56 protein-coding genes and 2 tRNA genes (1 of these 58 only partly in view) are annotated in these 55617 nt (G+C 72.6%); 45 read left to right on the forward strand and 13 right to left on the reverse strand.

What is annotated here, in order from left to right; genetic code table 11:
- Window positions 1-443: the 3' portion of a site-specific tyrosine recombinase XerD gene (locus PCC79_RS07055; protein WP_416046557.1), read on the forward strand. The gene continues 544 nt to the left of window position 1, outside the view; the window shows 443 of its 987 coding nt (coding positions 545-987); its start codon lies off the left edge, out of view; the stop codon is at window positions 441-443.
- Window positions 444-447: 4 nt separating this feature from the next.
- Here the strand turns inward: PCC79_RS07055 and PCC79_RS07060 are convergent, their stop codons facing one another.
- A complete protein-coding gene (locus tag PCC79_RS07060; protein WP_342373393.1) occupies window positions 448-951 on the reverse strand; it encodes a MarR family winged helix-turn-helix transcriptional regulator in 504 nt (167 codons plus the stop codon).
- Between the two features lie 173 nt (window positions 952-1124).
- On the opposite strand from PCC79_RS07060, the gene PCC79_RS07065 reads away from it, so the two are divergent.
- From PCC79_RS07065 to PCC79_RS07100, 8 genes are read left to right on the forward strand one after another with little or no spacing between them, the layout of a single operon-like run.
- Entirely contained in the window at window positions 1125-2009 is an 885-nt protein-coding gene (locus PCC79_RS07065; protein WP_342373394.1) for a ParA family protein, read from the forward strand.
- The gene (locus PCC79_RS07070) at window positions 1994-2311 is read left to right on the forward strand and encodes a hypothetical protein (RefSeq protein WP_232548138.1); all 318 of its coding nucleotides are present in this window, start codon (window positions 1994-1996) and stop codon (window positions 2309-2311) included. Before PCC79_RS07065 ends, PCC79_RS07070 begins: the two co-directional genes overlap by 16 nt.
- Complete coding sequence (locus PCC79_RS07075) at window positions 2308-3165, forward strand: segregation and condensation protein A (RefSeq protein ID WP_342373395.1); 858 nt, start codon at window positions 2308-2310, stop codon at window positions 3163-3165. Before PCC79_RS07070 ends, PCC79_RS07075 begins: the two co-directional genes overlap by 4 nt.
- A complete protein-coding gene (gene scpB, locus PCC79_RS07080) occupies window positions 3162-3962 on the forward strand; it encodes an SMC-Scp complex subunit ScpB (protein WP_342373396.1) in 801 nt (266 codons plus the stop codon). The genes PCC79_RS07075 and scpB overlap by 4 nt, the downstream gene beginning before the upstream one ends.
- A complete protein-coding gene (locus PCC79_RS07085) occupies window positions 3962-4708 on the forward strand; it encodes a pseudouridine synthase (protein WP_342373397.1) in 747 nt (248 codons plus the stop codon). The genes scpB and PCC79_RS07085 overlap by 1 nt, the downstream gene beginning before the upstream one ends.
- Window positions 4709-4715: 7 nt before the next feature.
- Window positions 4716-6131: a proteasome accessory factor PafA2 family protein gene (locus PCC79_RS07090; RefSeq protein WP_342373398.1), complete on the forward strand. Its 1416-nt coding sequence runs from the start codon at window positions 4716-4718 to the stop codon at window positions 6129-6131.
- 60 nt (window positions 6132-6191) lie between these two features.
- Window positions 6192-7220 (forward strand): FKBP-type peptidyl-prolyl cis-trans isomerase, encoded by a 1029-nt coding sequence (locus PCC79_RS07095; protein ID WP_342373399.1) that lies wholly within the window; start codon window positions 6192-6194, stop codon window positions 7218-7220.
- 9 nt (window positions 7221-7229) lie between these two features.
- Window positions 7230-8621, forward strand: a complete 1392-nt coding sequence (locus PCC79_RS07100) for a deoxyribodipyrimidine photo-lyase (RefSeq protein WP_342373400.1) — start codon at window positions 7230-7232, stop codon at window positions 8619-8621.
- Between the two features lie 306 nt (window positions 8622-8927).
- On the opposite strand, the gene gluQRS is transcribed toward PCC79_RS07100, so the two are convergent.
- A complete protein-coding gene (gluQRS, locus tag PCC79_RS07105; RefSeq protein WP_232548132.1) occupies window positions 8928-9815 on the reverse strand; it encodes a tRNA glutamyl-Q(34) synthetase GluQRS in 888 nt (295 codons plus the stop codon).
- 224 nt (window positions 9816-10039) lie between these two features.
- On the opposite strand from gluQRS, the gene PCC79_RS07110 reads away from it, so the two are divergent.
- The 13 genes from PCC79_RS07110 to ilvC all read left to right on the forward strand — a co-directional run bounded on the left by PCC79_RS07110 (window position 10040) and on the right by ilvC (window position 24239).
- Window positions 10040-10975: a helix-turn-helix transcriptional regulator gene (locus tag PCC79_RS07110; RefSeq protein ID WP_342373401.1), complete on the forward strand. Its 936-nt coding sequence runs from the start codon at window positions 10040-10042 to the stop codon at window positions 10973-10975.
- Window positions 10966-11913, forward strand: coding sequence for a helix-turn-helix transcriptional regulator (locus PCC79_RS07115; protein WP_232548130.1), 948 nt, complete (start codon window positions 10966-10968; stop codon window positions 11911-11913). Before PCC79_RS07110 ends, PCC79_RS07115 begins: the two co-directional genes overlap by 10 nt.
- A gap of 63 nt (window positions 11914-11976) precedes the next feature.
- Window positions 11977-12132, forward strand: a complete 156-nt coding sequence (locus tag PCC79_RS07120) for a hypothetical protein (RefSeq protein WP_342373402.1) — start codon at window positions 11977-11979, stop codon at window positions 12130-12132.
- Window positions 12133-12165: 33 nt separating this feature from the next.
- A complete protein-coding gene (locus PCC79_RS07125; RefSeq protein ID WP_232548128.1) occupies window positions 12166-12453 on the forward strand; it encodes a twin-arginine translocase TatA/TatE family subunit in 288 nt (95 codons plus the stop codon).
- 64 nt (window positions 12454-12517) lie between these two features.
- A complete protein-coding gene (gene tatC, locus PCC79_RS07130) occupies window positions 12518-13279 on the forward strand; it encodes a twin-arginine translocase subunit TatC (RefSeq protein ID WP_232548127.1) in 762 nt (253 codons plus the stop codon).
- Window positions 13276-14181, forward strand: coding sequence for a diacylglycerol kinase family protein (locus tag PCC79_RS07135; RefSeq protein WP_342373403.1), 906 nt, complete (start codon window positions 13276-13278; stop codon window positions 14179-14181). Before tatC ends, PCC79_RS07135 begins: the two co-directional genes overlap by 4 nt.
- Window positions 14178-16976: a DEAD/DEAH box helicase gene (locus tag PCC79_RS07140; RefSeq protein ID WP_342373404.1), complete on the forward strand. Its 2799-nt coding sequence runs from the start codon at window positions 14178-14180 to the stop codon at window positions 16974-16976. Before PCC79_RS07135 ends, PCC79_RS07140 begins: the two co-directional genes overlap by 4 nt.
- An 87-nt stretch (window positions 16977-17063) precedes the next feature.
- Complete coding sequence (locus tag PCC79_RS07145; protein WP_342373405.1) at window positions 17064-19385, forward strand: sialidase family protein; 2322 nt, start codon at window positions 17064-17066, stop codon at window positions 19383-19385.
- 15 nt (window positions 19386-19400) lie between these two features.
- Window positions 19401-20174 carry an imidazole glycerol phosphate synthase subunit HisF gene (gene hisF / locus PCC79_RS07150; protein WP_232548123.1) on the forward strand — a complete coding sequence of 258 codons (774 nt, stop codon included), beginning with the start codon at window positions 19401-19403 and terminating at the stop codon, window positions 20172-20174.
- A gap of 39 nt (window positions 20175-20213) precedes the next feature.
- Window positions 20214-20612, forward strand: a complete 399-nt coding sequence (locus PCC79_RS07155) for an HIT family protein (RefSeq protein ID WP_232548122.1) — start codon at window positions 20214-20216, stop codon at window positions 20610-20612.
- A gap of 237 nt (window positions 20613-20849) precedes the next feature.
- Entirely contained in the window at window positions 20850-22595 is a 1746-nt protein-coding gene (locus PCC79_RS07160; protein WP_425325657.1) for an acetolactate synthase large subunit, read from the forward strand.
- Window positions 22592-23173, forward strand: coding sequence for an acetolactate synthase small subunit (gene ilvN / locus PCC79_RS07165; protein WP_342373406.1), 582 nt, complete (start codon window positions 22592-22594; stop codon window positions 23171-23173). Before PCC79_RS07160 ends, ilvN begins: the two co-directional genes overlap by 4 nt.
- Window positions 23174-23210: 37 nt before the next feature.
- Window positions 23211-24239, forward strand: coding sequence for a ketol-acid reductoisomerase (gene ilvC, locus PCC79_RS07170; protein ID WP_342373407.1), 1029 nt, complete (start codon window positions 23211-23213; stop codon window positions 24237-24239).
- 138 nt (window positions 24240-24377) lie between these two features.
- Here the strand turns inward: ilvC and PCC79_RS07175 are convergent, their stop codons facing one another.
- Window positions 24378-24998, reverse strand: coding sequence for a transglycosylase family protein (locus PCC79_RS07175; RefSeq protein ID WP_269779161.1), 621 nt, complete (start codon window positions 24996-24998; stop codon window positions 24378-24380).
- Between the two features lie 247 nt (window positions 24999-25245).
- Here PCC79_RS07175 and PCC79_RS07180 point away from each other — a divergent pair, with 247 nt between their 5' ends.
- Window positions 25246-27666, forward strand: a complete 2421-nt coding sequence (locus tag PCC79_RS07180; protein WP_342373408.1) for an HAD-IC family P-type ATPase — start codon at window positions 25246-25248, stop codon at window positions 27664-27666.
- A gap of 6 nt (window positions 27667-27672) precedes the next feature.
- On the opposite strand, the gene PCC79_RS07185 is transcribed toward PCC79_RS07180, so the two are convergent.
- Window positions 27673-28746 carry a 3-isopropylmalate dehydrogenase gene (locus PCC79_RS07185; RefSeq protein WP_342373409.1) on the reverse strand — a complete coding sequence of 358 codons (1074 nt, stop codon included), beginning with the start codon at window positions 28744-28746 and terminating at the stop codon, window positions 27673-27675.
- Between the two features lie 83 nt (window positions 28747-28829).
- Between PCC79_RS07185 and PCC79_RS07190 the strand changes: the two genes are divergently transcribed.
- The 3 genes from PCC79_RS07190 to PCC79_RS07200 are packed head-to-tail and all read left to right on the forward strand — an operon-like array spanning window position 28830 to window position 31590.
- Complete coding sequence (locus PCC79_RS07190; protein ID WP_232548116.1) at window positions 28830-29918, forward strand: branched-chain amino acid aminotransferase; 1089 nt, start codon at window positions 28830-28832, stop codon at window positions 29916-29918.
- 13 nt (window positions 29919-29931) lie between these two features.
- Window positions 29932-30516: a hypothetical protein gene (locus PCC79_RS07195; protein WP_342373410.1), complete on the forward strand. Its 585-nt coding sequence runs from the start codon at window positions 29932-29934 to the stop codon at window positions 30514-30516.
- 3 nt (window positions 30517-30519) lie between these two features.
- On the forward strand, window positions 30520-31590 hold the full coding sequence (locus PCC79_RS07200; RefSeq protein ID WP_232548114.1) for an N-acetylmuramoyl-L-alanine amidase: 1071 nt from the start codon (window positions 30520-30522) through the stop codon (window positions 31588-31590).
- Here the strand turns inward: PCC79_RS07200 and PCC79_RS07205 are convergent.
- Both PCC79_RS07205 and tpx read right to left on the reverse strand, forming a co-directional pair.
- Window positions 31501-32631 carry a hypothetical protein gene (locus PCC79_RS07205; protein ID WP_342373411.1) on the reverse strand — a complete coding sequence of 377 codons (1131 nt, stop codon included), beginning with the start codon at window positions 32629-32631 and terminating at the stop codon, window positions 31501-31503. The two genes, PCC79_RS07200 and PCC79_RS07205, sit on opposite strands and share 90 nt — an antisense overlap.
- Window positions 32632-32732: 101 nt before the next feature.
- A complete protein-coding gene (gene tpx / locus PCC79_RS07210) occupies window positions 32733-33230 on the reverse strand; it encodes a thiol peroxidase (protein WP_232548112.1) in 498 nt (165 codons plus the stop codon).
- A gap of 153 nt (window positions 33231-33383) precedes the next feature.
- Between tpx and cimA the strand changes: the two genes are divergently transcribed.
- Together cimA and PCC79_RS07220 are read left to right on the forward strand one after the other, a co-directional pair.
- Window positions 33384-34991, forward strand: coding sequence for a citramalate synthase (gene cimA / locus PCC79_RS07215; protein ID WP_342373412.1), 1608 nt, complete (start codon window positions 33384-33386; stop codon window positions 34989-34991).
- Between the two features lie 71 nt (window positions 34992-35062).
- Window positions 35063-35731, forward strand: coding sequence for a DUF1707 domain-containing protein (locus tag PCC79_RS07220; RefSeq protein ID WP_342373413.1), 669 nt, complete (start codon window positions 35063-35065; stop codon window positions 35729-35731).
- A gap of 42 nt (window positions 35732-35773) precedes the next feature.
- On the opposite strand, the gene PCC79_RS07225 is transcribed toward PCC79_RS07220, so the two are convergent.
- The 3 genes from PCC79_RS07225 to PCC79_RS07235 are packed head-to-tail and all read right to left on the reverse strand — an operon-like array spanning window position 35774 to window position 39388.
- Window positions 35774-37057 (reverse strand): thymidine phosphorylase, encoded by a 1284-nt coding sequence (locus PCC79_RS07225; protein ID WP_342373414.1) that lies wholly within the window; start codon window positions 37055-37057, stop codon window positions 35774-35776.
- 28 nt (window positions 37058-37085) lie between these two features.
- Entirely contained in the window at window positions 37086-38636 is a 1551-nt protein-coding gene (locus PCC79_RS07230; RefSeq protein WP_342373415.1) for a 5-oxoprolinase/urea amidolyase family protein, read from the reverse strand.
- Window positions 38633-39388: a LamB/YcsF family protein gene (locus PCC79_RS07235; protein ID WP_232548107.1), complete on the reverse strand. Its 756-nt coding sequence runs from the start codon at window positions 39386-39388 to the stop codon at window positions 38633-38635. Before PCC79_RS07235 ends, PCC79_RS07230 begins: the two co-directional genes overlap by 4 nt.
- Window positions 39389-39570: 182 nt before the next feature.
- Between PCC79_RS07235 and PCC79_RS07240 the strand changes: the two genes are divergently transcribed.
- The 5 genes from PCC79_RS07240 (at window position 39571) to PCC79_RS07260 (ending at window position 42404) form a co-directional block, all read left to right on the forward strand.
- Window positions 39571-40182, forward strand: coding sequence for a hypothetical protein (locus tag PCC79_RS07240; protein WP_342373416.1), 612 nt, complete (start codon window positions 39571-39573; stop codon window positions 40180-40182).
- A 4-nt stretch (window positions 40183-40186) separates the two neighbouring features.
- Window positions 40187-41023, forward strand: coding sequence for a fumarylacetoacetate hydrolase family protein (locus PCC79_RS07245; protein WP_342373417.1), 837 nt, complete (start codon window positions 40187-40189; stop codon window positions 41021-41023).
- The gene (locus tag PCC79_RS07250; protein ID WP_342373418.1) at window positions 41020-42078 is read left to right on the forward strand and encodes a CPBP family intramembrane glutamic endopeptidase; all 1059 of its coding nucleotides are present in this window, start codon (window positions 41020-41022) and stop codon (window positions 42076-42078) included. Before PCC79_RS07245 ends, PCC79_RS07250 begins: the two co-directional genes overlap by 4 nt.
- A 112-nt stretch (window positions 42079-42190) precedes the next feature.
- Window positions 42191-42262 (forward strand) — tRNA-Gln (locus PCC79_RS07255).
- Window positions 42263-42328: 66 nt separating this feature from the next.
- Window positions 42329-42404: transfer RNA gene (locus PCC79_RS07260), tRNA-Glu, on the forward strand.
- Between the two features lie 60 nt (window positions 42405-42464).
- Here the strand turns inward: PCC79_RS07260 and PCC79_RS07265 are convergent.
- On the reverse strand, window positions 42465-43190 hold the full coding sequence (locus PCC79_RS07265; RefSeq protein ID WP_232548103.1) for an IclR family transcriptional regulator: 726 nt from the start codon (window positions 43188-43190) through the stop codon (window positions 42465-42467).
- Window positions 43191-43268: 78 nt separating this feature from the next.
- Here PCC79_RS07265 and leuC point away from each other — a divergent pair, with 78 nt between their 5' ends.
- Together leuC and leuD are read left to right on the forward strand one after the other, a co-directional pair.
- Window positions 43269-44675 (forward strand): 3-isopropylmalate dehydratase large subunit, encoded by a 1407-nt coding sequence (leuC, locus tag PCC79_RS07270; RefSeq protein ID WP_342373419.1) that lies wholly within the window; start codon window positions 43269-43271, stop codon window positions 44673-44675.
- 1 nt (window position 44676) lies between these two features.
- The gene (gene leuD / locus PCC79_RS07275) at window positions 44677-45282 is read left to right on the forward strand and encodes a 3-isopropylmalate dehydratase small subunit (protein ID WP_342373420.1); all 606 of its coding nucleotides are present in this window, start codon (window positions 44677-44679) and stop codon (window positions 45280-45282) included.
- A 107-nt stretch (window positions 45283-45389) separates the two neighbouring features.
- On the opposite strand, the gene PCC79_RS07280 is transcribed toward leuD, so the two are convergent.
- The 3 genes from PCC79_RS07280 to PCC79_RS07290 form a co-directional block, all read right to left on the reverse strand.
- On the reverse strand, window positions 45390-45770 hold the full coding sequence (locus tag PCC79_RS07280) for a type II toxin-antitoxin system VapC family toxin (RefSeq protein WP_232548100.1): 381 nt from the start codon (window positions 45768-45770) through the stop codon (window positions 45390-45392).
- Entirely contained in the window at window positions 45767-46021 is a 255-nt protein-coding gene (locus PCC79_RS07285; protein ID WP_232548099.1) for a type II toxin-antitoxin system VapB family antitoxin, read from the reverse strand. The genes PCC79_RS07280 and PCC79_RS07285 overlap by 4 nt, the downstream gene beginning before the upstream one ends.
- Window positions 46022-46082: 61 nt before the next feature.
- On the reverse strand, window positions 46083-46271 hold the full coding sequence (locus PCC79_RS07290) for a hypothetical protein (protein WP_342373421.1): 189 nt from the start codon (window positions 46269-46271) through the stop codon (window positions 46083-46085).
- Window positions 46272-46339: 68 nt separating this feature from the next.
- Between PCC79_RS07290 and PCC79_RS07295 the strand changes: the two genes are divergently transcribed.
- The 10 genes from PCC79_RS07295 (at window position 46340) to PCC79_RS07340 (ending at window position 55600) form a co-directional block, all read left to right on the forward strand.
- Window positions 46340-47458: a D-alanine--D-alanine ligase family protein gene (locus tag PCC79_RS07295; RefSeq protein ID WP_232548097.1), complete on the forward strand. Its 1119-nt coding sequence runs from the start codon at window positions 46340-46342 to the stop codon at window positions 47456-47458.
- Complete coding sequence (locus PCC79_RS07300; protein ID WP_232548096.1) at window positions 47458-48510, forward strand: thiamine-phosphate kinase; 1053 nt, start codon at window positions 47458-47460, stop codon at window positions 48508-48510. Before PCC79_RS07295 ends, PCC79_RS07300 begins: the two co-directional genes overlap by 1 nt.
- 10 nt (window positions 48511-48520) lie before the next feature.
- Window positions 48521-50968 carry an FtsK/SpoIIIE family DNA translocase gene (locus PCC79_RS07305; RefSeq protein WP_342373422.1) on the forward strand — a complete coding sequence of 816 codons (2448 nt, stop codon included), beginning with the start codon at window positions 48521-48523 and terminating at the stop codon, window positions 50966-50968.
- 27 nt (window positions 50969-50995) lie between these two features.
- Window positions 50996-51889, forward strand: coding sequence for an aldo/keto reductase (locus PCC79_RS07310; protein ID WP_232548094.1), 894 nt, complete (start codon window positions 50996-50998; stop codon window positions 51887-51889).
- A gap of 220 nt (window positions 51890-52109) precedes the next feature.
- Window positions 52110-52391 carry a hypothetical protein gene (locus tag PCC79_RS07315; protein WP_232548093.1) on the forward strand — a complete coding sequence of 94 codons (282 nt, stop codon included), beginning with the start codon at window positions 52110-52112 and terminating at the stop codon, window positions 52389-52391.
- A 113-nt stretch (window positions 52392-52504) separates the two neighbouring features.
- Window positions 52505-53938, forward strand: a complete 1434-nt coding sequence (rimO, locus tag PCC79_RS07320; RefSeq protein WP_342373423.1) for a 30S ribosomal protein S12 methylthiotransferase RimO — start codon at window positions 52505-52507, stop codon at window positions 53936-53938.
- Window positions 53935-54537 (forward strand): CDP-diacylglycerol--glycerol-3-phosphate 3-phosphatidyltransferase, encoded by a 603-nt coding sequence (pgsA, locus tag PCC79_RS07325; RefSeq protein WP_232548091.1) that lies wholly within the window; start codon window positions 53935-53937, stop codon window positions 54535-54537. Before rimO ends, pgsA begins: the two co-directional genes overlap by 4 nt.
- The gene (locus tag PCC79_RS07330) at window positions 54534-55025 is read left to right on the forward strand and encodes a CinA family protein (RefSeq protein WP_232548090.1); all 492 of its coding nucleotides are present in this window, start codon (window positions 54534-54536) and stop codon (window positions 55023-55025) included. Before pgsA ends, PCC79_RS07330 begins: the two co-directional genes overlap by 4 nt.
- A gap of 88 nt (window positions 55026-55113) precedes the next feature.
- Window positions 55114-55383, forward strand: coding sequence for a helix-turn-helix domain-containing protein (locus tag PCC79_RS07335; RefSeq protein ID WP_269779202.1), 270 nt, complete (start codon window positions 55114-55116; stop codon window positions 55381-55383).
- Between the two features lie 22 nt (window positions 55384-55405).
- A complete protein-coding gene (locus PCC79_RS07340; RefSeq protein WP_232548088.1) occupies window positions 55406-55600 on the forward strand; it encodes a DUF3046 domain-containing protein in 195 nt (64 codons plus the stop codon).
- Window positions 55601-55617 lie beyond the last annotated feature (17 nt).

The following is a 55617-nucleotide window of genomic DNA, read 5'->3' on the forward strand; positions in this document are numbered from 1 at the left end:
ACGACGTCACCGCCCAGCTCGACGACCCCGATCTCGGGCTGCGGCTGTTCGGCAAGGGACGCAAGGAGCGGGTGGTGCCCCTCGGCACGTATGCCCGCACGGCGGTCGGCGACTGGCTCGTGCGCGGGCGGCCGGGGCTCATCGCGAAGGCGACACGGCCCGGCCCGGCGCTGCTGCTGAACACGCGGGGGGACAGGTTGAGCCGGCAGTCGGCGTTCGCGGTGCTGCGCACCCATGCGGAGCGGGCCCGGCTCGGCGTCGAGATCAGCCCGCACACGCTGCGCCACTCGTTCGCCACCCACCTGCTCGACGGGGGGGCCGACGTCCGCGTGGTGCAGGAGCTGCTGGGGCACGCCTCGGTGACCACCACGCAGATCTACACCCTCGTGACCGCCGAGCACCTCCGCGAGGTGTTCGCCGCGGCCCACCCGCGGGCCCGCTGAGGGCTCAGTCGTCGCGCCCGCGTGAGCCCGGTGCGGGGCGCGCGGTGGTGACGCCCTCGGGGTCGATGCCGGCGAGGATGGTCTCGCAGATGTCGTCGAGCTGCGCCAGCTGCGCGGGGCTCAGCACGTCGAGGAACGCCGCGCGGACCTGCCGAACGTGACCGGGGGCGGCCGATTCCAGCAGCGCCAGACCGGCGTCGGTGAGGTGGGCGTACGTGACGCGGGCGTCGCGCGTGCTCGCCTGGCGTTCCACCAGCCCGCGCTCGGACAGGCGGGTGAGCAGGTGGGACATGCGGGTGAGCTTGGACGTGGTCCGCTGCGCGAGCGAGGAGATCTGCAGGGTGCGGTCGTCGGTCTCCGACAGCATGGCGAGCACCTGGTACTCCATGAACGAGATGCCGGACTCCCGCCGCAGGGGTGCGTCGATGACACTGGGGAACAGCTCGACGAGCGCTCGGAACTTCAGCCAGGTGTCGATCTCATCGTCGTTCAGCCACGCCACGGTCATGTGTCCTACGGTACCAGATGGTTGACGCCTCAACTAATCGCGAGGGGGGGCTCGGGTGCGGTGACGACCACCGGCGCGGTACTGCACCCTGCGCCGCCGCGCCACAGCCCGGCGTGCGGTGCACGACCCGGCGCGCCTAGGGTAGGGGTGTCCCAGCACCCGGAAGGACTGTCGTGAGCGAGAACCCCGCCCTGTTCGAGGCCGAGCCCGTCGAGGAGCTCGGCCCCACCGGCCGGCCGTGGCCCGACCTGCCCGAGCCCCGCGGCCCGAAGGAGGGCCCCCGCCGGGCGGTCGTCATCGCGATGACCAACCAGAAGGGCGGCGTCGGCAAGACGACCACCACGATCAACCTGGGGGCGGCCCTCGTCGAGACCGGCCGCCGGGTCCTCATCGTCGACTTCGATCCGCAGGGGTCGGCGTCCGTGGGGTTGGGCGTCAACCCGCACACGCTGGACGCCTCGATCTACAATTTGCTGCTCGGCCGCGACCTGAACCCGGCCGATGTGGTCATCGACTCCGGCGTCGAGGGGCTCGACCTGCTGCCCGCGAACATCGATCTCTCGGCCGCCGAGGTGCAGCTCGTCTCCGAGGTGGCGCGCGAGCAGACGCTGCGCCGCGTCCTGAAGCCGCTGCGCAGCGCGTACGACGTCATCCTGATCGACTGCGCGCCCTCGCTGGGGCTGCTCACCGTGAACGCGCTCACGGCGTCCGACCAGGTGGTCATCCCGCTGGAGTGCGAATTCTTCGCCCTGCGCGGCGTCGCGCTGCTCACCGACACCATCGCGAAGGTGACCGACCGGCTGAACCCCGACCTGGAGATCCTCGGCATCGTGGGCACGATGTACGACGGCCGCACCCTGCATAGCCGCGAGGTGCTCGAGCGGGTCGTCGAGGCGTTCGGCGACACGGTGTTCCACACCGTGATCAAGCGCACGGTGAAGTTCCCCGAGACCACCGTGGCGGGGGAGCCGATCACCAGCTACGCGCCCAGCTCACCCGGCGCGGACGCCTACCGCATGCTCGCCCGGGAGGTGCTCGCCCGATGCCCCGACGCGTAGGCCTCCCGGGGGCGTCCGAGCTGTTCCGCCCAACCGACACCGAGGGCGTGGCCCGCGAGGCGGACGCCGCGCGCGCCCCGGTGAGCCACTCCGGCCGGGTGCGCCACGACGAGAAGATCACCGTGTACGTCAGCTCCGAGGAGCTGCTCGCCCTGGAGCACCTGCGCCTGGAGCTGCGCGCCGAGCACGGCATCGCCGTCGACCGCGGCCGCATCGTGCGCGCGGCGATCGCGTCCGCCCTGGCCGACGTCTCCCGGCGCGGTGCCGGCGCCGACGTCGTCGAGCGGCTCCTCGAGCCGTGACGGCCGACCCCGGCGTGGCCGCCCCGGTCGCGCCCGGCGCGGCGGCACCGTTCACGGTGCGGCTCAGCAACTTCACCGGCCCGTTCGACCTGCTGCTGCAGCTCATCAGCCGGCACAAGCTCGACATCACCGAGGTGGCGCTCAGCACGGTGACCGACGAGTTCATCGCCCACATCCGGGCCATGGGGCCCGAGTGGGATCTGGACCAGACCAGCTCGTTCATCGTCGTCGCCGCGACGCTGCTGGACCTCAAGGCGGCCCGCCTGCTGCCGCGTGGCGAGGTGGAGGATCCCGAGGACCTGGCGCTGCTCGAGGCCCGCGACCTGCTGTTCGCCCGCCTGCTGCAGTACCGCGCGTTCAAGGAGCTGGCCGCGATCATCGCCGGCCGCCTGGACGACCAGGGGCGCCGCCACGCCCGCCCCGGCGGGCTGGAGGAGCAGTTCGCCCGGTTGCTGCCCGAGGTCGAGATCACCGCGGACGGGGACCAGCTCGCCTGGCTCGCCGCCCGTGCCCTCACCCCGTCGGGGGAGCCGGCGATCTCGCTGGCCCACCTGCACGCCCCGGCGGTGAGCGTGCGCGAGCAGGCGGAGGTGATCGTGGGGCGCCTGCGCGGGGCGGGGACGCTGACCTTTCGCGCCCTGGTGCAGGACGCCGACGACCGCCTCGTCGTGGTCGCCCGCTTCCTGGCACTGCTCGAGCTGGCGCGCGAGCAGGCGGTGGCCTTCGAGCAGCTCACCCCGTTGGGCGAGCTCACCATCCGCTGGACGGGGGCGTCGCTGGGCGAGCTGGCCATCTCGGCGGAATTCGACGAACAGGACGCCGAGCCCGCGGCGTCCGGGCAGGAGGAGCGATGAGCGCACCACAGGACGCACCGGCGGTCGACGTGAGCGACGAAGACCTGGACACGATCACCGGCCCGCTGGAGGCGCTGTTGTTGATGGCGACCGAGCCGATGGGCACCGGCGAACTGGCCCAGGCCATCGACGTGCCCCGGCCGGTCGTGTGGGCCGCCCTGGAGCGGTTGCAGCGCTTCTATGACGAGACGGGTCGCGGCTTCGAGCTGCGCGAGGTGGGTGCCGGCTGGCGCTACTACACGCGGGCCGAGCACCACGAGCTGATCGCCGCGTGGGTGCTGGAGGGCCAGCACGCCCGGTTGTCCCAGGCAGCGCTGGAGACCTTGGCCGTGGTGGCCTACCTGCAACCGATCTCGCGCTCGCGGGTCTCGGGGATCCGCGGTGTGAACGTCGACGGCGTGATGCGAACGCTGGTCACGCGCGAGCTGATCGAGGAGGCGGGCCCCAGCGAGGAGACGGGGGCCATGTTGTTCCGCACCACCAACCTGTTCCTGGAGCGGCTGGGTTACGCCTCGGTGGACGACCTTCCGCCGCTGGCACCCCACCTGCCGGAGGCGTCCGCGCTGGAGGCCGAGCTGGCCGGGCTGGCCGAGCAGGTGGCGCCCGAGGCGTCCGGAGGGGAGGATGGGGGCATGACGGAACAGGCGAGTGAGAACGCGGAGATCCCGACGGCCGAACAGGCGCGCGACTGGGCCGACGCGCAGGCGTCCGAGCACGACAGGGCCGACGAGGCGGGCCAGCGCGCGGACGAGGTGCCGCAGGGCGAGGAGCTCGAGCGCCTCAGCGACCCGCAGTGATGGGGGACCCGAACGACGAGGGCATCCGGATCCAGAAGGTGCTGGCGCGGGCCGGCATCGCGTCGCGGCGCACGGCCGAGATCATGGTGGACGAGGGCCGGATCGAGGTCAACGGTGAGATCGTGACCGCGCAGGGCCGACGCGTCGACCCCGAACGCGACGTGATCCGGGTCGACGGTGCGCGCATCCCGCCGCCGCGCCGCCACACCTATCTGGTGTTCCACAAGCCACGCGGGGTGGTGTGCACGATGGACGACCCGCAGGGCCGGCCCACGATCACCGACCACCTCGACGCCGCGCAGCGGGCCGATCGCCTGTTCCACGTCGGCCGACTCGACACGGACACCGAGGGCATGCTGCTGCTCACCAACGACGGCGATTTCGCGCAGCGCATGATGCACCCCAGCTACGAGCTCACCAAGACGTACGTGGCCGAGGTGGAGGGCGAGGTGACCGACGCCGTCGTGGCCCGCCTGCGCAAGGGCGTCCGGTTGGAGGACGGCTGGGTCAACCCGGACGCGGTGCGTCTCGATTCGCACACGTCGCAGCGCAGCATGTTGACGGTCGTGCTGCACGAGGGGCGCAACCGGATCGTCCGGCGGCTGCTGGCCGCGGTGGGCCACCCGGTGCGCCGGCTCTCCCGCACGCAGATTGGTCCGGTGCGGATGGGGCAGCTGCGCAGCGGTGAGCTGCGCGAACTCACCCGCGACGAGCTCGGCGCGCTTTTGGACGCCGTGCAGCTCTGAGCCCGGCATGGGCGCCCAGGGACGGCCGGGCCGGGTGCACGGCGTCGAGACCGAGTACGGCCTCACCGCGTCCCGCGCCGGCCGGCGGTTGGCCTCGGACGAGGCCGCCGAGCGGCTCTTCGCCCCGGTGGCGCGCAGCCGGGCGAGCACGAACGTCTTCCTGGGCAACGGGGGACGGTTGTATCTCGACGTCGGCGCCCACCCGGAGTACGCCACCCCCGAGTGCCGGGACGCGCGGTCGCTGGTGGTGGCGCAGCGGGCCGGGGACGTGCTGCTCGAACGGCTGGCCGAGCGGGCGGCGGCGCAGGCGGGCGCGGCGGGGGAGCCGGTGGCGTTCCGGTTGTTTCGCAACAACGTCGACAGCTTCGGCAACACCTGGGGCAGCCACAGCAACCACCTCGTGTCCCGGGACGCCGATCCGGCGGCGCTGAGTGCCTGGCTGGTGCCGTTCCTGGTGAGCCGGTTGGTGGTGAGCGGCGCGGGTCGGTGGCGGCGGGGCCGGTTCACGCTCTCCCAACGCGGGGACGTGCTCGGCGACGTGGTGTCGAACCAGACGACGCGGGCGCGTCCGCTCATCAACACCCGCGACGAACCGCACGCCGATCCGGCCCGGCACCGGCGGCTGCACCTGCTGGCCGGCGACACGCTCACCCTGGAGGAGCCGGCGTGGCTGGCGGCCGTGTGCACGGAGCTGGTGCTCCGGGTGGCCGAGTCCGGCGTCGCGCCGCCGCGGGGGCCGGCCGAGCCGCTGGCTGCGTTGCGCGCGTGGAACACCGACCCGGACGCCGGCGTCCCGGCCGAGGGCCCCGGCGAGGTCAGCGCCCACACCGTGCAGCGCGCCTGCTGGGAGGCCGCCGCGGCGCAGGTGGACGACGAGGAGACACGCGCCGGGCATGCGGCGTGGGGCCGGGTGCTCGACGCCGTGGCGGCCGGCCGGCCGAGCGGCGCGGAGTGGGACACCAAGCGTCGGCTGCTCACCGCGTGGGCGGCGGCGCACGGGGCGTCCGCCGACGACCCGCGCCTCGACGCGCTCGACCTGCGCTGGCACGAGCTGGGCCGCGACGGCAATGGCCGGCCGCGCGGGCTGGCGCGGCTGGCCGAGGCACGCGGTCAGGTGCCGCGGCTGACCACGGACGCCGAGGTCGGGGCGGCGGTGGGCACGGCGCCCTCGCCCACGCGGGCCCGCGTCCGGGGTGCGTTGGTGGACGCGGCCCGTGCCGCGGGGCGGGACGTGACCGTCGACTGGGCCCGGTTCGCCGTGCACGACCTCGCGGGCGGGGCGGACGCCGCGCGTGCGGAGGACGTCGCCCTGGCCCTCGACGACCCGTTCGCCGACACCGATCCCCGCGCCGACACGCTGGCCGCGCGCATGGCGTCCGAGCCCCGGGTGGGCCGACTCGGCGGCTTCGTGCCGCCCGCGTGACGCGCCGCCACGCGCGGCACGCGTGCAGGGGCGCGGCCGGGCACTGGGTAGCATGACGGGGTGCCTAGCTCTCCCCGCCGCCTGCGCGCGGCCGCCGCTGTGGTGGCCGCCGGGCTCGCCCTGACGCTGACCGCCTGCTCGCCCGACACGGCTTCCACCCCGGACGCGACCGCCACCGCGGAGCCGACCGAGACCGTCAGCGCGGAGCCAACGCCGACCCCCACCCCCACGCCGACCCCCGTGCCGGTGTCGGACTCCATCGACGGCATCAGCGTCACCGGTGAGTTCGGGGCGGTGCCCGTGCTGGGCTTCGTACCGCCGTTCGCCATCGACCAGACGCGCAGCCGCGTCGTCATCCCGGGCTCGGACGCGGCGGCGACGGTCGGGGCCGACGCCATCATCGAGGTGCAGTACGAGGCGTACAACGCACGCACGGGGGACAAGTTCGACAGCTCCTACGACCGCGGCGCGCCGTCGGTGATGAGCCTCTCCCAGCTCGTGCCGGGCTTCGTGGAGGGCATGACCGGGAAGAAGGTGGGCGACCGCGTCCTCATCGTGATGCCGGGTTCGGAGGGCTACGACGCCAGCGGCGGCAACGCCCAGGCCGGCATCGAGATCGGTGACTCGCTCATCTTCGTCGTGGACCTGCTGGCCGTGTCGGTCGAGACTCCCACGGGTGAGACGCTCACCCCCGCTCTGCCGGTCGAGTTGGGCACCGACGAGGCGGGGCTGCCGACCGTCGCCATTCCCGCCGGAGCGGCCCAGCCCACGGAGCGGCTCGTCGAGCCGGTGATCCGGGGCACGCAGCGCGGGCTCGAGGCGTCCGACCTGATCCTGGTGCACTACCGCGCCTACAGCTGGCGCACCGGCGCGCTGCTGGAGGACAAGTTCGCTGAACCGGACTCCGGCCAGCTCTCCCAGACGATCCCCGACTGGAGCGAGGGCTTGGTCGGGCAGCCGATCGGCTCGCGGGTCGTGCTCATCGCGCCCAACCCGTACCCGGCCGGCAATGCCGCCCCCGCGATCGAGGCGGGCGACTCGGTCGTCTACGTCATCGACATCCTGTTCGCGTCCTCGGCCGTCGGCTGAGCCCGGCCCATGGGTGAGCAGCTGACCCTGGTGTGGTTCCGCGACGACCTGCGCGTCGCCGACCATCCGGCGCTGAGCGCGGCGTGCGCCGAGGGGCCCGTCATCGGCCTGTGGGTGCGCGAGGAACGCGATGCCGACGGGGCCGGCCCGCGTCCGTTGGGCGGGGCGAGCCGCTGGTGGGCGCACCGGAGCCTGGAGGTGTTGGCCGGGGAACTGGAGGCGCTCGGCATTCCGCTGCTGTTCGCCGCCGGACGGGCGGGTGAGGTGGTGCCGCAGGTGGCGCGCGATCTGGGCGCCACGGCGGTGCGGTGGACGCGACGGTACGCGCCGGCCTCCGTCGCGCTGGACGCCTCGTTGAAGGAGAGCCTGCGCGGGGCGGGGCTGGCGGTGCACAGCCACCCGGGGTTCCTGCTCGTGGAGCCGGCCGACATCGCGCCGGCCGGGCGCAGCCACTACCAGGTGTTCACGCCGTTCCAGCGGGCCGCCGGTGAGATCCCGGTCGGGACGCCCCTGCCGCCGCCCCCGGCCCCGCCGCCCGCCCCGGCGGTGTCGTCGGCGGCCACCTGTGGGCTGGACGAACTGGGGTTGTTGGACGGCACCGACGCCGCGCTGTCGGCGGCGACGCCGCAGTGGTGGGCGGACACGGTGGCGCGGCACTGGGAGCCCGGTTGGATGGCGGCGGAGGCCGCGCTGGCGGAGGTCCCCGAGCGCATCGTGGGGTACCGGACGGGCCGCGACCGCCCCGATCGCGAGTCGACCTCGCGCCTCTCACCGCGCCTGCGGTTCGGTGAGGTCTCGCCGCGGCAGGCGCTGGCCGCGGCCGAGGCGTCCGAGGTGCCGGACGTCGACCGCTCCGCCTGGGTGCGGCAGCTGTACTGGCGGGAGTTCTGCTGGCACCTGACCCACCACGTGCCGCGCCTGGACACCGAGCCGCTGCGCGCACAGTTCGCCGACTTCCCGTGGGCGCCGGACGAGGAGTCGGCCCGAGCATGGCAGCGGGGGCGCACGGGGATCCCGCTGGTGGACGCGGGCATGCGCCAGCTCTGGGAGTCGGGCTGGGTGCACAACCGGGTGCGCATGGTGGTGGCGTCCTTCCTCTCCAAGAACCTGTTGCAGCCCTGGCAGTCGGGGGAGCAGTGGTTCTGGGACACCCTGGTCGACGCCGACGAGGCCAACAACCCGGTGTCGTGGCAGTGGGTGGCCGGCAGCGGTGCGGACGCCGCGCCGTACTTCCGCGTGTTCAATCCCGAGACGCAGCGGCAGAAGTTCGACCCCGACGACGGCTACGTCCGCCGGTGGGTGCCGGAGTTCGGCACCCCGGAGTACCCGGATCCGATCGTCGACCTCGCCGAGTCCCGCCGGGCCGCCCTGGACGCCTACGCCGTCGTGAAGGCCCGCTGATCCTGCCGCTGGCGGCGCCGCCGCCCTGCCGCTGGCGCCGCCACCCTGCCCTTGACGCTGCCACCCTGCCCTTGACGCTGCCACCCTGCCCTTGGCGCCGCCGCCCTGTCCTTGGCGCTGCCACCCTGTCCTTGACGCTGCCACCCTGTCCTTGGCGCTGCCACCCTGTCCTTGGCGCCGCCGCCCTGCCCGACCTGCACCGCCCTGCTGTTGCAACGCTGGGGTGGTGGGCTTCGGGCAGGGAGGCGCTCGCAGCGGCAGGGCGGTGACGTCAACGGCAGGGGGGGCGGCCTGCTGGACGGGGCCTCAGCCGCGCCAGGTCCAGGAGCCGTGATCGACCGTGTCCGGGTCGAACCGGTCGAGCAGGTCGCGGGCGCTGACCCTCTCCGCCGCGTCGCACAACCCCAGCGAGGCGCCCAGCAGGGCCAGGACGGCGCCGGCGTCCCACCCGGCGGCGGCCAGGTCGGCCAAGGTGACCGCGCCGTCGCGCTTGGCCAGCCGTTGGCCCTCGGCGTTCACCACCAGACCCACGTGCGCGTAGGTGGGCTCCACCCCGCCCAGCGCCCGGGCCAGCCAGGCCTGGCGGGGCGAGCTGGAGAGCAGGTCATCCCCGCGGACCACCTGGGTCACCCCCTGGGCGAGGTCGTCCACCACCACCGCGAGGTTGTAGGCCCAGGCCCCGTCGTTGCGACGGATCACCACGTCGTCCACGACCCCGGTCACCACGCCGGCCCAGCGGTCGTGCACGGTCACTGCGCGGTGATCGCTCGCCACCCGCAGCGCCGGCGGTCGCTCCGCGCGCCGGCGGGCCCGCTCGGCCTCACTCAGCTCGCGACACGTGCCGGGGTAGGGGCGGTACCCGTCGTCGTGGGGCGCGGACGCCGCCTCGGCGATTTCGCGCCGCGTGCAGTAGCACTCGTAGGTGGGCAGCGACGCGGCGGCCTCGGCGTACAGCGCGACGCGCTCGGACTGCCACACGACCGCCCCGTCGTGGTCCAGCCCGAGCGCGGCCAGGTCGGCGAGCTGGCGGGCGGCGACCTCGGGGGCTGCGGCGACGCGGGTGGCGTCCAGATCTTCGATGCGCACCAGATGGTCGACCCCGGCGTGCCGCGCCATCAACCACGCGAGCAGCGCGGTGCGCAGGTTGCCGAGGTGGAGATCGGAGGTGGGGCTGGGAGCGAAGCGGCCGGTCACGGTCTCCACTCAAGCACGTCCGGCCGAACGCGACGAACGCGGTGCCTCGCGACGGCGCAGCAAAGCCGGCGCGACGAAAACGTGACACTCGATCGACGTCAATCGCCCGCGGCACGCTCAGCGGACCACCGACCTTCCGATCGAGTGCGGCCTTTTCGTCGCAGAAGGCGCACCACCGGCGGGCCGGACGGGTGCGCGGCACCACCCCCGGTAGCCTCGGGGGCGTGTCAGCGCGCAAGTCGGAGCGGATCCTGAATCTCACGATCTGTCTGCTCATGGCGCGCCGGTTCGTGGAGCGCGAGCAGATCCGCACCCTGGTCGAGGGGTACCAGGGGCTGAGCCAGGCCACGTTTGAGCGCACCTTCGAGCGCGACAAGGACGAACTGCGCGCCCTCGGCGTCCCCGTGGAGACCGGCAGCAACAACCCGCTCTTCCCCGACGAGGTGGGTTACCGCATCCGCCGGCGCGACTTCGAGCTGCCTCCCCTGGAATTCGACGCCGGCGAGCTGGCGGCCCTGGGCGTGGCCTCCGGGGTGTGGGATTCGGCCCGCTTGGCCGAGCGCGCCACGCAGGCGGTCGCCAAGCTCCGCGCCTCGGGGCTCGACCCGGACGCCAGCCGCGTGGCCGCCTTCGCACCCAGCGTCGCCGCGCACGAACCCGGCTTCGAGGTGCTCTGGCAGGCCACGCTGGAACAGCGTCCGGTCGCCTTCCGCTACCGCAGCCGGCCCCGGGTGGTCGAGCCCTGGCAGCTCACCTCCCGCACCGGGGCCTGGTATCTCATCGGCCTCGACCGCACCCGGGGCGAGGGGCGTTCGTTCAAACTCTCCCGCCTGGAGAGCGAGGCCCGGTTCGCCGGCGACCCCGGCACCATCGCCCTGCCCGATCCCGACGTGGTGGCCGCCCACCTGGCCTCCCTGGAGGCCCGCCGCGACGCCCCCGCGCTGGTGGCCGTCCGGGAGGGCGCGGCCGGCGACCTGATCCGGTTCGCCGAGCCCGCGGACGCCCGCGTGCCCGAGGGCTACCGCGCGTGGCGCGTCGAGCTGGGTCGCGACGCCGCCGGTGACCTCGCCTGGTACGGCGCCGACGTCCTGCCCCTGGATCCGCCCGAGCTGGTGGCCGCCGTCCGGGCCCACCTCGAGGCGGTGGCCGCATGGGCATGACGAGCGCGGCCCAGGTCACCCGCCTGCTGGCGCTGGTGCCGTACCTGCAGGCGCACCCGGACGCCGACCTCGCCGCCACGGCCGCCACGTTCGGCGTCTCGACGCGCCAGCTCGTCGCGGACCTGAACGTGCTCTGGTTCTGCGGGCTGCCCGGCGGCCTGCCCGGGGATCTCATCGAGGTCGACATGGACGCCCTCGACGCCGGACGCATCCGGCTCTCCAACGCCGAGTTCCTCGCCCGCCCGCTGCGCTTCACGATGGAGGAGGCCACCAGCCTCGCCGTGGCCCTGCGTGCCCTGGAGGAGATGGCGGACGCCGAGCTGGCCGGTTCGGTTCGCAGCGCCCGCGCCAAGCTGGAGAGCCTGTTCGGGGGTGCCGAGCGGATCGACGTGAGCGTGTCGGCAGGGGAGGAGAACGTCCGCGGCCGGCTCGCCGAGGCCATTGAGGCCGGGGTGGCGGTCGAGCTGATGTACCACGGCGCCTCGCGTGGATCGGTCACCCAGCCGGTGGTCGATCCCGTCCAGCTCGCCACCCGGGACGGCTACGGCTACCTCGTCGCCTGGGCCCCCGAGCGGGACGGCTGGCGCACCTACCGGCTCGACCGCATCGGCGGCGTCCGGGTGACCGACCAGCCGGTGGGTGAGCACGGCGAGGCCCCGGCGCTGGCGTCCGGCTGGCTTGACGAGCGGCCGGACGCCGCGCGCGTCACCCTCGACCTGACGGCCGCGGGCCGCTGGATCGTGGAGTATCACCCGACGGTGTCGGTGGAGCGGCTGCCGGGTCAGGTGTGGCGGGTGGAGCTGCTGGTCGCCGATCCGGCGTGGCTGCGTCGGCTGCTGCTGCGGCTCGGCCCGGCCGTCGTGCGGGTGGATCCGCCCGAGGCGGCGACATCGGCGGTGGACGCCGCCCGCGAAGCCCTCGCGCTGTTGCGCGCGTGACCCCTGACCCTGACGGGTCGCGCGTTCATCTGCCGTTCGTGGCCGTGCAGTAGGGTTCGGCGCATGGTCTGGGTGGGGGTGGTGGTGGGCGCTGCCGTGGGCAAACTCGTCACCGAGCTCGGGACGCGGGGTGACCGGGCGGCAGCGCTGCTCCAGATCGTGGAGAGCGTCGGCGCGGCACCGACTCCGCACCGCAGCGTGCAGCGGTGCTCCGCCTAGACTGGTCCGAGACTTCCAGGGAAGGGAATCGTCATGCCGATCAACATGCAGGGCTGGGAATGGGTCATCCTCATCGTGCTCGCGCTCCTCATCTTCGGCGGCAGCCGTCTTGCGGGCGCTGGCAAGAACGCCGGACGCGCTCTGCGTGAGTTCAAGGACGAGACGCGCCAGATCAAGGCCGACGAGGAGCGCGCCCGCGCCGAGTCGGAGGTGCGTGGCACCCCCAGCACCGGTGCCACCGCCGTGGAGGCCGAGACCACCGAGGTGTACGAGGCCGAGGTCGTCGATCCGCAGGCCGAGCGTCGTCCGGATCAGATCTGACGCCGTCGTGGCCCGTCTGAACCTCTCCTGGCTCAGACCACCGGAGGTCCCCAAGGACGGCGTCATGTCCCTGGCGGACCACCTGCGAGAGCTGCGCTACCGGCTGCTCTTCTCGCTGGTGGTGGTGGTGATCGGCATGGTGGTCTGTGCGTTCTTCTACAACGCGCTGTTCAACTTGCTGAGCACGCCGTTGGATTCAGCCCGCGTGGCGTTGGCGGCGTCCAACCCCGAGCTGACCGTGCTCACGACGTTGAACGACATCACCGAGCCGCTCCTGCTCGCGCTCAAGATCATCGCCGTCGGCGGGCTCGTGTTGACCTCGCCGATCTGGATCTACCAGGTGTGGGCCTACGTGGTGCCCGCGCTGCTGGCCAAGGAGAAGCGGCTGGCGCTGGCCTTCCTGTCGGCCGCCATTCCCTTGTTCTTGGCCGGGGTGGCGCTGGCGTACTGGGTGGTGCCCCAGGCCATCGTCGTGCTCCTGGGGTTCACCCCCACCAGCACCGAGGTGACCAACATGCTCAACCTCGGCAACTTCCTGAACCTCCTCATCCAGCTCATGCTCGTGTTCGGCGTGGGCTTCCTGGTGCCGGTGTTCGTGGTGGCGCTGAACATGATCGGCATCCTCCCCACCTCGGCGCTCAAGAAGTCCCGGCGCTACGTCTTCTTCGGCTGCTTCGTCTTCGCCGCGGCGGCGACCCCCGGGGGCGATCCGTTCTCGATGGTCGCGCTGGCCATTCCCATGGCCCTGCTGTTCCTCGCGGCGGAGTGGATCTGCAGCGTCAACGACAAGCGCAAGGCCAGACGGGGAGACGTGGTCCCGGTATGACGGGAGTGACCCTCGTGGTCAACCCCGCCGCCGGGCACGGGCGCGCCGGGCGGCTCGTCGGTCCGGTCGCCGCACGGCTGCGCGACGCCGGCGTCCGGCTCACCGTCGAGGCGTCCACCGACTACGACCACGCCTTCCGGCTGTGCCGCGACGCGGTGCGGGGCGGGGTCGACGCCCCCGCCGTGCTGGGTGGCGACGGCATGGTTCACGCCGGGCTGTCGGCCTGCGCGTGGACCGACGTGCCGCTCGGCATCGTTCCGGCCGGGACGGGCAACGACTTCGCCCGCTCGGCGGGCATCCCGGGGCGTTGGCGGCCGGCGGTGGACGCGATCGCCGCGGGCCACACGCGACGTGTCGACCTCATGACCGTGGAGGGCGATCTGAACGAGGGCAACAGCGCGCTGGTCGGCTCCGCGCTGTCGACGGGGTTCGACGAGGTGGTGGCCGCGCGGGCGGCGTCCCTGCCGCTGCACCTGGCCGGGCCGTCCTACGCCTACGCGGTGTTCGCCGAGCTGCGGCGGTTCCGTCCGTTCCATTACCGATTGACCGTGGATGGGCAGGTGCGCGAGCTGGAGGCCATGCTCGTCGCGGTCGCCAACGCGGGCACGATCGGCGGCGGCATCCGCATCGCCCCCGATTTCGATCTCACCGACGGATTGCTCGATGTGACCATCGTCCACCCGGTACGGACCGGGACGCTGCTGCGTCTCTTCCCGCGCCTGTACACGGGCAGCTTCGTCCATCACCCGGCGATCGAGCGGTTCCGGACGCCCGCCGTCACCGTCGACGGCACCGACCTGTTTGGCTCCGCCGACGGTGAGCCGCTCGGCCGGGTTCCGCTCGCCTGTGCGGCCGCGCCGGGAGCGTTGCAGCTCATCGTCCCCGAGAGGAGCGCCGCATGACGGCCCCAGAGCGTCCCCCGCAGGAGAGCCCGGTGGAGCCGGGCCCGCTGTTCGCCACCTTCGCGTCGGCCTACCCGTTCGGGCTCGACCCCTACCAGCGGGACGCCTGCGCCCACGTCGAGGCGGGGCAAGGCGTCCTGGTGGCGGCGCCGACCGGGGCAGGCAAGACGGTGGTGGGGGAGTTCGCGGTGTTCTGCGCGCTGGCCACGGGGCGCAAGTGCTTCTACACCACCCCCATCAAGGCGCTGAGCAACCAGAAGTACCACGACCTGGCCGAGCGCCACGGCACCGACCGGGTCGGACTGCTCACCGGCGACACCTCGATCAACTCCGAGGCGCCGGTCGTCGTGATGACGACCGAGGTGCTGCGCAACATGATCTACGCGGGCTCCGCCACGCTGGCGAACCTCGGCTACGTGGTGATGGACGAGGTGCACTACCTTGCCGACCGCTTCCGCGGCGCGGTGTGGGAGGAGGTCATCATCGGGCTCGCGCCCAGCGTCCAGGTGGTGTCTCTTTCGGCGACCGTGAGCAACGCCGAGGAGTTCGGCGCCTGGCTCGACGAGGTGCGCGGGGGCGTCGCGATCGTGGTCAGCGAGCGGCGTCCGGTGCCGTTGTTCCAGCACGTGATGGCCGGACGCCGCATCCACGACCTGTTCGCCGACGAGGCCCCCACGGCCTTCACCGGCGAGGGGAGCGCCGCAACCCTGCGCGCCGACGTGAACCCCGAGCTGACCCGGCTCGCCAAGGAGGAGTCCCGGTTCGTGCGCGACGACTCCCGCCGCCAGCGCGGGCGTGGGCAGCGGGACCGGATCGAGCGCAACGCCGCCGGTCGCGGCCAGCGTGGCCCGCAGCTGGTGCCGCGACGCGACGGTGCGGTGGAGAAGCTGGAGGCCGAAGGTCTGCTCCCGGCGATCTACTTCATCTTCAGCCGTGCGGGCTGCGACCAGGCCGTCGAACAGCTGCTGCGCTCTGGAATACGCCTGACCTCCGGTCAGGAGCGGGCCCAGTTGACCGCCCTGGCGGACGCCGCCGCCGAGGGCCTGGGCCGCGACGACCTCGCAGCCCTGGGCTTCTCGACCTTCAAGGAGGCGCTGCAGCGGGGGGTGGCCGCCCACCACGCGGGCATGCTGCCCGCGTTCAAGGAGTGCGTCGAGGAGGGGTTCGTCCGCGGCCTGGTGAAGGTGGTGTTCGCCACCGAGACGTTGGCGTTGGGCATCAACATGCCCGCCCGCTCGGTGGTGCTGGAGAAGCTGGTCAAGTTCAACGGCGAGGCGCACGTCGACATCACCCCCGGTGAGTACACGCAGCTGACCGGCCGGGCCGGACGCCGCGGTATCGACGTCGAGGGGCACGCGGTGGTGCTGTGGCACCGCAACATGGACCCCCGGCAGGTGGCGGGACTGGCCTCACGGCGCACCTACCCGCTGCGCTCGTCGTTCTCGCCGACCTACAACATGGCCGTGAACATGGTCGCCCGCGTGGGCCGGCAAAAGGCGCGCGGTCTGCTCGAGCAGAGCTTCGCGCAGTTCCAGTCCGACGCCGGGGTGGTGGGGTTGGCGCGGGCCATCGCGCGCAAGACGGAGGCGGTCGGTGCGCTGTGGGCCGATGCCGCCTGCGAGCAGGGTGATTTTGAGGAATACGCTCGTATTCGGGCCGAGATCGCGGCGCTGGAAGCGGCCGCGGCGCGGAGTCGGAAGTCCGATCGGCGCGCGGAGGCGATCAGCGCCCTGCTCGCGGTGCAGCCCGGCGACATCATCAGCGTGCCGGCCGGTCGCCATGAGGGCTGGGCCGTGGTCATCGATCCGGGCGTGGGCCGCGATCGCAACCAGCCCGCGCCCGTGGTGATGACCGAGCAGCGTCAGGTGAAGAAGCTCTCGCTGACCGATTTCCCCTCCCCGCCGGTGGTCGCCGCCCGCATGCGGGTGCCCAAGCACTTCGACGCCCGGCAGGCGAAGGACCGCCGCAACCTCGCCGCGGCCTTCCACTCCCGCCTGGCCACGATCGACACCTCCGTGGAGCGCTACCAGCCGGCCGCCCGCGATGCGCAGGTCTCGGCCGAGGTGGCCCGGCTGCGCGACACGATGCGCGACCACCCGTGCCACGACTGCCCCGACCGCGAGGCGCACGCGCGCACCGCGGAGAAGGCGCTGCGCACCGAGCGCGACATCGCCGACCTGCGGCGGCAGTCCGAGCGCCGCACGAACACGATCGCCACCCGCTTCGACAAGATCTGCACGGTGCTCGCCGCGCTGGGGTACCTGAGCGAGGACGCCGAGACGGTCACCGATGCGGGCCGCCTGCTGGCCCGCATCTACTCGGAGCTGGATCTCGTGGCGGCCGAGTGCATCCGCGCCGGGGTCTTCGACGAGCTCACTGCCCCCGAGCTCGCGGCCGTGATCAGCGCGCTCACCTACGAGGCGCGCGGCGGTGACCAGCGGCGTCCGGCACGCATGCCCACCCGCTCGGCCGAGATCGCCCAGACGATGGTGCGCCGCATCTGGCGCGAGGTGTCGCTGATGGAACGCGATCACCGCCTGGACGACGGGCGGGAGCCCGACATCGGCTTCGCCGAGGCGACGTACCTGTGGGCGGGCGGCGCGGCGCTCGGCGACCTGCTGGAGGCCACCGAGCTGACCGCGGGCGACTTCGTGCGCTGGATGCGCATGGTGATCGACCTGGTGGGTCAGGTGGCGGACGCCGCCGGCCCCGGCCCGGTGCGGGACCGCGCCCGTGAGGCCATCCGCATGCTGCGCCGCGGCGTGGTGGACGCGGCCTGGAACGAGGACGACTGACGCGGGGCGTGTGCCCGGTGGGTGCGTTGTCCACAGATCACCCCTGGAGTGCTGCGTTCTGACGGCGTGATGCGGCAGGGTGAGGGCATGCCTGGTGTTCGCCTGACGCGTCTCATCCTCGCTGCGGTGCTGGTGGCTCTCGTCTCGGGCTGCTCGCTGCTCGGCCCGTGGGGGCCGCCCCGCAATGCACCCACGCTGCCCGCCGAGCAGTTCCCTGCGCTCGCCGACCGGGAGCCCGACGTCCACACGAGCGTGGAATCCCTCGCCGCCGACGGCTCGGACGTGGTGGCGATCGCGCAGGTGAACGGCCGGGTCGACCTCGCCTCGTTCTGGTGGTCGTCCGACGCGGGGGTCACGTGGCAGGAGGGTCGGCTCTCCGACGAAGCGGCGGACGCGACGCAGATCGGCGAATCGGTGTGGGGGTTCGCCGCCGTCTCGGTGCGCGAGGCCGGACGCCTGTGGCTCGGCCTCGGTGCGAAGGGCGACGACCGCATCGCCTGGACGAGCACGGACGGGCAGACCTGGGACCGGCAGCTGATGACCGGCCTCGACCCCCGGCGGGCGTCCGTGGGCGAGGTGGTCGGCACCCCCGACGGCTTCCTGGCCGTGGGCTCGCTGTGGAACGAAGTGGAGCAGACGACCGCCCCGGCGGTGTGGCGTTCTGCGGACGGGATCACGTGGGAGGCCCAGCTCCTGGAGGGCGAGGGGTGGCTGGCCGACATCGCGGTCCATGACGGAACCATGGTGGCGGTCGGCTCGCACGGGTTCGACGCCATGACTGCGGAAGGCCGCGTGCGCGAGCCGTTGCTGTTCGTCTCGACCGACGCCGGCGGCACCTGGGCGCGGCAGGCCGTGCCCGAGCCCGCCTACTCCGGCGAGTTCGTGACCTCGTTGACGCACGTCATCTGGACTCCGGACGGCTACGTTGCCGGTGGACAGCTCTTCTCGGGGGAGCGTGGCAGCTACCGGGCGTGGACCTTGGAGAGTGCGGACGCCGTGTCGTGGTCGCCGGGCGACGTGCCGGAACTGACGAGCGACCAAGGGGTGGTGGGCCTCGCCCAGACGGAGAGCGGAACGTTCCTGGTCGCCACCGGCGTGCAGCAGAACACCACCCAGATCCAGTTGTTCAGCCGCAGCGCGCCGGGCGTGTGGGAGCTGCGGGTCACGCCCGAGGTGGTGGGGGAACGGTGGGTGAACGACACGCTCGGCGTGGGTGGCGCGCTCCTGCTCAGCGTGGGGGTGTCCGATCGAATCGTCGACGAGGTGCTCTGGCGCACCGACGACCTGGCGGCCACGGCGTGGACGCAGTTCCGCATTCCCGTCCCCGAGGCCTCGGGGGCCCGTACCGAGCCGGCCGCGCTGCTGCTGCGCGACGGCGTGCTCACGGCCTGGGGCAACGTCCAGGGGGCCACGGGGGTGTGGACCCGGGGTGAGGACGGCACCTTCGGCGAGCCGCGCATCGTGCGCGACGAACCGCGGGAGTCGTTCGGGGGCATCCACGCCGGCGAACCCGGGTTGCTGATGCTCGGGTCGCGGGCGGGTGAGGCCCAGGTGCTGTTCTCCGCCGACGGCGAGACGTGGGAGGAGTCGGGGCCGGGCACGTTCAACCGCGTCGCCCAGTACCACTCCTCCGAGGTCAGTGACGCGACATGGGCGGGGGACCGCTGGATCGTCGTGGGGACGCGCTCCACGAACGGTGATGTGCGTCAGCACGCCCTGATCAGCAGCAGTGCGCGAGGAGCCTCGTGGACCCCTGGTGCGGGCACCTCCGTCCTGGCCCGGGGAGACTCGTTCAGCGAGGACGACGCTGCCACCGACCTGGAGGGGTTGGAGAACATGGGGCGCAGCATCGGCGCGGTCGCCACCACCCCGAGCGGGTTGCTCGCGGTGGGCCACACGACCAGCGTCGACGGAGACCGCCCTGCGCTGTGGCGCTCCGACGACAAGGCGACGTGGACGCTCACGACGCTGCCCAGCGAGGGAGCCGCGGCGGCCACTGCCCACTCCGTTCGGGTCGAGGGCGACCGGGTGGTGGTGATCGGCTACGCCCGGTCCACAGGCAGCACGGATTGGGCTCCGATCGTCTGGACCTCCCACGACGGTGGGGCCACGTTCTCCCAGGGAACCTTGGGTGACCAGGGCCGCTCCGGGGCCACGCTGCTCACCTCATCGCCTGACCACGGTTTCGTGGTGACGGTGGGCGCTTGGGACGGGGGTGTCCCCACGGTGTGGCGTTCAGCCGACGGCGTGGCGTGGACGGCGGAGCCCGTCACCGTCCCGAACGCCGCCGACGGGGTCGAGGCCGGTGTGCAGACCGCCCTCATCGAGGGCGACACCCTGCACCTGCTGATGTACGTCACGAACCGGCTGGACTCCGTCCCCGTGATCGTGGACGTCCCGCTCGCCTGACCTAAGCTGACGCCCATGGCGGTCGCGATCAGGGTCATCCCGTGCCTCGACGTCCACGACGGGCGCGTGGTAAAGGGTGTGAACTTCCTGAACCTCCGCGACGCCGGCGACCCGGTCGAGCTGGCCCGGGCCTACGGCGAGGCGGGCGCCGACGAGCTGACGTTCCTCGACATCTCCGCCTCCTCCGACGCCCGCGCCACCACGTACGAGGTCGTGACCCGCACCGCCGAGACCGTGTTCATCCCGCTGTGCGTGGGGGGTGGCGTCCGCAGCGTCGAGGACGTCGACCGCCTGCTGCGCACGGGGGCAGACAAGGTCGGCATCAACACCGGGGCCATCGCCCGGCCGCAGACGATCGACGAGATCGCCACGCGTTTCGGCAACCAGGTGTGCGTGCTCAGCCTCGACGCCCGCCGCGAGGCGGGGCAGCCGTCCGGCTTCGGCGTCACCACCCACGGCGGCCGGAAGCCGGCCGGCCTCGACGCGCTCGAGTGGTGCCGCGAGGCCGTCGACCGGGGGGCGGGGGAGATCCTGCTCAACTCGATGGACGCCGACGGCACCACCGACGGCTTCGACCTGACCATGATCGAGGCCGTCCGGCGCGTCGTGGACGTCCCCGTCATCGCCTCCGGCGGCGCCGGCACCGTCGCGCACTTCGTGGCCGCCGCCCGCGCCGGCGCGGACGCGGTGCTCGCCGCGTCCGTCTTCCACTACGGCACGCTGGGCATCGCCGAGGTGAAGGCGGGCCTCGCCGAAGCGGGCTTCGAGGTCCGCACCTCGGTGGCCTGACCCGCCGCCCCGAGCCCATCCCACGGAAAGGACGCCCCCATGGCCGAGTGCCTCTTCTGTCGCATCGTCGCCGGTGAGATCCCGGCCAAGCAGGTGTACGCCGACGCGCACGCGATCGCGTTCCTCGACCTGGAGCCCTTCAAGCGGGGCCACACCCTGGTCGTCCCCCGCGTCCATGTGGGTGACGCGCTCGCCGACGCCGACGTCCTCGCCTCGCTCGCCCCGGCGATCACCGCCACGGGCAGGCTGCTCACCGAGCGGCTCGGCGCCTCGGGCATGAACATCATGGCCAACGTCGGCGCGGACGCGGGGCAGTCGGTGTTCCACCTGCACGTCCACCTCATTCCGCGCTACGCCGACGACCCCGGCCTGGCTGCGCTGCTCGAGAAGACGGGCGACACCGACCTCGACGCGGTGCACGCGGCGTTGACGCACTGATCCCTCCCGGGTGGCCCGATCCGTCCGCCATCCGGGACGCGGCGCGTCCACATTGCGGAGTCGGCGTGGCCCGCCCCTATAGTGGGGCTCGTGCAGTTCACCGCCCTCGTAGTCGTACCGCGCGTCGCCTGACGGCCGTCAGCCGCGACGCGCTCCCTCGCACGCCAGCACCGGCGTCGGGGGTTTTTTCTTGCGAGGACACCGACCTGCACCCCCCGATCGAAGGAGATGATCACCATGACCGACACCATCCAGGCCACAGAACTCACCGGAGCACAGGCGCTCGTCGAGTCGCTGGAGCGGATCAGTGTAGACGTGGTCTTCGGCATCCCCGGCGGGGCGATCCTGCCGGCCTATGACCCGCTCGGCCAGAGCAAGCTCGTCCGCCACATCCTGGTGCGCCACGAGCAGGGCGCGGCGCACGCGGCCGAGGGGTACGCCATGGTCACCGGCAGGGTCGGCGTCTGCATCGCCACGTCGGGCCCCGGCGCCACCAACCTCGTCACCGGACTCGCGGACGCCTACATGGACTCGGTGCCGATCGTCGCCATCACCGGCCAGGTCAACTCCACGGCCATCGGCACCGACGCCTTCCAGGAGGCCGACATCCGGGGCATCACGTTCCCGATCACCAAGCACAGCTTCCTCGTCACGCGGGCCGAGGACATCCCGGCCGCGGTCAAGGCCGCCTTCCACATCGCGGGCACCGGCCGGCCCGGGCCCGTGCTCGTCGACATCAGCAAGGACGCCCTCGCGTCCACGGCGCCCTTCACGTGGCCGAGCGAGGTCGACCTGCCCGGGTACCGGCCCAACACGACGCCCCACGCGCGGCAGATCCGGGCCGCGGCGGCGCAGATCGCCCAGTCCAAGCGCCCGGTGCTCTACATCGGCGGTGGCGTGGTGAAGGCCCAGGCGTTCGAGGAGCTGGCCGAGCTGGTGGAGATCACGCAGATCCCGGTCGTCACCACGCTCATGGCCCGCGGCGCGGTGCCAGACAGCCATCCGCTCGCCCTGGGCATGCCCGGTATGCACGGCACGGTGGCGGCCGTCGGCGCACTGCAGCGCGCCGACCTGCTCATCGCGCTCGGCACCCGGTTCGACGACCGCGTCACCGGCAAGCTCGACAGCTTCGCCCCGCACGCCAAGATCATCCACGCCGACATCGACCCGGCCGAGATCGGCAAGAACAAGCCGGTCGACGTCCCGATCGTGGGTGACGTCAAGAACGTCATCCGTGACCTGAACGAGGTGCTCCGCGGCGCCTACCTGCCGGACCACTCGGCCTGGACGACCTACCTGACCCACCTGAAGGCCAAGTACGCGCTCGATCCCGAGCCCACGAAGGACGGCCTGCTCAGCCCCGAGTACTGCATCAAGCGGCTCGGCGAGCTCTCCGGCGACGCCATCTACGCCGCGGGCGTGGGCCAGCACCAGATGTGGTCGGCGCACCTGCTGCCCTTCGAGAAGCCCGGCCGCTGGCTCAACTCCGGCGGCGCCGGCACGATGGGCTACTGCGTCCCCGCGGCCATGGGCGCCCAGGTGGGTGCGCCCGGCCAGGTGGTGTGGGGCATCGACGGCGACGGCTGCTTCCAGATGACGAACCAGGAACTCGTCACCTGCGCCCTCAACGGCATCCCGGTGAAGATCGCGGTCATCAACAACGAGTCGCTGGGCATGGTGCGGCAGTGGCAGACGCTGTTCTACGGCGGGCGCTACTCCAACACGAACCTTGAGAGCCGGCGCGTGCCGGACTTCCCGATGCTGGCCGAGGCCATGGGGGCGGTCGGCCTGCGCGCCGAGACGCCCGAGGAGGTCGACGAGGTCATCACGAAGGCCCTCGCGATCAACGACCGGCCCGTCGTGGTCGAGTTCGTCGTCCACAAGGACGCCATGGTGTGGCCGATGGTGCCCGCCGGTACGAGCAACGACGACATCATGATCGCCAGGGATCTGGCGCCCGACTGGGAGGATGAGATCCTGTGAACGCCCAAGAGACCTCCCTGAGCAACGTGGCCCCCGGCCCGCGCCGGTGGCAGACGCACACCCTCAGCGTCCTCGTCGAGAACAAGCCCGGCGTGCTGGCCCGCATCTCCGGTCTGTTCGCCCGCCGCGGGTTCAACATCGAGTCGCTGGCCGTCGGCCCCACCGAGCGCCCCGAGCTGTCGCGCATCACGCTGCAGGTCGGCGTCGACTCACCGGACGTGCTCGAGCAGATCACCAAGCAGCTCAACAAGCTCATCGAGGTGATCAAGATCATCGAGCTCGAGGACGCCTCGGCCGTGCGCCGGGAGATGGTGCTGATCAAGCTGAAGGCCGACCCGGCCACCCGCAGCCAGATCATCGAGATCGTGCAGCTCTTCCGTGGCAAGACCGTCGACGTCCACGCCGACAGCCTGGTCGTCGAGGCCACCGGTTCACCGGACAAGCTGGACGCGCTGCTGGAGATGTTGCGCCCCTACGGCATCCGCGAGCTGGTCCAGTCCGGCCTCGTCGCCGTGGGGCGCGGCAGCAAGTCGCTCACCGATCGGGCCACCAAGGGTGGCCGCCTGTACCACCACTGATTTCTCTCCACCACATCACACAGTGAGGAACACATCCATGGCAGAGATGTTCTACGACGACGACGCCGACCTGTCGGTCATCCAGGGCCGCACCGTCGCCGTGATCGGCTACGGCAGCCAGGGCCACGCCCACGCGCTGAGCCTGCGTGACTCCGGCGTCGACGTCCGCGTCGGCCTGCGGGAGGGCAGCTCGAGCGCGGCCAAGGCGGAGGCCGAGGGTCTGCGGGTGGTCAGCGTCGCGGACGCCGCCGCCGAGGCCGATCTCATCATGATCCTGGCCCCCGACCAGCACCAGCGGAAGATCTACGCCGAGGAGATCGAGCCGCACCTGCAGCCTGGCGACGCCCTGTTCTTCGCCCACGGCTTCAACATCCGGTTCGGCTACATCACCGCCCCCGAGGGTGTCGACGTCTGCATGGTCGCCCCGAAGGGCCCGGGGCACCTCGTCCGCCGCGAATACGCGGAGGGCCGGGGCGTCCCCGTGATCGTGGCCGTCGAGGTGGACGCCTCCGGCGAGGCCTGGCCGCTCGCGCTCAGCTACGCCAAGGCGATCGGTGGCCTGCGGGCCGGTGGCATCAAGACCACGTTCACCGAGGAGACCGAGACCGATCTGTTCGGCGAGCAGGCTGTGCTCTGTGGCGGCGCGTCCGCCCTCATCCAGGCCGGTTTCGAGACGCTGATCGAGGCGGGGTACCAGCCCGAGGTCGCCTACTTCGAGTGCCTGCACGAGCTCAAGCTGATCGTCGACCTCATGTACGAGGGCGGCATCGCCAAGCAGCGGTGGAGCATCTCCGACACCGCCGAGTTCGGCGACTACGTGTCCGGGCCGCGCGTCATCGACGAGCGGGTCAAGGCGTCGATGAAGGACGTGCTCACCGACATCCAGTCGGGCGCGTTCGCGCAGCGCTTCATCGACGACCAGGACGCCGGCGCCCCGGAGTTCACCGCCTTCCGCGAGAAGGCCGAGGCGCACCCGATCGAGAAGACGGGCAAGGAACTCCGCAAGCTCATGGCGTGGGTCAAGAGCCACGACGACGACTACGTCGAGGGCCACGCCGCGCGCTGACGCGGCCGCAGCCACGTCCGGCACGCACCGGACAACCAACCAGGGCACCCCGCAGCTGCGGGGTGCCCTGGTTCGTTGGAGGAGGGGGGCCGTCGGCGCCGGCCATGGGGGAGCCGGCACCGACGGGATCGTGGGGCCTCAGCCGATGACGACCTGCTGGCCGACGCTGATGCGGTTCGGGTTGGCGATGGTGGAGCGGTTGAGCTCCCACAGGGTCCGCCATCCGCCGGACACGCCGTGGGCGCGGGCGATCCTGGCGAGCGTGTCGCCCCGCTTCACGGTGACGACCTTGCCCGTGGCGGCCGGCGTCGCCGCCCGCTCGGCCGAGCGGGTGGTGGTGGCGGTGCGCGCGGTCGTGGTCGATGCCGTCGGGGCGGCGGCGGTGGTCGCCGCGCTGGCGGACGCGGCACCGCCGTTGGCGCGGGTCAGGCCGGCCCGCTTGCCGCAAGTCGGCCACGCGCCCGGGCCCTGGCCCGCCAGCGTGCGCTGCGCGATGACGATCTGCTGCTCCCGGGTGGCCTGGTGGGCGTTGGGGGCGAACTCGCGACCGCCGTATGCGCGCCACGTGGAGCTGCTGAACTGCAGCCCGCCGTAGTACCCGTTGCCGGTGTTGATGTTCCAGCGACCACCCGACTCGCACTGGGCGACGGCGTCCCACACGGAGGCGGCCTGCGCGGGAGTGGCGGCGAGCACGGGGGTGCCGAAGCCCACGGCGGCGGCGGCGACGAGGGCGGCTGCGCGCCGGGAGGTCTTGTTCATGTCGTTGCGTCCTTCATCGTTGGCGGGCCACCCTCCGGTGTGCCCTGACGGCGCCAGAGTAGGACCATACTGAGCGAAACCCAAGAGAAATCTGAAAGATTCTCAGAAGCGTGGCGGGTGGGGCGGCGTGCCGGCTCCGTCCCCAGGAGGAGCTGGGTCGCGACTCCAGGTCGGAATCGGAGCGGCGCCTGGTGTCGCCTGCCCCAGATCGTGGGCCGCGCGGCGCCCCTCTGGCATGCTGGCCCGCGTGACCAGCACCACGGCCGCCAGCGCCGGCCTGAGCCCGGAGGACGTCGCCGCCCGCGTGGCCCGCGGGGAGGTGAACACGCTGCCGCCCCGCAGCGGCCGCACCGTCGGCGAGATCGTGCGCGCCAACGTGTTCACGCGGATCAACGCCATTCTTGCGGTGCTGCTCGTCATCGTGCTCGCCACCGGCTCGTGGATCAACGGCGCCTTCGGGCTGCTCATCATCGCGAATTCGGCGATCGGCATCATCCAGGAGCTGCGTGCCAAGCGAACGCTGGACAGTCTCGCGGTGCTGGGTGAGGCCCGGCCGCTGGTGCGACGCAGCACGGGCGAGGCGCGCGTCGCGCGCGACGAGATCGTGCTCGACGACCTCATCGTGCTCACCCCGGGGGACCAGGTGGTGGTGGACGGGGAGATCGTCGAGGCCGACTACCTGGAGGTGGATGAGTCGCTGCTCACCGGCGAGTCCGACCCGGAGCCCAAGGGCGCCGGCGAGGCCGTCCTCTCGGGCAGTTTCGCGGTGTCGGGGGCCGGCGTCTACCGCGCGACCAAGGTGGGGGCGGACGCCTACGCCGCCCAGCTGGTCGCCGAGGCGTCCCGCTTCACGTTGGTGCGCTCGGAGTTGCAGGGCGGCATCAACCGGATCCTCAGATTCATCACCTGGCTGCTCATCCCGGTCGGGATCGCCACGGTGATCGTCCAGCTCCTCTACACCGGCTCCGACTGGCGCCAGGCCGTGCTGCGCATGGCCGGCGCCCTGGTGCCGATGGTGCCCGAGGGGTTGATCCTCCTCACCTCGATGGCGTTCGCTCTCGGCGTCGTCCGCCTCGGCAAGCGACAGTGCCTCGTCCAGGAGCTGCCCGCCCTGGAGGGGCTCGCCCGCGTGGACGTGGTCTGCGCCGACAAGACCGGCACGCTGACCGAGAACGGCATGCGCTGCGGCGACATCGTCGCCCTGGCCGACGTGGACGCCTCCCGCATCCGGGCCGCCCTCGCCCAGCTCGCCGCCGCCGACCCGCACCCCAACGCCTCCCTGCAGGCCATCGCCGAGGAGGTGGGGGAGCCGGCCAGCCTGTGGACGCCGCAGGCCCGTGCCCCCTTCACGTCGGCGAAGAAGTGGTCGGGCGTCACCTTCGCCGAGCAGGGCTCCTGGGTGCTCGGCGCGCCGGACGTGCTGGGGGACGCCGCCGCCGCGGCGCGCGCCGAGCAGATCGCGGTCACCGGCCTGCGGGTGCTGCTGCTGGGGCGCACCGCGGTTCCGGTCGACGCCGGGGACGCCCCCGGCGCCGTGGACGCGGTGGCGCTGGTCGTCCTGGAACAGCGCGTCCGCCCGGACGCCGCGCAGACCCTGGCCTACTTCGCCGAGCAGGGCGTCGACGTGAAGGTCATCTCAGGTGACAACGCGGGTTCGGTCGCAGCGGTGACCGGTGCGCTGGGTCTCGATGCCGGGCCGCCCGTCGACGCGCGGGGTCTCACCTCGCCCGAGCGGCTCGGCGAGGCGGTTACCACCCACAGCGTCTTCGGCCGGGTGAGCCCGCAGCAGAAACGCGGCATGGTGCACGCCCTGCAGGCCGAGGGGCACACGGTGGCGATGACGGGGGACGGCGTCAACGACGTGCTCGCCCTCAAGGACGCCGACCTGGGCGTCGCCATGGGTTCTGGGTCCTCCGCCACCCGCTCGGTCGCCAAGATCGTGCTGCTGGACGACCGGTTCGCCACCCTGCCGCACGTCGTGGCCGAGGGGCGCCGCGTCATCGGGAACATCGAGCGGGTCGCCAACCTCTTCCTCACCAAGACGGTCTACTCGGCGGTGCTCGCGCTGCTCGTCGTGCTGTGGCGGCTGCCGTTCCCCTTCCAGCCGATCCACGTCACGATCACCGGCTGGTTCACGATCGGCATCCCGGCCTTCCTGCTCTCCCTGGCGCCGAACCACGAGCGCGCACGACCGGGATTCGTCCAGCGGGTCATGCGGCTCGGGCTGCCCGCCGGCACCATCGTCGCGGCGGCCACCTTCACCACCTACCTGCTGGTGCTGCCCCCCACGGGCACCGCGGACGAACTCGTCCGCGAGCAGGTGGCCGCGGCCACGCTGTCCTGTCTCATCATCGCGGCCACGTGGGTGCTCGCCGTCGTGGCGCGGCCCTACGAGTGGTGGCGCGTGGCGCTGGTGGCGGCCTCGTTCGGGGCGTACGCGCTCATCTTCCTCAACGCGACCACCCAGCACCTCTTCCTGCTCGACACGTCCAATCGGCCGATGATGGCCGTCGGGCTGCTGTGCGGGCTGGTGGGTGCCGCGCTGGTGGAGCTCACTTGGTGGGTCCGCGGCTGGGTGTTCGGCGAGCGGCACACATTCTGGAGGACGCGCGAGCCGGACGCCCCCGCGCCGAATCCCCGCCGGGACGAGGACGCGCGCGCGGCCTGAACGGCGTCAGACGCGCGCCGCGATGGCGTCCCCGATCGCGCTCGTCGAGCGGCGGGACGCCCCGCGCTCGGCCACGTCGGCGTCCACGGCCGTCTCGATGCGGGCGGCGTCCTCGGGGCGTCCGAGGTGGTCGAGCAGCAGGGCCATGGAGCTGATCGTGGCGGTCGGGTCGGCGACGCCCTGCCCGGCGATGTCGGGCGCGGAGCCGTGCACGGGCTCGAACATCGACGGGTTCGTCCCCTCGGGGTTGATGCACGCCGAGGGGGACAGCCCGATGCCGCCGGTGACGGCGCCCGCGAGGTCGGTGATGATGTCGCCGAACAGGTTGTCGGTGACGATGACGTCGAAGCGCTGCGGATCCTGCACCAGCATGATCATCGTGGCGTCCACGTGCAGGTAGTCGGTGGTGACATCGGGGTACTCCTGCGCCACGGCGGTGAACAGCCGGTTCCACAGCCCGCCGGCATTCACCAGCACGTTGTGCTTGTGGACGAGCGTCACCTTCTTGCGGCGGCGCAGGGCGCGCTCGAAGGCGTCCCGCACCACGCGCTCGACGCCGCGCGCGGTGTTGACCGACACCTCGTTGGCGACCTCGAAGGCGGTCCCGGTGGCCATCGAGCCACCGACGCCGGCGTACAGGCCCTCGACGCCCTCGCGCACGACCACGAAGTCGATGGGCCCCCGGCCGACGACGGCGTCCGAGAGCGGGGTGACGACGCCGGGGTACAGCTTGGATGGGCGCAGGTTCACGTACTGGTCGAACGCGAAACGCAGCTTCAGCAACAGCCCGCGCTCCAACAGGCCGGACGGGATCGCCGTCGAGCCGGGCGCCGCGCCGACGGCGCCGAGGACGATGGCGTCCACGCCGCGCAACTCCTCGAGCACCGAGTCGGGCAGCACCTCGCCGGTGCGCTGCCAACGCTGGGCGCCCAGGTCGTAGGGCACGAGGTCGAACGCCGCGTCGCCGACGGTGGCGGTGAGCACCTTGAGGCCCTCGGCCACCACCTCGGGGCCGATGCCGTCTCCACCGATCACGGCCAGGGTCTGCTTCGCGGCCAGGGTCTGCTTGGGGTCAGTCACGTCGGCCCAGCCTACCGGTGGCCGCGTCCGTGGCGGCGTGGGCGTCTCAGGGGTGACGCCCGCGCAGCGGTATTCTGACGCCCATGTCCCTCTCCTTCGAGATCCAGCGCAGCACCGCCGCCCGGACGGACGCGGAGCGCGCCGCCGTCCTGGCCGACCCCGGCTTCGGGGTGCACTTCACCGACCACATGGTGCGCATCTCCTGGACGAAGGAGCGCGGCTGGCACGACGCCGCGGTGCTGCCCTACGGCCCGATCACGCTGGACCCGTCGGCCGCCGTCTTCCACTACGCGCAGGAGATCTTCGAGGGACTCAAGGCCTACCGGCACGCCGACGGGTCGATCTGGCTCTTCCGCCCCGAGAAGAACGCCGCCCGGCTGCAGACCTCGGCCGACCGGCTCATGCTGCCCCACCTGCCGGCCGACGACTTCATCGAGGCCGTCCGCCAGCTCGTGACCGTCGACGCCGCGTGGGTGCCGGAGGCGAACGGAGAACAGAGCCTCTACATCCGCCCCTTCATGATCGCCTCGGAACCGTTCCTCGGGATCCGCGCGGCCGAGGGCGTCACGTTCTACGTCATCGCCTCGCCCGCTGGCCGGTACTTCGGCGCCGCCGGGGTGGCAGGCATCGACATCTGGGTCACCGACGAGTGGGCCCGCGCCGGCATCGGCGGCACCGGAGCAGCCAAGTGCGGGGGCAACTACGCCGCCAGCCTGGTCGCCCAGTATGAGGGCTATGAGCACGGCTGCACGCAGGTGATGTTCATCGAGCCGGCGGGCAAGGACCGGGTGGAGGAACTCGGCGGCATGAACATCTTCCTCATCAGCGCCGACGGCGACCTCATCACCCCCGAGCTGACCGGCACGATTCTGGACGGCGTCACCCGCGACTCGATTCTCACCGTTGCCGCGGATCTCGGTCTCACGCCCCGCGAGGAGCGGCTCAGCGCCAGCGAGGTGCTGGGCGGCATCGCGTCCGGCCGTTTCACCGAGGCGTTCTGCTGCGGCACCGCCGCCGTCATCAGCCCCATCGCGGGCTTCAAGAGCCACCACGGCGAGTGGCGCCTGGCCGAGCAGTCGTTCACCCGCACGCTCGGCCTCCGCGACGCGATCCTGGACATCCAGTACGGTCGGTCGGAGGACCGGCACGGGTGGCTCCGCCGCGTCGTCTGAACAGGAGGGCACGATGACCAGTAACGCTCCCGCCCCACGCGGCAACCTCGCGCTCGGCGTCGCGTTGGGTGCCGTGGTCGGCATCCTCGTGGTGGTGTTCGCGTGGCTCCAGCTCGTGCCGCGCACCGCCGAGCCCGCGCCCGACCCCGTCACCTCCCCGACGGTGGCGACCACGCCGGACGCCACCACACCGGTCGCCACCACACCGGACGCCACCTCGCCGGCCCCCGAGCCGAGCGCGACCACGCCCTCACCCACGCCCACCGCCTCGCCGACGCCCACCCCGGAGGCGACGCCGAGCGCGTCCGCGCCCCCTGCGGGCGTCGTCACGGAGCTGCCCGCCGGGACGTTCGTGACCGTGCTGCGGTCGCTGCCGCAGGCCTCGGTCTCGGCTGAGGAGGCGATGGCCCAGGCGGCCGGCATGGGCAACGAGCAGCACCGCCCGGTCGTCCTGGACAGCAACGCGTTCGGCTTCACCCCCGACTACTGGGTCGTCGCCGTTCCGGGTGCCGCGAGCTCCCAGGCCGCCGTCGCCGTGTGCGACGACCTCGGCATCAGTGACCGCAACCAGTGCTACCCGCGCAGGGTCGGCGACTGAGGCGTGCAGCTCTCCCGCCGCCGCGTCCTCGCCGGGATGGCGCTGACCCCGCTCGTCGTCGGGGCGGACGCCGCCGCCGCGGCACCGCTGCGGCCCGGATCGCGGCCCGACATCGCACCCCGTGAAGCCTGGGCGAACGGCCGGGCGCCACGCGGGGCGCTCGCCATCGAGGAGGCCCCGCGGTTCCTCCTGGTGCACCACACCGCGACGTCGAACACGTATGACGCCGAGGGGGTAGCGCGGCAGCTGCAGTCGGTGTTCGCCTTCCACACCGGGCCGGAGCGCGCGTGGCCGGACGTGGCGTACAACTTCATCGTCGACCGGTTCGGTGGGATCTGGGAGGGCCGGCAGGGCAGCCTCGCCGGCCCGGTGCGTGGGGACGCGTCCGGGGGCTCGCAGGGCTTTGCGCAGCTCTGCTGCTTCCTCGGCGACTTCGCCGCCGCGCCCCCGCCGCCCGCGGCGATGGACGCCATGGCCGCGCTGCTGGCCTGGCTCGCCCAGCGCGACGGCATCGACCTGGGCGCGCCGGTCACGTTCACCTCCCGCGGGTCGAACCGCTGGGCCCGCGGCGTCGACGTCACCACGGACGCCGTCGCCGCCCATCGCGACATGTCCCTGACCGCCTGCCCCGGCGACGCCCTGTACCCCCTGGTGCGTACCGAGCTGGCTCCCGCGGCCGCTGCGCTCCTGGCGCCCGCCCCGGCCCCAACACCGACTCCGACCCCGACACCGACCTCGGCGCCGGCTGGCGGCGCTGTCAGCTCCACCGCGTCCACCACACCCGCCACCTCAGCGGTTTCACCCACGGCGGGCGCCATGGATCCCGCCGCCGCGACGCCGGCCGCCGGCGGGGGCCATGATGAGCGCGCGCTGTGGGTCGGCACCGGGCTGGGGGTCACTGCGGTGGGCGCCCTGGCCGTCAGGGCCAGCCAGCGGCGTCGCCTGGGGCGGGGGAGTTCCGGGGGCTCTGCGACGACGACCGGGTCAGCCGGCGAGGAGCCGGATCGCCAACGCGAGCCCGCCCCCCACCAGCGCGGCGGCCAGGCCGATGAAGAAGCCTCGCAGGGTCAGTGACATGCCCGGCGACGCCGAGGCCGGTGCGGCGACGGGGCGGGTCGGGGTGAGCCGGTCGTGGGCCGGGGGTGCCGCCACGGCTTGGGCGTGGTCGTCCCCCAGGGGAGCCCGCGTGGCTGCAGGCAGGGGAGACACCCCGGGCTGGCGGTCCTCGGCACGGTAGAGCTCCACCTCGTCATCCTCCGGACGGGGGGCTTCCGGCGCCGGGGCGGGCATCGCGGCCGTCGCGCCCGCGCCGACGGGTGCCGCCTGGAGCGCGACGGTGGCATCCGGGTCCGGCACATCCGGGGCCGGCACATCCCGGTCCGGTGCGCCCGTGTCGAGCGCGACGGTCTGGTCGGGGTCCGGCGCGTCCGGGTCGAGCGCGACGGTCTGGTCGGCGTCCGAGCCGGCCTGCTCCGGCGGCACCCCGTCGCCGTCCGGCTCGGCAACCGGCATCGCCTGCGTGGCGTCGGCGTCCACCGGGGCCTCGTCGGGCTGCCAGACGGACTCCGGTTCGGGCTCGACGGCCGGCTCCTGAGGTTCGACGGGCTCCTGGGGTTCGGGCGTGGCCACCACCACGGGGGCGGGCTCGCGTTCCGGCTCGGGGACGGTGCCGGTGCGTGCCGTCCCGGGGCGGGCGTCGAGGAGCCGCGCGACGGTCCGGCGCAGCTCGGGGGAGGACACGGGGGGGACGAGCACGGTGAAGTCGTCCCCGATGTCGAAGCGCACCCACTGCTCCCCGCCGAGGGTGAGCCCGGAGAAGTGGGCGTCCTGGCCGCCGAGGTCGGCGACGCGGTGGTGGTCGACGCCGCCCGCGTCCCGCCACACGACACCGGCGCGGGTGGTCTGGATGACGAGCGCGCCGTAGTCGATGCGTTCGTGCGGCAGGCCGACGGGCACCACGTACTGCACCGGCTCGTCGTCGGCGACCACGCGGGAGAAGCGTGAGGCGCCGCCGGCGAGCACCTGGCGCGAGAGGCGGGCGAAGCGGTCGTCGAAGGGGGCCAGGTCGAGGGCCGCGACGGCCCCGCGGCTGATCCGGTCGGCGAGATCGGGCATCGGGCGGGCTCCCTTCAGGTCTGCCCCCCGAGCATAGCCACGTGGCCCCGCGCCGCGGCGGCGCGACGCGGGACCGCGGGGCTCCGGGGCAGGAGACGGGCTCAGCCCAGGGCGGAGATGGCCGCGTCGTAGTCGGGCTCCTGGCCGATCTCGGGCACGAGCTCGCGGTGGGCGACGGTGCCGTCGGCGGCCACCACCACGACGGCGCGGGCGTTGAGGCCGGCCATCGGGCCGTCCACCAGCGCGGTGCCGTAGTCGTGGGGGAACGAGGAGCGGAACGTGGACGCGGTGACCACGTTGTCGATGCCCTCGGCGCCGCAGAACCGGGCCAGGGCGAAGGGCAGGTCGGCCGACACGCACAGGACGGTCGTGTCGGGCAGCCCGGCGGCCAGCTCGTTGAAGCGGCGCACGCTGGTGGCGCACACGCCGGTGTCGACGCTGGGGAAGATGTTGAGCACGACGCGGCGCCCCGCGTGGTCGGCCAGCGTCACGTCGGACAGGTCGGCGCCGGCGAGGGTGAAGGCGGGGGCGGGGCTGCCCACGGGGGGCAGTTCGCCGGAGGTGTGCACGGGGTTTCCACGGAGGTTGGTCTCAGCCATGCCTCCGTTCTAGCACGCCCGGGTGACAACCCGGCGCGGCCCGCCCGTCTCGCCCGGCGAGACGCGGAGTCGAGGGGCAAGACGCGATGGGCGATCATCGACAGGTTGACCGGGCGCCGCCCGGACCACCGCGAGACCCACGAAGGACGGACGATGACGACCCTCCCCGTCGCCCCCGACGCGTTCCACCTCTACGACACCACGTTGCGCGACGGCGCCCAGCAGGAGGGCCTGCGGCTGACGGTCGCCGACAAGCTCAAGATCGCCCGACTGTTGGACGAGCTGGGGGTCGACTTCATCGAGGGCGGCTGGCCCGGCGCCAACCCCAACGACACCGCCTTCTTCGCTGCGGCCGCGTCCGGTGAGCTCGAGCTGGAGCACGCGAAGCTGGCGGCGTTCGGCGCCACCCGCCGCGTCGGCGGCAAGGCGTCGAGCGATCCGCTCACCCGCGCCCTGGTGGACGCCCAGACCGAGGTCGTCTGCCTGGTGGCCAAGAGTCACGACGAGCACGTCTTCCGTGCGCTGCGGACCGATCTCACCGAGAACCTGGCCATGATCACCGACACCGTGCAGTTCCTCACCGGCGAGGGCCGGCGGGTGTTCGTGGACTGCGAGCACTTCTTCGACGGCTACCGCGCCAACCCGTCCTACGCGCTCGAGGTGGTGCGGGCCTCGGCGGACGCCGGCGCGGAGGTCGTCGTGCTGTGCGACACCAACGGCGGCATGCTGCCCACCTGGATGGGTGAGATCGTGAGCGCCGCCGGCGCCGTGGGCGTCGACCTGGGCATCCACTGCCACAACGACACCGGCTGCGCGGTCGCGAACACCCTCGCCGCGGTCGACGCCGGCGCCATGCACGTGCAGGGCACCATGAACGGCCACGGCGAGCGCACCGGCAATGCGGACCTCGTCACCGTGATGGCCAACCTGCAGCTCAAGTACGGCTGGAGCGTGGTGCCGCACCAAAACTTGGCCAAGGCGACGTCCATCTCGCACGCGGTGGCCGCCGTCACCCACGTCGCCCCCAACGCGCGGCAGCCCTACGTCGGTCACTCCGCGTTCGCGCACAAGGCCGGGCTGCACGCGTCCGCCATCAAGGTGGACGCCAACCTCTACCAGCACACCGACCCGACGCTCGTGGGCAACGACATGCGGATGCTGGTGTCGGACATGGCGGGGCGCGCCAACATCCAGCTCAAGGGCGACGAGCTGGGCTTCGACCTCTCCGACCGCGAGGTGGCGGCCCGCATCACCGATCGCGTCAAGCAGCGCGAGGCCGCGGGGTACAGCTACGAGTCGGCCGACGCGAGCTTCGAGCTGCTGCTGCGCGACGAGCTCGGCGAGTTGGAGGCGCCGTTCGCGGTGCAGAAGTGGCGGGTGCTCACCTCGAGCGAGCCCACCGAGGAGGGCGACTCCGAGGCGACGGTGAAGGTGGCCGTCGGCGAGCGGGTGACGAGCCGCGTCGGCGAGGCGTTCGGCCCGCTCAGCGCGCTCGACATCGCGCTCCGGCAAGCACTGACGCCGGCGTTCAAGGCCGTCGAGGGGTTCGAGTTGATCGACTACAAGGTGCGCATCATCGAGATGGGGCACGGCACGGACGCGATCGTCCGCGTCCTCATCGACACCAGCGACGGTGACCGCACCTGGACGACCGTGGGTGTCGGCACCAACGTCGTGGAGGCGTCCTGGGAGGCCCTGCACGACGCCTACCTGTGGGGGCTGCTGCCCCACCACGCGGCCGAGCCGGCCGGCGTCCGTTGAGCAGGAACGGTTGGGCAGTTGATGACATCGGTCCGGCAGGACGCCGCCGGCCCGCTGGGTAGTCTGGCGTCATGAGCACCCCGGACTCCGGCGCGATCCGCATCGGCCACGCCGAGCGGGAGCAGGCGGTCGAGACGCTCCGCGAGGCCGCCGCCGACGGCCGGCTCACGCTGGAAGAGCTGGACGGCCGCATCGAGGGCGCCCTGGCCGCGCGCACGCGCGACGACCTGCGCCCGCTGCTGGCCGATCTGTTGCCGCCGACCGACGTGGAGCTGGTGGTGAACACCGCGGCGCTGCAGGCCCGGCAGCGCGCCGGTGAGCCGGGCTGGGCGTGGCAGGATCCGCTGGTGCTGACGGCCCGGTGGGACGACGTGGTGCGCGCCGGCCCGTGGGAGGTGCCGCCGTTCCTGGAGCTGCACCCGGTGGCGTCCAACGTGAAGCTCAACTTCGTGGACGCGCGGCTGACCTCCGAGATCGTCGACGTGGTGGTGCACGGTGGCGCCGGCGACGCGATCCTCATCGTCCCCGACGGCTGGGGCGCCGACGTGAGCCGGGTCGAGAAGGGCCTCGGGACCATCAAGAGCGTCGTCGACACCCGGCCGGTCGGACGCGAACCCCTCCTGGTCGTGCGCGGCAAGGGTGCCCTGGGCACCATCAAGGTGCGCCACCCGAACCGTTTCGACGACTGGCAGCGCCAGCGCCGCCTGGACAAGGGCGGCGGCATCTACGCCAAGAACTGACGCGCGGTGAGGGCCGGTCGCGTGCGCCCTCCGCGCGCCGCCTCACGGCGCGGCGATGCGCTCCAGCACGACCGGCCCTGGCTCTGCGGCGTCCGCGCCGATCACGACCGCGTCGGCCAGCGCCTCGCGGGCCCGGTCGATGCGCTCGGGGGTGTCGGTGTGCAGTTCGAACAGCGGCTGCCCCTGCGTGACGGTGTCGCCGACCCCGGCCGTCCAGGTGACCCCGGCGGCGTCCTGCACCGGATCCTCCTTGCGGGCCCGTCCGGCACCGAGGCGCCAGGCGGCGACGCCGACGGCGAGGGCGTCCAGGGATTGGATGACGCCCGAGGCGGGTGCGGTGACGACCTCCACGTGCTTCGGGGTGGGCAGCGGGGCGTCTGGATCGCCGCCCTGGGCGCGGATCATCGCCCGCCAGGTGTCCATCGCGCGGCCGGACGCCAGCGCCGCAGCCGGGTCGGCGTCCACCCCCGCCGCCGCGAGCATCTCGGCGGCCAACGCGAGCGTGAGCTCGACGACGTCGGCCGGGCCGCCGCCGGCCAGCACCTCGACCGACTCCGCGACCTCGACGGCGTTGCCGGCCGAGCGGCCGAGCGGGGCGTCCATGGCCGTGACGAGGGCGACGGTCGTGACGCCCGCCGCGGTGCCCAGCTCGACCATCGTGCGGGCCAGCTCGGCGGAGCGCTCGCGGGTCTTCATGAAGGCACCCGCGCCGGTCTTCACGTCGAGCACCAGCGCGCCCGTGCCCTCGGCGATCTTCTTGCTCATGATGGAGCTCGCGATGAGCGGGATCGCCTCGACGGTGCCGGTGACGTCGCGCAGCGCGTAGAGCTTCTTGTCGGCCGGCGCGAGGCCCGAGCCGGCCGCGCAGATCACCGCGCCGACCTCCTCGAGCTGCCGCAGCATCGCGGCGTTGTCGAGATCGGCGCGCCAGCCGGGGATCGCCTCGAGCTTGTCGAGCGTGCCGCCGGTGTGCCCCAGGCCCCGACCCGAGAGCTGCGGCACGGCGACGCCGCACGCGGCGACGATCGGGGCGAGGGGGAGCGTGATCTTGTCGCCGACGCCCCCGGTGGAGTGCTTGTCGGCCGTGGGGCGCGACAGGGAGCTGAAATCCATGCGCTCGCCGGTCTCGATCATCGCCGTCGTCCAGGTGGGCAGCTCGCGGGCGTCCAGGCCGTGGAAGAAGATCGCCATCGCCATCGCAGCCATCTGCTCATCACCGACGGTTCCGGCGGTGTAGGCGTCGATGAGCCAGCGGATCTCGTCGTCGGACAGCACGCCGCCGTCGCGTTTGGTGCGGATCAGGTCGACGACGTCGAAAGTGCTCATGGAGGCGAGTATGGCAGGCGCGCGCCGCTCAGTCGGCGCGGACGAACCGCACCGTCGAACCGGGTGGGAGCTGGGCGAGGCGGTCGATATCGGCGTCGGCCACCACCGCGATGACGGGGTAGCCGCCGGTGACGGGGTGGTCGGGGCCGAAGACCACGGGCTGGCCGTCGGCGGGTACCTGGACGGCGCCCGCCACGACGCCCTCGGAGCGGAGTTCGCCGGTGACGACCCGGGTCAGGGGATCACCCGCCAGCCGCATCCCGATGCGGTTGGAGCGAGGCGTGACCGTCCAGCGCTGGGCCAGGAACGAGGTGAGCGCGTCGGGGGTGAACCAGTCGTCACGCGGGCCGAGGTGGACGCGGGCGTCGAGATGGCGGGGCAGGGATGGGGTGGCGTGCCGGGCCAGCGGGACCGCGGCGAGGCCGGTCGTGCGGCCGGCCGCGAGCACGTCGCCGGGGCGTAGGGGTGCCGGACCCTCCCCGGAGAGCAGGTCGGTGGCCGCCGAGCCGAGCACCCGCTCGGCGGCGAGGCCGCCGCGCACCGCCAGGTAGGCGCGCAGGCCGGCATCCGCCTCCCCGAGGGTGAGGGTGTGCCCGGCGTGCAGCACCAGCGGGGTGTCGGCGGGCGGCTCCGCGCAGGTGGCGGGCCCGGTGAGGGTGAGCCGGACGGAGGCGCCGGTCACGGCGACGAGCAGGGTCTCCCGGGCACGGACGGCCAGCGCGTCGCTCGACGGGTCGGCCACGCACTCGATGAGGGCGGCGTCCGGTGGGTTGCCCACGAGGGTGTTCGCGGCGGCCGCCGACGCCCGGTCGGTCGCGCCGGAGGCGGAGACGCCCAGATCGGCGAACCCGGGCCGGCCGCGATCCTGCACCAGCGCCTGCGCCCCGGTGGTGAGGATCTCCAGGCCCTGGTCTAGGGGCACGGGACGGGCCGCAGCCTTCTCGGCGGGGGTGGGGCGCAGCGTCACCGCCTCGCGCGCCGCGACGTAGCGCACGCGGTTGCCCGGGGCGACCAGCGCGGGCGGGGTGCGGGCGGCGTCCCACAGCACGTCCGGTGAGGTGCCGATCAGCTGCCAGCCCCCCGGGGTGGCGCGAGGGTAGACCGCCGAAAACTCCCCGGCCAGGCCCACCGCGCCCGCCGGAACCGAGGTGCGGGGCGTGGCGCGGCGCGGCACCGTGAGGGAGTCGTTCTCGCCGACGCAGTAGGTGAAGCCGGGCGCGAAGCCCCCGAACGCCGCGGTCCAGACCTGGCCGGTGTGCGCGGCGACCACGGCGTCGACGCTGAGGCCCGTCGCCTGGGCCACGTCGGCGAGATCGGCCCCGTCGTAGTGCACGCGGATCTCGACGAGCGCGTCGTCGCGCTGGGGGGCGGCCGTCAGGTCCAGAGTGGCGATGAGGGCGCGGGCCGCCGCGGCGGCGTCCGGATCGGCGGCGCGGACCAGCAGCGTGCGCGCGGCCGGGACGAGGTCGACCACCCCGGCCGGGCGCCGGGTCGCCAGCGCGGCGTGGAGGGCGAGCACCGCGTCCAACGAGTCCAGCTCGGCGAGGAAGGCGCGGTCGCCGCAGGGCCGAATCCTCATGCGAAGGCGGCGACCTGCACGCCGGCGTCATCCAGGGCGGAGCGCACCGCGCGGGCGATGGCGACCGCTCCGGGGGTGTCGCCGTGGACGCAGACGCTCTCGGGGGCCAGGGAGACGAGCGAGCCGTCGATGGCCTCGACCGTGCCCTGCGTGACCATCTGAACGACGCGGCCGGCGATGGCGGCGGGGTCGTGCAGAACGCTGCCCGGCTCGCGGCGGCTGACCAGGGTGCCGGTGGGGGTGTAGGCGCGGTCGGCGAACGCCTCGAACACCGGGCGCAGCCCGTGGGCCTCGGCGGCGCGGGCGATCGCGGAGTTCGGCAGGCACAGCACCGGCAGCCCGGGGCGCACCTCGGCCAGGGCGACTGCGACGGCCTCGGCGTGGACCTCGTGGTGGACGATGGCGTTGTAGAGCGCGCCGTGCGGCTTGCAGTAGGCGAGGTGCGTGCCGGCGGCGCGGGCCAGCGCGTCCAGGGCGCCGAACTGGTAGATGACCGCGTTCACGAGGTCGCCGGGTGCGACGTCGACGAAGACGCGGCCGAAGTTGGCCAGATCGCGGTAGGCGACGTGGGCGCCCACGGTGACCCCGTGCCGGGCAGCCAGGGCGGCCGTCGCCCGCATCACCGAGGGGTCGCCGGCATGGAACCCGCAGGCCACCGACGCGCTGGAGACGAGCGCCATCATCGCGGCGTCGTCGCCCATCGCCCAGCTCGAGAACGACTCCCCGGAGTCGGCATTCAGATCCACGCGCATCGCTTCTCCTCCCGGCGGCCACGCTAGACGATCAGCCGACAGCGTCTCGGGAGAGCCGCGCGACGAAAACGTGACACTCGATCCGCGAGCAGTCGCGCAACCACGCTCAGCACGCGAATGAGCGCCCACTCACTGTCGAGAAACCGTCGGTGCGCGGCCTGGCTGCTGGGAGGATGGCGGTCGTGACCCTCGTCCTGCACCGGTTCTCGGTGAAGCCCCACCACCTCGACACCTGGCGGGCCGCGTGGCCCGAGGAGGTCGCGCTGCGCCGGCGGCACGGGTTCGTGTGGCACCGGGCGTTCGTCGAAACCCACGCCGAACCCAAGGTCACCTGGCTGTACTCCCACGACGATCCGGCGGCGGGGGAGGCATCCCTGGCCGCAGACCCCGAGCACGTCGAGCTGGCCGAGCACCTGCGCCCCCACGTGTTCCGCAACGTGCTGGTGCGCCCGGTGCGCGCGGAAATCCTCACCGAGGGCGTCACCGACCGGCTCGCCATCATGCGGCGCTATGCCATCACGGGGTCGTGGGCCGAGTTTCTGGCGATCTGGCGCCGCATCGTCGCCGTCCGCGAGCGGCACGGCTTCGGTTGCCTGTTCGCCGTCGCCGACGAGCCGGCCAACCTCTTCACCTGGGCCTTCGACGTCGCTGGCACGTGGGAGGAGTTCCCCGCCGCCCAACGGCCCTACTACCGCGACCCGGCGCGGGTCGAGCTGCGCGGCGTCTTCGACTACATGGCCGACTACCAGATCACCCCGGCCGAACAGCTCCCCCTCCCGGCCCCGATAACCTGAGCCCATGCGTATCGCCCGCTTCGTCCACGACGACGACATCCACTACGGCACCGTCGAGCTCCCCGAGGACGGGGGCGAACACCCCGACACCGTCTCCGTGCTCAATGGTGACCCGCTCGTGACCGCCGTGCAGTACACCGGCGAGCGCCTGCTGCTGGACGACGTGCGGCTCGTGGCCCCGGTGATCCCGCGCAGCAAGGTGGTGGCGATCGGCCGCAACTACGCCGCCCACGCCGCGGAGTTCGACAACGACGTGCCGGCCACGCCGATGATGTTCCTCAAGCCGAACACGTCGGTCGTGGGCCCGGGCGAACCGATCGTCTACCCGACCCAGACGAAGGCGGTCGACCACGAGGCCGAACTCGCCGTGGTGATCGGACGCATCTGCAAGGACGTCCCGGCCGAGCGCGCCGCCGAGGTCATCTTCGGCTACACCTGTGCCAACGACGTCAGCGCCCGCGACCTGCAGTCCGCCGACGGCCAGTGGGGGCGCGCGAAGGGGTTCGACACGTTCTGCCCGCTCGGCCCCTGGATCGTCACGCACCTCAGCCTCGACGAGGCGTCCGACCTCGCGCTCGGCGCCACCCTCACCCGGGGCGGTCGCACCATCGAGCGGCAGGCGTCCACCACCGCGAACCTCGTCCACGGCATCGCCGAGCTCGTCGCGTTCGCCTCCTCGGTGATGACGCTGTTGCCGGGTGACGTGATCCTCACCGGGACGCCCGAGGGCGTCGGCCGGATCGAGCCCGGTGACACGGTGCACGTCACCATCGAGCAGATCGGCACCCTCTCCAACCCGGTCACCGCCGAGTCCGACGCGGACGCCGCCGGCGAGGCATGAGCGGCGCCACCGGTCTGCAGCGGTGGCCACGCGAGCCGGTGCCGCCGTCCGTCGACTACCCCCACGTGCTCCGGACGGGCACCGCCGGTCTGGCGCAGGGCGTCCTCGGCGTCGCGCTCGGGCTGCTGTCGTTCGTCGTGGCCGCGCCGCTGGTGATGCAGCTCTTGGCCGCCGCGTATTGGTTGGCCCTCGGGCGTCCGGACACCTTTGAGGCCACCTACCGGCTCCTCGTCGCCTACGAGGTTCCGTTCGGGTTGGTGGTCAGCCATCTCGGGCTCGCCGTGCTCCTCCCCATCGCCGTGCTGCTCGTGGTGTTGATCCACCGCGGCCACCCGCGCTTCCTGTCGTCGGTGGTCGGACGCCTGCGCCCCGGCTGGTTCGCCCTCTGCTTCGGCATCGCCGTCGTGACGCTGCTCGCCGTGCTGGTCGCGCAGAACCTCACCGCCCCGGGCGGGCCGAGCTGGGAGCTGGCGCCGCAGCCGCGGTGGTGGCTCTTCCTGCTCGTGATGCTCCTCACCACGCCCCTGCAGGCCGCCGCGGAGGAGTACTTCTTCCGCGGTTACCTCATGCAGGCGCTGGGGTCGCTGGTGGCGGCGCCGTGGTTCGGCATCGTCACCTCGGCGGCCGTGTTCACGATGTTCCACTCCTCGACGAACGCGGCCCTGGTGCTCGACCGGTTCGCCTTCGGCCTGCTGGCCGGCTGGCTGGTGTGGCGGACGGGTGGCCTGGAGGCGGCGATCGCCGCGCACGTCGTCAACAACGTCACGTCGTTCACCCTGGGGGCGCTGGCGTCCTCGATGGCCCAGGTGCGCGCCGTCACCGAGGTCACCTGGGTCGGGGCGGGCTGGGACGTGGCGCGCTTCGGGCTGTTCACCCTGGTCGTCTGGCTGGTCGCGCGCCGCGTCCGGCCGGCGCGGTTGACTGCGGCCGCCCCCGCTCGGGCGGCGCGGCGCCAGGGCAAGGGACGGGGCGAGGGACAGATCAAGGGCCAGGGCAAGGGACAGGGCAAGGGCAACGCAGGGGGCAAGGGACCCGCCGGGGGTCGCCCGGTTTGAGCGTGGCCGGTCATCTGGACTAGAGTGTTCTCTCGCTGGCCCGGCAGGGTCGGCGTTTCCTCAAGGGGACGGAGGGTCGGGCAACCGGCCAGCCAGCCGCTCGGGGGGATGAAGGGGTATGGGGTAATTGGCAGCCCGCCGGATTCTGATTCCGTCAGTCTAGGTTCGAGTCCTAGTACCCCTGCTGGGAGGCGATTTCGAGTCACCGAGCAGGTTCTGGTAACGTCTTCCAAGCGTTGAAAGCGCGCCTGGCCCCGTTGTGTAGCGGCCTAGCACGCCGCCCTCTCAAGGCGGTAGCGCGGGTTCGAATCCCGTCGGGGCTACCAGGAACAAGACCCTCTCCGCATGGCGGAGAGGGTCTTCTTGGTTCCAGGGGTGTGCGGGGCTCAGCCCTCGCCTCCGGTGCGGCGCAGCACCTCGGACAGACGCTCGGCGGCCGCCATCACGGCCGGGGCGTGGAGGCGTCCGGGCTGGCGCGACAGGCGTTCGATGGGTCCGGACACGCTCACGGCGGCGATCACCTTGCCGGCGGGGGAGCGCACCGGCGCGGAGACCGAGGCCACCCCTGGCTCCCGCTCGGCCACGGACTGCGCCCAGCCGCGGCGCCGCACGGTCGAGAGCGCCACGGCGGAGAACGTCGCGTGGGTCAGACCGCGTTGGATGCGTTCCGGATCCTCCCAGGCGAGCAGCACCTGCGCGGCCGAGCCGGCGCTCATGGTGAGCTGCGTGCCCACGGGGATGGTGTCCCGCAGACCGGCCGGACGCTCGGCGGCGGCGGCACAGATGCGGTACTCGCCCTGACGGCGGAAGAGCTGCGCCGACTCCCCGGTGATGTCGCGCAGCCGCGTCAGCACCGGGCCGGCGGTGGCGAGCAGCCGGTCCTCGCCGGCGGCCGAGGCCAGCTCGGTCAGGCGGGGGCCGAGGACGAAGCGGCCTTGCAGATCGCGGCTCACCAGCCGATGATGTTCGAGCGCGACGGCGAGCCGGTGGGCGGTCGGCCGGGCCAGCCCGGTGGCCGTGACGAGGCCGGCCAGCGTGGTCGGCCCCTGCTCGAGGGCCGTGAGCACCTGGGCCGCCTTGTCGAGGACGCCCACCCCTGAAGTACTGTCCATACTCTGATACTGCCGTCTCAGATCGTGACATGCAAGGCGTAGGCTGCCTGTTGCAGTACAAGGGGAAGGAACGAACAGATGGGGAAGACCCTCAGCGACAAGGTGTGGGCCGACCACGTCGTCCGGAGCGCACCGGGGGAGCCGGACCTGCTCTACATCGACCTGCACCTCGTGCACGAGGTGACGAGCCCCCAGGCCTTCGACGGCCTGCGGCTGGCGGGGCGTCCGGTGCGGCGTCCGGATCTGACGCTCGCGACCGAGGACCACAACACCCCCACCGAGAACATCACCCTGCCGATCGTCGACCCCGTGTCGCGGCTGCAGGTCGACACGCTGCGCAAGAACGCGGCGGAGTTCGGCATCCGCATCCACAGCCTGGGTGACGCCGACCAGGGCATCGTCCACATCATCGGTCCGCAGCTGGGCGTGACCCAGCCGGGCATGACGATCGTCTGCGGCGATTCGCACACGGCCACGCACGGCGCGTTCGGGGCGCTGGCGTTCGGCATCGGCACCTCCGAGGTGGAGCACGTGCTCGCCACCCAGACGCTCAACCAAGCGCCGGCCAAGCGCATGGCCGTCAACATCAACGGCGAGCTGCCCGAGGGGGTGACGCCGAAGGATGTCGTCCTCGCGCTGATCGCGAAGGTCGGCACCGGCGGCGGCCAGGGCTACATCGTCGAGTACCGCGGCACCACCATCGAGACTATGTCGATGGAGGGGCGCATGACCATCTGCAACATGAGCATCGAGTGGGGCGCCAAGGCCGGCATGGTGGCGCCCGACGACACCACGTTCGCCTACCTGCAGGGACGCCCGCACGCCCCGCAGGGCGAGGCGTGGGACGCCGCTGTGGCGTACTGGCGCACGCTGCGGTCGGACGACGACGCCGTGTTCGACGCCGAGGTGGACATTGACGCCGCCGCGCTGACTCCGTTCGTGACCTGGGGCACCAACCCCGGCCAGGGCGTGGGCCTGGGCGACGCGGTGCCCGCTCCGGCGGACTTCGCCGACCCCGTCGAGCAGTCCGCCGCCGAGCGCGCGCTGGAGTACATGGCGCTCACGGCCGGGACGCCGATGCGCGACATCAAGGTCGACACCGTGTTCCTCGGTTCGTGCACCAACGGCCGGATCGAGGACCTGCGGCTCGCGGCGTCCGTGATCGAGGGCCGCCGCGTGGCCGACGGCGTCCGCATGATGGTGGTGCCGGGTTCGGCGCGCGTTCGCAAGCAGGCGATGGACGAGGGGCTCGACAAGGTCTTCACCGCCGCCGGCGCCGAGTGGCGCGAGGCCGGTTGCTCGATGTGCCTGGGCATGAACCCCGACCAGCTCAAGCCGGGCGAGCGCTCGGCGTCCACCTCGAACCGTAACTTCGAGGGACGCCAGGGCAAGGGCGGACGCACGCACCTGGTGTCGCCGCCCGTCGCCGCCGCCACCGCGGTGCGCGGCACGCTGAGCGCGCCGGCCGACCTCGAGGAGAACTGACATGGACGCCTTCACCACCCACACCGGCATTGGCGTGCCGCTGCGGCGCAGCAACGTCGACACCGACCAGATCATCCCGGCGGTCTACCTCAAGCGCGTGACGCGCTCGGGGTTCGAGGACGGCCTGTTCGCCGCCTGGCGCGGCGATCCCGACTTCGTGCTGAACTCGGACGCCTACCGCGCAGGATCGGTGCTGGTGGCGGGCCCGGACTTCGGCACCGGCAGCTCGCGCGAGCACGCCGTGTGGGCATTGCAGAACTACGGGTTCAAGGTGGTCATCGGCAGCCGCTTCGGCGACATCTTCCGGGGCAACTCGGGCAAGGCCGGCCTGCTGGTGGCGCGCGTGCCCCAGGAGGTCGTCGAGGAGCTGTGGGCCTACCTCGAGGCCGAGCCGGGCGCCGAGCTCACCGTGTCGCTGGAGGACACCACGATCACCGCGGGCGATGACGTGCACCCGTTCGAGATCGACGACTACACCCGCCACCGCCTCCTGAACGGGCTCGACGACATCGGTGTCACGCTGCAGAGCGCCCACCTGATCGACGCCTACGAGGCGGAGCGCCCGAGCTGGAAGGTCGCCACCCTCCCCGCCAAGGTCGCCGACTGACCCCTCACAGGGGGTAGTTGGCATTTGGACCCGAGGAAATGGCGCCATGGCGCCATTTCCTCGGGTCCAAATGCCGATCACCGGGGCGGGCTGGAGTCGTCACGACGTTACGGGGCGACCGGCAGGTCGGTGCGCCGGAAGTCGTCGCCCACGCAGAGGAGGGTGAACCCGGTGTCGCGCGCGAGCGCGTACGAGAAGGTGTCGCCCAGGTTCAACCGGGCACGGTGGTGACCCCGGCCGTAGCGGCGGTGCCCCTCGGACGCCAGCCGTGCCTGTTTCGGCGTGAAGGCCACCACGTCGATCCCAAGCTCGGCGAGACGGCGATCGATGTCGTCCTCGGAGAGCTGCCCGCCCAGCACCAACCCCAGTTCCACGCGCGTCGCCGCGCTCATCTGGTGTGACGCCTCGCCTGCCATGGCGCGCAGGACCAAGGCTGCGGCCTCTTCTCCACGAAGCACGGCGACGAGCGCCGAGGTGTCGACGATCACCGCGGCAGCCCGTCCTCGTCATACAGGTCGTCGTCACTCAGCAGCGCAGTGACGTCGAGGTCCTCCCGCCACGCGTCGAACACGCGATGCAGGTGGGCCTCGCGGATTGCGCGTGCCTCATCGGAAACGTCGGTGAGGTCAAGTTGTGCCCGGACGGCCATGTCGATCGCTTCGGTGAGCGTCAGACCGGTGCGCGAGGCCAACGCGCGGACGGCCTGCTCGGTTTCCCGGTTGCGAATGCTGAGCGCCATGCGCGTGAGACTACCCGCGTCCATACGCAGTGTCTATACAGATGGCATTGCCGCACGAGGGTCAGGGGAGGGACGCCGCCACGATGGCACCGGCTCGCATGCGGGCGATCAGGCGCTGACCGGTCCTCAGGCTGACCAGGCGGGCGTCCAGGGCACTGCGGGCCAGCACCAAGGGGCGCCCGGCGTCGTCGACGACGCGCCAGCCCCCCTCCACCGGCGGGCCCACCGTCACAGCGCGTGTCTCCTCCACGAGCCGTGAGCCTACGCCGCGTCGGCGCTCGCTAGGGTGTGGTGGCAGCCATCCGAAAGGAACTCCACATGCGGCAGGTCTCCCGCACACGCGTCGCGATCATCTTCGGGGGCGTGAGCTCCGAGCATGACGTCTCCTGCCTCACCGCCGGCGGGGTGACGCGCGCGATCGACGCCGAGCGGTTCGAGGTGGTCGGCATCGGCATCACGCCCTCGGGCCGGTGGGTGCAGGTGTCCACCGACGAGATGGCGTCGCTCGCCGTCGAGGACGGCCGGCTGCCGCGCCTGGACGAGGACCGGCCGACGGCCGTCCTGGTCCCCACCGCCCGCGGTGGGCGCATCGCGACGCTGGACGGCGACACGCTCGTCGACGCCCGCGACTTCGACGTCGTGTTCGCCCTGCTGCACGGGCCCTTCGGGGAGGACGGCACCCTGCAGGGGCTGTTCGAGATGCACGGGCTGCGCTACGTGGGGGCCGGGGTGGCGGCGTCCGCCATGTCGATGGACAAGGACCTGATGAAGGCCGGGTTGGTCTCGGCCGGGCTGCCCACCTGCCCGTGGGTCACGGTCACGGCCCACGCCTGGGCGGAGGATTCCGCGCGCCTGACCCGGCGCATCGAGGACAACCTGGCCTTCCCCGTCTACGTGAAGCCCGCGCGCGGCGGCTCGTCGGTGGGCATCTCGCGGGCGGCCGGCATCGACGAGCTCGCGGCCTGCGTCGAGGACGCGCTCACCTGGGATCCCAAGGTGGTCGTCGAGCAGGGCTTCGTGGGGGCCCGCGAGATCGAGCTCGCCGTGCTCGACTCACTCGACGGCCCGCCGCGGGTCTCGCTGGCCGGGGAGATCCGCATGCACACCGCCGACGCGTTCTACGACTACGAGGCCAAGTACACCCCCGAGGGGCAGGTGGACCTCGACGTCCCCGCCGACCTCTCCGACGCCCTGCTCGCCCGCGTGCAGCGGATCGCCGCGCGCACCTTCACCGCCATGGGCGCCGAAGGGCTCTCCCGCGTCGACCTCTTTGTGACCCCCGACGAGGAGATCTTCGTCAACGAGCTCAACACCATGCCCGGCTTCACCTACCTCTCGATGTACCCGAAGCTGTGGGAGGCGACCGGCCTCGCGTACCCCGATCTCATCGCCGAACTCATCGAGCTGGCCCTCCACCGGCCCATGGGGCTGCGCTGATGGCGGCTCGCACGGTCGACGAGCTCGGCGAGTTCGGGCTCATCGAGGCGCTCACCGCCGGCCTGGCCACCTCGGACGCCCTCCGCGTCGGCCCCGGGGACGACGCCGCCGTGTTCACCCCGGACGGCGACGTCGTCGTCTCCACCGACGCGATGGTGGAGGACGTCCACTTCAAGAAGGTGTGGTCGGGCCCGCACGACGTGGGGCGCAAGGCCGTCGGCTCGGCGGTGGCCGACCTGGAGGCCATGGCCGCTCGCCCGGTGGGCATCGTCGTCGCGCTGAGCTGCCCCGCCGCCACCCCAGCCGACTGGGTGCTGGAGTTCGGCCGCGGCGTCGCCGAGGAGTGCGGCCTGGCCGGGGCCGTCCTGATGGGCGGCGACGTGACCCGGGGCGCCGCGATCGCGGTGGTCGTCACGGTGTTCGGCGACCTCGGCGGACGCCCCCCGTTGCTGCGCTCCGGCGCCCGCCCGGGCGACGTGGTGGCGGCCGTCGGCCGCTTCGGCATGGCCGCCGCCGGCCTCGCGGTGCTGGCCCGCGGGTTCCGGTCGCCGGGCGCGGTCGTCCGCGCCCACCGCGTGCCCGAGGTGCCCTACGGCCAGGGCCGCGTGGCGGCGGACGCCGGCGCCACGAGCCTCATCGACTGCTCCGACGGGCCGCTGGCCGATCTCGGGCACGTGGCCCGCGCGTCCGGCGTCCGCATCGACCTCGACAGCTCCGCCTTCGAGGTGGGGGAGGCCCAGCAGACGGTCGCGGCGGCGATCGGCGGGGGAGACCCCCTCGGGTACGTGCTCACCGGCGGCGACGACCATGCGTTGCTCGCGACCTTCCCGGACGCCGACGCCGTCCCCGCGGGTTGGTTCGTCGTGGGCCGCGTCCTGCCCGCCGAGGACGCCACGGACGCCGACGACCTGGCCCACCCCGTGACCGTGGACGGCGCTCCCTGGGACAGTGACGACAGCTCCGGCGGCTGGCGGCACTTCCGAGCCCACCCTGGTAGCCGGACGCCGCGACCGGCGGCGTGGACGCTCGACCGGGGTCCCGGGCCTTGTTAGGGTCGTCGCCATGGCGACCCGCGCGTCTTCCCCCACGCGGAGCCGATCGAACGCACCCCGTTCGTCGTCTTCTCGTGGCCGAAGCTCATCGAACTCCTCCAAGCGCGCCCCCGCGAACAGCGGGGGCGGCTTCACGGCCGTCCTGGCCGCGCTCGGACGCGGCATCGCCGCGGTCTGGATGGCGCTGGCCCACGCCACCGGACGCCTCGTGCGCAGCCTGGGCTCGCCGGATCGCCAGCTCGACCCCGAGAAGCGGCGCGACGGCACCGGCCTCGCTCTGCTGGTGCTCGGCGCGCTCGTCGCGGCGGCGTTCTGGTTCATGCTCCCCGGTGCGGTCGGGGACGCGCTGCGCGTCGGCATCGCCACGATCGTCGGCTCGGCCGCCGTCGCCGTCCCGCTCGCCTGCTGGGCCTTGGCGTGGCGCACGCTGCGCGACCCCGAGGCCAACGGCCCCGCCGGCCGCCAGCCGGTGGGGTGGCTGACCCTCGCCCTCGGCGTCCTCGGCCTCATCAGCATCGCCCGCGGGCTGCCCACACCGTCCCAGGCCGAGCAGATGCAGGCCGCCGGCGGCATCCTCGGCTTCATCTCCAGCTCGTTCCTCGCCGACCTGCTCACCCGGTGGGTCGCCGTGCCCGTGCTGGTGCTCATCAGCCTGTTCGGCCTGCTGGTGATCACCGGCATCCCGCTGCGGGAGTTCCCGCAGCGCTTCGCGGCGCTGCGCGCCCGGCTGCCGCAGCGTCCCGAGCGCCCCGAGCTCACCTACGGCGTGGACGAGGCCTACGACAGCCCGCTGGTCGAGGATCGGCTCCAGCTCGACCCCTCGGACGCCGACGTGGTCGACGGCGAGGTCGTCCCCGAGGAGCGCATCGCCGCGGTGGCCGCCCCGCCGGTCACGGCCGGCAAGGCGCCCGTGACGGTCGACCCGCCGAAGGACCTGCAGCCGCCCGAACACTCCAACGAACCGCTGCGCGCGGAGCAGCTCGTGCTCACCGGCGACGTCCAGTACGTGCTGCCGGAATCCACCAGCCTCAAGGCCGGCACGGCACCCAAGGCGCGCACGGAGGCGTCCGACGCCATCGTGGGGCGCCTGGCCGAGGTGTTCAGCCAGTTCGACATCGACGCCCAGGTGACTGGCTACACGCGCGGGCCGACGGTCACGCGCTACGAGGTGGAGCTGGGCCAGGGCGTCAAGGTGGAGAAGGTCACCGCGCTGGGCCGCAACATCGCCTACGCCGTGGCGTCGGCGGACGTCCGCATCCTCAGCCCCATCCCCGGCAAGTCGGCCATCGGCGTCGAGATCCCGAACACCGACAAGGAGATCGTCAGCCTGGGCGACGTGCTGCGCAGCAACCGCGCCCGCAACGACCACCACCCCATGACCGTCGGGCTGGGCAAGGACGTCGAGGGCGGCTACGTCGTGGCCAACATGGCCAAGATGCCGCACCTGCTCGTCGCGGGAGCCACCGGCTCCGGCAAGTCGAGCTTCGTGAACTCGATGATCACCTCGCTGCTCATGCGCGCGACGCCGGACGAGGTGCGCCTCCTGCTGGTGGACCCCAAGCGCGTGGAGCTCACCAACTACGAGGGCATCCCGCACCTCGTGACGCCGATCATCACGAACCCGAAGAAGGCGGCCGAGGCACTGCAGTGGGTCTGCCGCGAGATGGACGCCCGCTACGACGATCTCGCCGCCTTCGGGTTCCGGCACATCGACGACTTCAACAAGGCGGTCCGCTCCGGCGCCGTGACCGTGCCTCCCGGCTCCGAGCGCGTGCTCGCGCCCTACCCGTACCTGCTGGTGATCGTCGACGAGCTGGCCGACCTCATGATGGTCGCCCCGCGCGACGTCGAGGACTCCATCGTCCGCATCACCCAGCTCGCGCGCGCCGCCGGCATCCACCTGGTGCTGGCCACGCAGCGCCCCTCGACCGACGTCGTCACCGGCCTCATCAAGGCCAATGTGCCCTCGCGCCTGGCATTCGCCACCTCGTCGATGACCGACTCGCGCGTTATCCTCGACCAGCCGGGCGCCGAGAAGCTCGTCGGGCAGGGCGACGGCCTGTTCCTGCCGATGGGGGCGTCCAAGCCCGTCCGCGTGCAGGGCGCCTGGGTCACCGAGGCGGAGATCCGCGAGGTCGTGAAGCACGTCACCGAGCAGCTCGCACCGCAGTACCGCGAGGACGTGGCGGCGCCGGCGGAGTCGACGAAGGTGGCCGAGGACATCGGCGACGACCTCGAGCTCGTCCTCGAGGCCGCCCAGCTCGTGGTGAACCTGCAGCTCGGTTCGACGTCCATGCTGCAGCGCAAGCTGCGCGTGGGGTTCGCGAAGGCCGGACGCCTCATGGACATCCTGGAGACCCGCGGCATCGTCGGCCCCTCGGAGGGCAGCAAGCCCCGCGAGGTGCTCGTGAAGCCCGACGACCTGGACGCGGTGCTGTCCAACCTGGCGGAGGCCTGAGCTCCGACGCGCACTAGGGTGGGCTGCATGACCAAGCAGCGCACTCTCGGACAGTTCCGCGTGTCCCCCCTCGGCCTGGGGGCCATGCCGTTCTCCATGAACAACGACGGCACGACGACGCCCCGCGAGCAGGGGATCGCCACGGTGCACGCCGCCCTTGACGCCGGCGTCCGCCTCATCGACACCGCCGACATCTACGCCCCGAGTTGGGACGCGGTGGGCCACAACGAGGAGATCGTCGCCGAGGCGCTGGCCGCCTGGTCGGGCGACCGCAGCGAGGTCGTCGTGGCCACCAAGGGCGGCATCACCCGCCACGAGCCCGACGGCTGGGGCCGGGACGCCTCCCCCGCACACCTCCGCCGGGCGGCCGAGGCGTCCGCCACCCGCCTGGGGGTCGACACGATCGACCTCTACTACCTCCACCGGCCGGATCGCACCCGCGTGTACGCCGACGCCATCGAGGCGCTGGCGCAGCTGAAGGCCGACGGCCTCATCGCCGAGATCGGGATCTCCAACGCGAACGTCGAGGAGATCGACATCGCCCTCGAGGTGCTTGGCGAGGGTGGGCTCGCGGCGGTGCAGAACGAGTTCTCCCCGAAGTTCAACCACACCTCGTTGTCGGAGTTGGAGCACTGCGGTGAGCACGGCATCGCCTTCCTGCCCTGGTCGCCGCTGGGTGGCACCGGCGGGGGAGCGGCAGCGGTCGGCGAGCGTTTCGCCGCGATCGCCCAGGTGGCGGACGCCCACGGCGTCAGCCCGCAGCAGGTCACGCTCGCCTGGGAACTGGCCTTGGGTGACCACGTCATCCCGATCCCGGGTGCGTCCCGACCGGCCTCGATCACCGACTCGGCCCTGGCCATGGAACTGGACCTGACGCAGGACGAGGTGGAGCGCATCAGCGCCGCAGTGTTGCAGCGCTGAGCGAGCCCCTCTCGGACGCCCCGGCTCGTGCCGAGCCGGGGCGGTTTCGCCCCCTGATGGCCCCATGGGTGGGCCCAGGGGGGGCGCATGGGTGAATTTCTTCCTCCCCCGCCGTGTTCAACTTCACGCCGCGGATCGCTGTTGACTAGGGTGTGAATCACCCACACCGGTGACCGCCGCAGATCGTGTGGGCAAAGAACACTGAGTGATTGGGGAAAAAATGATCAAGCGTCTCGCGCTCGCCGCCACCGGCACCCTCGCCGCCGGAGCCCTGGCCCTGGGCAGTGTGTCCTACGCCCTGCCGGGCGGCTCGGCCCCCGATTCGGTCTCGTACGGCTCGGTCTCCTACGGCGCCGCCCCCTCCAGCTCGGTGTCCTATGGGTCGGTGTCGTACGGGTCGGTCTCCTACGGGTCGGTCTCCTATGGTTCCGTGTCGTACGGTTCGGTCTCCTACGGCGCCGCACCCTCGAGCTCGGTGTCGTACGGGTCGGTCTCGTACTGAGTGACTGGCCGCGGACGAGCGGGAGGCCCTGGGGGCTTCCCGCTCGTCGGCGTCCGGCTCGGGGTGGAGCGGGCACGCAACGACCTGCTCCTCACCCCGGATACCCTTGCGGCGTGACCTCCACCCGCGTCCACATCGTGTCCCTCGGCTGCGCCCGCAACGAGGTCGACTCCGACGAGCTGGCCGGGCGGCTGGAGACCGGTGGGTTCACCCTGGTCGAGGAGCCCGGCGACGCCGAGGCCATCGTCGTCAACACGTGCGGCTTCATCGAATCGGCCAAGAAGGACTCGATCGACACCCTCCTGGCTGCCGCCGACCTGAAGGGTGCCGGCCCGACGCAGCGCGTCGTCGCGGTCGGATGCATGGCCGAACGGTACGGACGCGAGCTGGCCGAGGCGCTGCCCGAGGCGGACGCCGTCCTCGGCTTCGATGCCTACGCCGACATCGACGAGCGGATCCGCCTCGTGATGGCCGGGGCGCACGTCGAGGCCCACACGCCGTCGGACCGGCGGCGTCTCCTCCCGGTGGCACCGGCCGCGCGCCGCCCGGCCGCGTCCGGGGTGGTCGTGCCCGGGCTGGGCGCGTTGCCGGACGGCCTCGCGCCCGCGTCCGGCCCGCGGCCGGTGCGGCGACGCCTGACCGGCGGGCCGTCCGCGGCGGTGAAGATCGCCTCCGGCTGCGACCGGCGCTGCGCGTTCTGCGCCATCCCGAGCTTCCGCGGCTCGTTCCTGAGCCGCGGCGTGGACGACGTGGTGGCCGAGGTGCGCCAGCTCGTCGGGCAGGGGGTGCGCGAGGCGTTCCTGGTGAGCGAGAACACATCGTCCTACGGCAAGGATCTCGGTGAGCTGGGCGCGCTGGAACGACTCCTGGGCGAGCTCGACCGCATCGACGGCCTGGAGTGGATCCGCGTGAGCTACCTGCAGCCGGCCGAGATCCGGCCGGGCCTGATCGAGACGATGTGCAGCCTGGAGAAGGTCGTGCCCTATTTCGACCTCAGCTTCCAGCACGCGGCGCCCGCGGTGCTCCGTCGCATGCGCCGCTTCGGGGATCCCGCGTCGTTCCTGGGCCTCCTGGACCGCATTCGGGCGCTGCGGCCGGACGCCGGCGTCCGCAGCAACGTGATCGTGGGCTTCCCCGGCGAGACCGAGGCCGACGTCGACCTGCTCGTCGATTTCGTCGAGCGGGCGCGGCTGGACGCGCTCGGCGTCTTCCCCTACTCCGACGAGGAGGGGACCGAGGCCGTCGGTCTCGGCGATCACGTGGCCGCGGACGTCGTGGCGGAGCGGTTCGAACGCGTCAACGACCTCGCCACCGAGCTGGTCGACCAGCGGGCGGCCGAGCGGGTCGGCGAGCGCGTCCGGGTGTTGGTCGAGTCGACCGACGGCCCGGACGCGGTGGGTCGCGCGGCCCACCAGGGCCCGGAGGTCGATGGGGTCTGCCTCGTGCCGGGGGGTGCCGCGCGCCGCGCGGTGGGCGACCTGGTGTGGGGTAGGGTCGAGGCGTCGGACGGCGTCGACCTGATCGTGCGGGAGGAGACTTCGCGATGAGCGCAGCACCCACCACACCGCCCAGCAACTGGAACCTGCCCAACGTGCTCACCGGCCTGCGGCTGGTGATGGTTCCGCTCCTCGGCTGGGTGCTGCTGGCCTTCCCCGCCGACCCCGTGATGCGCTGGGTGGCGACCGCCGTGTTCACCCTGGCGATCATCACCGACGCGGTGGACGGGCACATCGCCCGCAAGCACAACCTGGTGACGGACTTCGGGAAGCTGTGGGATCCGATCGCCGACAAGGCCATCACCGGCATGGCGTTCGTGGGCCTCAGCATCCTCGCCGAGCTGCCGTGGTGGATCACCGTGGTCATCCTCGTCCGCGAGTGGGGCATCACCGTGCTCCGGTGGGCGATCATCAAGTACGGCGTGATGGCGGCGAACCGCGGTGGCAAGCTCAAGACCGTCCTGCAGGCCGTCGCGATCATCCTGTTCCTGCCCGGGCTGGCGCTGATGCCGGTGTGGTGGGGGTGGCTCGCGTGGGCGGCGATGATCCTGGCTTTGGTGCTCACCGTGGTGACGGGGCTGGACTACCTGCGTGAGGCCGCGAAACTGCGGGCCCGCTACCTGGCCGAGCACCCGGAGGAGGCCCGGTGAGCGAGTTGGCGGCGAATGTCATCGCCACCTTCACCGAGCGGACCGTGACGCTGGCCACCGCGGAGTCCCTGACCGGCGGGCTCATCGGTGCGACGCTCACGCAGGTGCCGGGGGCGTCCGCGGTCTACCTCGGCGGAGCGGTGGCGTACGCGAGCCGGCTGAAGACGGACCTGCTCGGCGTCCCGGCAGAGGCGCTCGCGGCGCACACAGCCGTCAGCCAGGAGGTGGCGCTCGCCATGGCCGTCGGTCTGCAGGAGCGTACGGACGCCGACTGGGCGGTGGCCGTCACCGGGGTGGCCGGGCCGAGCGGTCAGGACGGGCACGAGCCCGGCGAGGTGTACGTGTGCGTGGTCGGCCCTCGCATCGCCTCCCTGCCGCAGCAGCAATTGGTGGAGCACTACGCGTTCACCGGCGACCGGGCCGCGATTCGGGCGCAGACGGTGGACGCCGCCCTCGCGATGCTGCTGCGCGTCGTCGCGCCCGTGTAGGGTCGGGAACACGGCTGGACGCCGGTGCGTTGAGGTACCGGTCGATGTGGCACCCGTTGAGGAGAGGAGGGGGACCGTGGCTGTTCTCATGCGCGAGATGCTCGGACAGACGCTGCGCGAACTGCGGCTGGAATCCACCAAGACCCTCCGTGAGGTCTCCGGGGAGGCCCGCGTGTCGCTGGGCTATCTCAGCGAGGTGGAGCGAGGCCAGAAGGAGGCCTCCAGCGAGCTGCTCAACGCCATCTGCGGCGCGCTGGACGTGCCGCTGGCCGACCTGTTGCGCCGGGTGAGCGACCGGGTCGAGGCCCACGGCGCCGTCACGACGCTGACGCTGCGGACGCCGCGCGCGGCGGCCTGACGCGTCGAGAGCCAGCCGACGCGTGCGGGAGACCGAACTCTGGCGACGCCTGGAGCACCACCTCGGCGCTCCGTATGCCCGCGTGTGGGCGGACCAGACCGTGTTGGCCGATCTCGAGGGCCGCACGGTCATCGAGGCACTGGCCTCGGGCGTCAACGCGCAGCGCGTCTGGCGAGCCGTGTGGGCCTTCCTGGAACTACCGGCCTCGGAACGCTGAACCGCGCCGCGCGTGTC

The sequence above is a fragment of the Propioniciclava soli genome, from assembly GCF_038502305.1.
Lineage (GTDB): Bacteria > Actinomycetota > Actinomycetes > Propionibacteriales > Propionibacteriaceae > Propioniciclava > Propioniciclava soli.

Excerpts from the sequence above, each read along its gene's own strand:
- PCC79_RS07060 (WP_342373393.1), bottom strand. The coding sequence starts at position 951 with ATGACCGTGGCGTGGCTGAACGACGATGAGATCGACACCTGGCTGAAG.
- PCC79_RS07070 (WP_232548138.1), top strand. The coding sequence starts at position 1,994 with ATGCCCCGACGCGTAGGCCTCCCGGGGGCGTCCGAGCTGTTCCGCCCA.
- scpB (WP_342373396.1), top strand. The coding sequence starts at position 3,162 with ATGAGCGCACCACAGGACGCACCGGCGGTCGACGTGAGCGACGAAGAC.
- PCC79_RS07085 (WP_342373397.1), top strand. The coding sequence starts at position 3,962 with ATGGGGGACCCGAACGACGAGGGCATCCGGATCCAGAAGGTGCTGGCG.
- PCC79_RS07090 (WP_342373398.1), top strand. The coding sequence starts at position 4,716 with ATGGGCGCCCAGGGACGGCCGGGCCGGGTGCACGGCGTCGAGACCGAG.
- PCC79_RS07100 (WP_342373400.1), top strand. The coding sequence starts at position 7,230 with ATGGGTGAGCAGCTGACCCTGGTGTGGTTCCGCGACGACCTGCGCGTC.
- PCC79_RS07115 (WP_232548130.1), top strand. The coding sequence starts at position 10,966 with ATGGGCATGACGAGCGCGGCCCAGGTCACCCGCCTGCTGGCGCTGGTG.
- PCC79_RS07120 (WP_342373402.1), top strand. The coding sequence starts at position 11,977 with ATGGTCTGGGTGGGGGTGGTGGTGGGCGCTGCCGTGGGCAAACTCGTC.
- PCC79_RS07125 (WP_232548128.1), top strand. The coding sequence starts at position 12,166 with ATGCCGATCAACATGCAGGGCTGGGAATGGGTCATCCTCATCGTGCTC.
- tatC (WP_232548127.1), top strand. The coding sequence starts at position 12,518 with ATGTCCCTGGCGGACCACCTGCGAGAGCTGCGCTACCGGCTGCTCTTC.
- PCC79_RS07135 (WP_342373403.1), top strand. The coding sequence starts at position 13,276 with ATGACGGGAGTGACCCTCGTGGTCAACCCCGCCGCCGGGCACGGGCGC.
- PCC79_RS07140 (WP_342373404.1), top strand. The coding sequence starts at position 14,178 with ATGACGGCCCCAGAGCGTCCCCCGCAGGAGAGCCCGGTGGAGCCGGGC.
- PCC79_RS07145 (WP_342373405.1), top strand. The coding sequence starts at position 17,064 with ATGCCTGGTGTTCGCCTGACGCGTCTCATCCTCGCTGCGGTGCTGGTG.
- hisF (WP_232548123.1), top strand. The coding sequence starts at position 19,401 with ATGGCGGTCGCGATCAGGGTCATCCCGTGCCTCGACGTCCACGACGGG.
- PCC79_RS07155 (WP_232548122.1), top strand. The coding sequence starts at position 20,214 with ATGGCCGAGTGCCTCTTCTGTCGCATCGTCGCCGGTGAGATCCCGGCC.
- PCC79_RS07160 (WP_425325657.1), top strand. The coding sequence starts at position 20,850 with ATGACCGACACCATCCAGGCCACAGAACTCACCGGAGCACAGGCGCTC.
- ilvC (WP_342373407.1), top strand. The coding sequence starts at position 23,211 with ATGGCAGAGATGTTCTACGACGACGACGCCGACCTGTCGGTCATCCAG.
- PCC79_RS07175 (WP_269779161.1), bottom strand. The coding sequence starts at position 24,998 with ATGAACAAGACCTCCCGGCGCGCAGCCGCCCTCGTCGCCGCCGCCGCC.
- PCC79_RS07190 (WP_232548116.1), top strand. The coding sequence starts at position 28,830 with ATGTCCCTCTCCTTCGAGATCCAGCGCAGCACCGCCGCCCGGACGGAC.
- PCC79_RS07195 (WP_342373410.1), top strand. The coding sequence starts at position 29,932 with ATGACCAGTAACGCTCCCGCCCCACGCGGCAACCTCGCGCTCGGCGTC.
- PCC79_RS07205 (WP_342373411.1), bottom strand. The coding sequence starts at position 32,631 with ATGCCCGATCTCGCCGACCGGATCAGCCGCGGGGCCGTCGCGGCCCTC.
- tpx (WP_232548112.1), bottom strand. The coding sequence starts at position 33,230 with ATGGCTGAGACCAACCTCCGTGGAAACCCCGTGCACACCTCCGGCGAA.
- cimA (WP_342373412.1), top strand. The coding sequence starts at position 33,384 with ATGACGACCCTCCCCGTCGCCCCCGACGCGTTCCACCTCTACGACACC.
- PCC79_RS07220 (WP_342373413.1), top strand. The coding sequence starts at position 35,063 with ATGAGCACCCCGGACTCCGGCGCGATCCGCATCGGCCACGCCGAGCGG.
- PCC79_RS07225 (WP_342373414.1), bottom strand. The coding sequence starts at position 37,057 with ATGAGCACTTTCGACGTCGTCGACCTGATCCGCACCAAACGCGACGGC.
- PCC79_RS07230 (WP_342373415.1), bottom strand. The coding sequence starts at position 38,636 with ATGAGGATTCGGCCCTGCGGCGACCGCGCCTTCCTCGCCGAGCTGGAC.
- PCC79_RS07235 (WP_232548107.1), bottom strand. The coding sequence starts at position 39,388 with ATGCGCGTGGATCTGAATGCCGACTCCGGGGAGTCGTTCTCGAGCTGG.
- PCC79_RS07245 (WP_342373417.1), top strand. The coding sequence starts at position 40,187 with ATGCGTATCGCCCGCTTCGTCCACGACGACGACATCCACTACGGCACC.
- PCC79_RS07250 (WP_342373418.1), top strand. The coding sequence starts at position 41,020 with ATGAGCGGCGCCACCGGTCTGCAGCGGTGGCCACGCGAGCCGGTGCCG.
- PCC79_RS07265 (WP_232548103.1), bottom strand. The coding sequence starts at position 43,190 with ATGGACAGTACTTCAGGGGTGGGCGTCCTCGACAAGGCGGCCCAGGTG.
- leuC (WP_342373419.1), top strand. The coding sequence starts at position 43,269 with ATGGGGAAGACCCTCAGCGACAAGGTGTGGGCCGACCACGTCGTCCGG.
- leuD (WP_342373420.1), top strand. The coding sequence starts at position 44,677 with ATGGACGCCTTCACCACCCACACCGGCATTGGCGTGCCGCTGCGGCGC.
- PCC79_RS07285 (WP_232548099.1), bottom strand. The coding sequence starts at position 46,021 with ATGGCGCTCAGCATTCGCAACCGGGAAACCGAGCAGGCCGTCCGCGCG.
- PCC79_RS07295 (WP_232548097.1), top strand. The coding sequence starts at position 46,340 with ATGCGGCAGGTCTCCCGCACACGCGTCGCGATCATCTTCGGGGGCGTG.
- PCC79_RS07300 (WP_232548096.1), top strand. The coding sequence starts at position 47,458 with ATGGCGGCTCGCACGGTCGACGAGCTCGGCGAGTTCGGGCTCATCGAG.
- PCC79_RS07305 (WP_342373422.1), top strand. The coding sequence starts at position 48,521 with ATGGCGACCCGCGCGTCTTCCCCCACGCGGAGCCGATCGAACGCACCC.
- PCC79_RS07310 (WP_232548094.1), top strand. The coding sequence starts at position 50,996 with ATGACCAAGCAGCGCACTCTCGGACAGTTCCGCGTGTCCCCCCTCGGC.
- PCC79_RS07315 (WP_232548093.1), top strand. The coding sequence starts at position 52,110 with ATGATCAAGCGTCTCGCGCTCGCCGCCACCGGCACCCTCGCCGCCGGA.
- pgsA (WP_232548091.1), top strand. The coding sequence starts at position 53,935 with ATGAGCGCAGCACCCACCACACCGCCCAGCAACTGGAACCTGCCCAAC.
- PCC79_RS07335 (WP_269779202.1), top strand. The coding sequence starts at position 55,114 with ATGCGCGAGATGCTCGGACAGACGCTGCGCGAACTGCGGCTGGAATCC.